Source organism: Companilactobacillus insicii (genome assembly GCF_003946015.1).
Classification (GTDB): domain Bacteria; phylum Bacillota; class Bacilli; order Lactobacillales; family Lactobacillaceae; genus Companilactobacillus; species Companilactobacillus insicii.
In genome coordinates, this window is sequence record NZ_RHNU01000002.1 from 57672 (window position 1) to 115342 (window position 57671).

Sequence of the window (57671 nt, forward strand, 5' to 3'; positions counted from 1 at the left end):
TGACCATTAAGGATAATATCACCCTAGTACCCAAGCTGCTCAAGTGGCAACAGGATAAAATGGACCGTAAGGCTAAAGAATTAATAAAATTGGCTGACTTGCCTGAAAGTTATTTAGATCGTTACCCTGCCGAATTATCTGGTGGGCAGCAACAAAGAATTGGTGTCGTTCGTGCTCTAGCAGCCGACCAAGACATTATACTAATGGATGAGCCCTTCGGTGCGCTTGATCCAATTACACGTGACGACTTACAAGATCTTGTCAAAAATCTTCAAGAAGAACTTGGAAAAACAATCATCTTTGTTACACATGATATGGATGAAGCTCTAAAGCTCGCTACTCATATCGTTATTATGGACAGTGGTCACGTTATCCAAGATGATACACCTGACAATATCTTGCAACATCCTGGTAATGACTTCGTAAAGGAATTACTTGGTGAGGAACGTTTGCTTCAAGCTCAACAAAATACTCTATCTGTAAGTGACATTATGTCTAAGAATCCAGCAAAGATTACACTTGGTCAATCACTAGCTGAAGCAATTAGAGAAATGAGTTATCGTCACGTTGATACATTGTTAGTTACTGATGATAATAACAAACTCAAAGGATTTATCGACTTAGAGACGATTAACGACCGATACTCGAAGTATTCGAATGTGTCGGACATCTATAAGCCTAATCGATTTAAAGTCAAGACAACGTCATATTTGCGTGATACGAGTGAACGTATCCTTAAACAAGGATACAAGTACGTACCTGTCATCGATAATGATAATAATTTAATCGGTATTGTTACTCGTGCATCACTAGTTAATATTATTTACGATGCTATCTGGGGTAAAGAAGAATTAGATAATCCTGAAAATATCAAACTACCTGATACAATCGCAAAGGAGAGTGATAATGCATGATTACCTTTCTGAACCAGCATGGCTCTGAATTGATAATCAAAACCTGGGAACAAATTTATATCTCAGCTTTTGCCATTATCCTCGGAATAATCGTGGCTGTACCACTAGGAATCCTGTTAACACGCTATGACAAGACTGCCAAGTATGTTATGTCCATATCAGGGATGCTCCAAACAATTCCTTCATTAGCACTTCTTGCTCTGATGATTCCCGTATTTGGGATCGGTAAAGTACCAGCTATCGTTGCTTTATTCATCTATTCGCTTCTACCAATTTTGCGTAATACATATATTGGTATGAAAAAAGTTAATGCGAACTTGATCGATGCCGCACGTGGTTTAGGAATGACCACCATGCAGTCCATTTTTAAAGTTGAAATACCAATGTCCATGCCTATTATAATGTCTGGTATCAGGCTCTCAACTGTTTATGTAATTTCTTGGTCTACTTTGGCGTCGTATATCGGTGCCGGTGGATTAGGTGATTTCATCTTTAACGGACTTAACCTTTACAACCCTAGTCTAATTATAGGTGGAACAATTCCTGTTACTATCTTGGCAATTCTTGCTGATTATTTATTAGGAATATTTGAGAAAAAAGTTACACCAAAAACGAAACGTAGTGAGGTGTAAACATGAAAAGAATATTCAAAAAAATAATTACATTGATATCTTTAGCAACCATGTTATTAGTCTCTGGATGCGGTTGGCCTGGATTGGGCTCCGGTTCTGAAGACACCATAAAAGTTGCAAGTTTATCTACAACCGAATCTATGATCATGTCTGAAATCATAATGGAGTTAATTTCTCACGAAACTAACTATCACACTGAAATCGTTAATAACTTGGGATCAAATCAGCTTGTCCATGCAGCATTGATGCGTCATAACGCTGATATAGCTGCTGAGAATTTCACTGGTGATGAACTTATTGCTACTCTGAACCACAAGCCTATCAAAAATCGTGCGAAAGCTAATAGAACTGTCAAAAGACTATATAAGCAACGCTTCGATCAGACTTGGTTCCCAACTTATGGATTTGCTAACACGTACAATATGCTAGTTACACAAGAAATAGCTAAAAAATACCATCTACATAACATCAGTGATCTTAAAAAAATAGCACCTAATATCAATATTGGTGCTGATAATATCTGGATCAACCGTCCCGATGATGGTTACCCAGCATTTTCTCGTACCTACGGTTTTACTTTTAAGCGAGTTTACCCAATGCAAGTTGGCTTAGTTTATTCTGCTGTTGCTGCAGGTAAAATGTCAGCCGTTCTAGGATATTCAACCGATGGACGTATCAAGAGTTATAACTTGAAGATCTTGCCTGACAACAAGCAATTCTTCCCTCCATATGATACTAGTATGGTTGTTAATAATAGCTTGCTGAGAAAGCATCCAGAACTTAAACCACTATTACATCGTCTAGATGGAAAAATTTCATTATCACAAATGCAAACAATGAATTATGAAGTCGATAATAATCTCCGCGAACCGGCAGATGTCGCTCAAGAATTCTTACAAAAACATAATTACTTTAGGGGTGAAAAATAATATGGCTGACCAGCCGTTATGGAGACAATTAATTTTTTATTTTACTCACAATGGAATATATATTTTGGAACAATTCTGTCGTCATTTTTTAATCTCATTTTATGGGGTTCTAATCGCTGCAGTAATTGGTATTCCACTGGGAATTTACATCGCAAATCACTACAAATTAGGTAATTTTATTATCAGTATCGCTAACGTTATTCAGACTGTTCCCTCACTAGCAATGCTATCAATCATCATGTTGGTGCTAGGATTAGGTCCTAATACCGTAATTGTGACGATATTCTTATACTCACTATTACCTATTCTAAAGAATACTTATACCGGCATGAAAAACGTTGATCCTAACGTAATTGATTCTGCACGTGGTATGGGAATGACCGGAATACAATTATTGTATATGGTTAAATTGCCACTCGCCATGTCAGTTATTATGTCAGGTATTCGTACCGCTATGGTCGTAGCAATTGGTAACACAGCCATTGGCTCATTCGTCGGCGCTGGCGGACTTGGTGACTTAATTATTCGTGGTACTAACGCTACTGATGGTGCTCCTCTTATCCTAGCAGGAGCATTACCAACCGCACTTATGGCTGTCATAACCGATCTATTGATTGGATTACTCCAAAAATATTTCGAACCTACAAACTATATGAAAAAATAATATTTAGCACTCAGCAATTAAGAGTGCTAAATATTTGAACTTTCCCCCAAGCAGGTACTACAATGTATTTGTAATGAAGGAAAGGAAGTAATTGATATATGAGTAACGAAATTATGGATCGTCCAAATGACATTATGAGAGACTGGTTTGATACAAATTGGATGAATAGCTTTCCAACATTCTTTAAGGATGCTAATACTGATGCAACACTAAAGACAGACATTAAGGAATCTGACAAAGACTATCAAGTTCATGTTGATATGCCAGCTTTCGATAAAAAGAATATCGATATAAATTATCAAAATAACACACTAACTATTAGTGGTCATCGTGATAGCTTCAACGATCACGAAGATAAGAACGGCGATATGATTATGAGTGAACGTTCAGGCGGACGTTTTGCAAGACAATATCACCTACCAGCAGTTGATGAGAAGAACATTACAGCTAATTATGATAATGGTGTCTTGAAGATCACATTACCAAAGATGGAAGACAAGAAAGAATTAGGTCACCACATTGATGTCAACTAATAATTAGTCAAAAATAAGACACATTCGATTAAGAATGTGCCTTATTTTTTTTGCGTAAATTATAAACAAAAATCAAAATAACCCAGAACAGAATCGTAAAAATCATGGCCATACGTGTTTGTTTAATAACTATCAACAAAACTAATATACCAATGAAAAATATCAAACTTAAATAATTAGTAAAAGGATAACCTGGCATTTGGTATTTACCCAAATCCTTAGTTTTATGTCGATAAACCACATGAGTAAATAATAATACGATCCAAACAACAATAAAGTTAATCGTAGAAACTGTCGATATCAAGCTAAAGACGCTTGCTGGCATGAAGTAATTCATCAAAACAATTACTAATAAAGCTGCTCCTGAAAACATCAACGACCAAATGGGAACTCCGTTCCGTCCAACCATGGTCATTTTTTTCGGTGCATTTCCCTTAATACTCAAACTATAAAGCGTCCTACTTGTACTGAACAAACAGCTATTAGTTGCTGATAATGCCGCTGTTAAGACAACAAAGTTCAGTATTCCCGCTGCTCCTTTAATACCAATACCTGAAAAGACTTGAACGAACGGACTTGCATCAGTAGTAATATTATTCCAAGGATAAACCGCCATAATGGCTAACATGGATCCAACATAGAATAGACCGATTCTTATAGGTACAGAATTAATTGCTTTTGGTAAATTTATCTCAGGGTTATCAGTTTCCCCGGCTGTGATACCAACCATTTCAATACCTACAAAAGCAAAGACTACCATTTGAAATGATAGTAAGAAACCTGTTATCCCAGTTGGAAAAAGTCCACCATGACTAACAAGATTGACAAAACTTGCATGTCCACCACTCACGGGAACACGAAAAATTGCCATGGCAAAACCTACTACAACTAGAACAATTATTGCTATAACTTTGATCATCGAAAAACTAGATTCCATTTCACCGAATAATTTCACATTAACAAAGTTAATTGCAAACAAAATCACTAAAACAGTTAAAGCTGTAACCCACTGTGGTACTTGTGGGAACCAATATTTAACATAAATACCAGTTGCTGTTAAATCAGCCATTGCCAAAGTTATCCAGCAAAACCAGTATGCCCATCCCGTTACAAATTCAAATCTATCTCCTAAATAAATTCGAATAAAATCCAAAAATGAATGCTTAGTAGTATCTGATAATAAAAGTTCACCAATTGCTCTCATCATGAAAAAACAAAATAAACCTGTAATCAAGTACGAGAAAATAATTGATGGACCCGATTTGTGGATAGCCTCACCAGAACCCAAGAACAATCCGGTTCCAATTGCCCCACCAATTGCAATCATTTGTATATGTCTACTTCCCAACGACCTAGAAAGAGTTTGTTTCTCACTCATAGTATCAGCTCCCTTATAATTTTATAAAAAAAGACGCCACTAATACATTTCGTATTAGGGACGTCGTAACGCGGTTCCACCCAAATTCGCAATTTCTTGCATCTCTTAAGTTCTATATGGGGAACAAACCACTCTTATACCATTAAATAAATACTTACTGAATCTCAGCTAACTTCAGCATCTCTGTTTTTGCTTTTATGATAAATCGATAACATTACGATCCAAAATACAATAGTTACAATCATTGGAATCCTAGTTGCCTTAATGTATAACAACAGTACTAATATTGCTAAAAAGAAAATTAAACTAATGTAATTACTAAATGGATATAACGGCATTCTGAATATCTTAATACCACTTGGATTTTGTTTACGAAACTTCAAATGTGTCCAAATCAAAATCATCCATACGATAATAAAATTAATTGTTGAAACAGTTGAAATCAAACTAAAAACGCTAGATGGCATAAAGAAATTTAATGCCACAATCACTAATAACGCTGCAGTTGAAAAAATCAATGCCCAAACAGGAACTCCATTTCTTCCAATCAAATTAAACTTTCTAGGCGCATTGCCCTTCAAACTCAAACTGTAAAGTGTTCGGCTAGTACTGAATAAACAACTATTAGTTGCTGACAGAGAAGCAGTCAAGACAACAAAGTTCAAAATACCAGCAGCTCCATTGATGCCTATACCTGAAAACACCTGTACAAATGGACTGGATGTTATGGAAATATTATTCCATGGATAAACACTCATAATTGCTATCATCGAACCAACGTAGAACAAGCCGATACGAATAGGTAAACTATTAATCGCCTTAGGTAAATTTATTTCAGGATCAGCGGCTTCACCAGCTGTTAATCCAACCATCTCAATACCAACAAAGGCAAATATTACCATTTGAAACGACATTAAGAATCCTTTAAATCCAGTTGGAAAAAAGCCACCTTGATTCACTAAATTAGAAAATGTTGCATTACCATTTTCAACTGGTGCACCAAATATTGCCATTCCAAAACCAACGGCTACCAATGCAATAATAGCAATTATTTTAATCATCGAAAATCCAGTTTCCATTTCTCCGAATAACTTCACGTTAACAAAGTTCATCGAGAACAAGACTAGCAAAATTACCAACGCCGATAACCATTGTGGTACTCCTGGAAACCAATATCTAATATAAATTCCCGAAGCGGTCAAATCAGCCATCGCAACTGTGATCCAACACAACCAATAGGCCCAGCCTGTAACGAATTCAAATCTGTCACCAAGATACACTCGAATAAAATCTAAAAATGAATGCTTATTAGTATCAGATAATAATAATTCGCCAATTGCTCTCATCATAAAGAAACAAAAGAAACCCGCAATCATATAAGCCAATATAATTGATGGTCCGGCTTCGTGTATGGCACTTCCTGAACCCAAGAATAGTCCCGTACCAATTGCTCCACCAATGGCAATCATCTGAATATGTCGCCCCTCAAGAGATCTTGAGAGAGTTTGTTTGTTCGAACTACTTTCCATAATTAACTTCCAATCTAATTTGCGTCTTTTCCAAAGTTATACTCTGAAAATAAAAAAGACATCTCTAATACATTTCTGTATTAGGGACGTCTTTGACGCGGTTCCACCCAAATTTGCAATTTCTTGCATCTCTTTATGCTGATAGAGGTAAGCAACCTGTAAATTAAAACACCAATTTCACTGTTGACTTTCAGCCTAGATCAACATCTCTTTGAGTGAACATGTGTACAGTATAAGTGGTATAAGATTAAAATGCAACTAACAATATAAATTTTAAATTAATATAGACCAATTAAGGAATATAAAAGTTCATACTTTTTTCATATTTTAACATCATTTAATTCATATTATTTAGCTATGATAGTAATTGTAGATGAGAGATACAGAAATCCCTTTTCTCACCCCCCTATAACATATATATTTAATCCCCTAAAGAAGCCATTCCTCCCCAGGATGGCTTCTATTTTTTTCTTTTTTGAGTATCAACCAGTAGTAGTTATGAAAAAAATAAGTTATACTAGTAAGCGTGGGATGAATGTTATCCCCAGGGAGACAACTATTGTTGTCGTATTAAAATTGGACACAGAATTTAAAATTATAAAAAAGACTTATCATTAAAAGTTGGCTATCCAAGATTCACAATATTTTCACAATTTACAAACAAATACTTCATGATAGGCCTGTATTATATAAATTGTAGATAAGAGATACAAAGAAATCCCTTTTCTCATCCCCCCTATAACAATATTTAATCCCCTATACAAAAAACCACCCTTCCCCGGGGTGGTTTTTTTGTTGTCAAAAATAAAAAACCTCCTATCAAACGATAGGAGGTCAAATGCTTGGCATCTGGGTAAATGGCAAGCATTGCATATTTACGGCAATTTAGTATGTCCTTTCGGACAACTATGTTATAAATCATTCACAGCCTAATTAAAAGTTAAATGCATTATTTAGTTGAGTAATTAAAATTACGCATTCTCCAAGTATTGATATAACAGCTTTTACGTCTAAATAGCCATTTTGTATAAAAAACAACCTTGCACAAATGTACAAGGTTGTTTCGGTGGTAAGGTGCAGAAATCTTCCAAACGCAAATGCGCCGACCTCTTACCCTTACCTCGGTTTGGCACCAGGAGTAAGTATGCCTGTTATATGCAGATAAGTCAATCCAAAATTGTATCGATCTCATCCTTATAATCATTCGGATCTTCAAGTCTTCCTCTTTTAATAAATTTTGCAGGAATAGGCATTTTAACAACATCATCATGAAACAATAATTTAAAAGCTTCTTCACCTATATCAGTCAAACGATGATCGATAGTCGAAAAGTTCATTAAGAAACTAATTGGTAAATTCTCCTGGCCAATTACTTCAACATCTCGACGATGCATCTCTTGTAATTGGCGTATCGCACCAGCCGCAATTTCATCTCCATTACCAAAAATCACTTCTAATTTTTTATCGTAATTCAAAAACTGTGCTGTAGCAGTTATTCCATCAAACATTGTCCTCGATTCTCTGTATAGTAGCTGATCATTTATTTCTTTACCAAAAACTTCTTTATAAGCCTGAGTAGTTAGCAATGCACTTTGACTTGTATTTTCACTTCTGCTTATTGTAACTCCAATGTGACTATATCCTTTATCCTTTAGTACTTCTAATGCATCCACAAATGATGCCTTACGATCAGTAAACGCACATGAAATGGGATAATCGAAAGTATCTTCACAACAAACTATATGGCCATACTTTTGATACTCCACAATCTTATCAAACGAAATAGACCTAGAAGTGAAAATAAGTCCGTCAAAAGCATGATGCTTAAGCATGTCTAAAAAGTATATTTCTTGACTCTGATTATAATTAGACTGCAAAAATGTTGCCTGATAATTTCTTGCAAAAGCGGCTGTAATAATTGAATCCGCTAATTTTTGAAAATATGGGTGATTTACATATGGTAATACAATTCCTACACGATAAGTCTTTCCCAGGCTAAGTGCACGGGCCATGTCATTTCGATGATAATTTAATTGTTCCATGGCATCTTCAATTTCTTTTCTAGTATTCTTAGAAACATATCCAAGTTCATTAATAACTCTAGAGACAGTAGAAATTGAATGTCCAGATAATTTAGCAACATCACGAATATTTGCCATAATTTACCACCTTTCTATCTAATTTTAATATAACCTATCGAACCGGTTCTATATAAGAATAATTACCTAATTATCATTTTTTACTAGTATTAGTTTGATATTTTGATATTGTTAGCTTACGACGTTGATATTTTAGAATTTATATCAAGTAAAAAAGCTAATTTTGAAAAAGTTCACACTTTCTTCACATTTAGAAAACAAATGATTCACACTTTCCCTGTATATTATTAGTTGTAGATGAGAGACGTAAGCCTTTCACCTCATCCCCCCTATAACATATATTTAATCCCCTAAAAACATTAAAAGACACCCCTCCCCAGGGTGTCTTTTTATTTTTGTAAGGTTTCAAAATGCCGGTATAGCGGTACTTTTCATGTTTAGAATTTCACTGAATTTCAATAAACTTCAAAAATGTGAGTCACCAAAATAAATATAACGTGGGAACGTGATTTATCGTGAGTTGAATAAACTTGCGATTTTTTTGTGCCTAAAAGTGATTTGTTTTCATATAACTACTAGTTCCATATTCTATCGGTATTATGTTATTAGTATATAGAAAAAATAGTAGATGTTAGAAGTAATAAAGAGGTAACAAATTCGTTACTAGCGATTGCGACATCGTCGGTAATTTTAATTTCAGAGAATGAAATGGCATATTAATTGCATCTGGTACCGTTTTCTTACTTTGATATAATTTAATTACAGGGGGAATATATTATGAATAATGAGGGATATCATTCTAGATCCGAAATGCATAGAAAGAGAAAACAACAAAAAAAGCAACTTTATAAAAAATGGTGGTTTTGGGTATTAATAATATTTACCATTTATATTCTATTTTCCTTTATTAAATCTTTTAATAACAATGATGAAAAGTTATTTCTTAAGGTTGATAATTCCACAGCAACCTTAAGCAAGAAAATCGAAGCCAAATTTTATTTCCATACGAATAAGGGAAATAAATATAGTGTAACCGACCTTGATAGTGATACCAAAATGGGAACCAGTAAAGCTAGCTCTGGCGATGAGGAATTGACGCTATACTATGCTGGTAAATACAGACTTACTGTGTATTTGAATGGTGTAAAAAAATCGAAGACATTAGTGGTAAAACCTCTAACTTTGACAGATAAAGAATTAGCTAAGGGAATGAAAAAAAATAATTCTTCTACTACAAATGCTAATGATAACAATACCAAAGACACAACACCGAAAGTACCTACTGAATATTCCAATGCATTAGTTCAAGCCAAGGAATACTCTGATATGATGTACATGTCCAGACAAGATATATATGATCAGCTTTCTTCCCCAGATGGTGGTAAATTTCCAGCAGAAGCAGCGCAATATGCAGTTGATAATTTAAACGCAGATTATAATAAAAATGCACTAGAATCTGCTAAGACATATCAAAAAGAAATGAATATGTCTATTGAAGACATTAGACAACAGCTATCATCTCCAGATGGTGGTAAATTTACTCAAGAACAAGCTGATTATGCAATAGATCATTTGAACAATTAGTATTATCCACATCGTTCCGTTATTCTAAACATATCTCTACGTCCTTAAGAGAAACGATTAAAAATTATAGTGTCAAAATAAGTAGCGGCCTACATAAAATTCTCTCACTTTGGTAGTAAAACAACGCTCATAATAACTGGATTAGACGTTCTGTATTAAGCCAATGGATAAATAGAGTTATAGAAAACTAAAATTTAAAAAAATATTCCACTTTAAAAAGTGAGTTACCTCTAAAAGTAACGTATAAAAGTACTGATAAAACTGACGTTTAAGAATCAAAATAAAAAAGAAGATTTAGACCTCTAAGAAAACATCTGAGTGGTGTTTTTTTACTTGTCAAATTTTAACCAATCAATTAAAAAGCCTCTTATCAAAAGATAAGAGGTCATTTGTTGTTGAGAGATTTTAAAATATATTAGTGTCCTTATCTGGGGACAATTAGAGTATACTACCGATCGATAAAAGACTGATCAAAATTTGCTTAAACACATTTATCAACTATTTGCTGTAAAAACCGGTAAAAGTATTTCGTCCACAATATCAGTAATAACAGCCATTGTGACGGATTCTTGACTAACAACTTCATTGATAAACAACACACTTGGTAAGTGCAAGACTCTTGGAGATAAGTTTTTAAAAACCAATTCTCCTCGCTTTTCGGCATTTTTTAAGATTTCTTCAACGGACTTTTGTAATTTATTGTCAGAATTAGACGTTTCAAATAATTTTTCCATTGGAATGGATTTCAATCTATCAGTAACTAACCCATTTAACTTTTCAGTTCCAAATATATCAAATATTTTGATTAATTGACCAAAAAAATCTATCAAATCTTCTCTTAAAGAGCCAGTATCTGGAATCTTTACATCTAATTTAGGTCCAAATTTAAGAATTGCACTGGCTGCCAAGCTAGATTTATCAGGCCATCTACGATACAACACCGGTTTGGCTGCATTAGCTTTTTTAGCAATTGCTGCCATAGTGAGATCGTGATAACCAACTTCATTTAATAATTGCCATGCAGAAGACAAAACGGCATTCTCCAAATCAGCGCCACGACGGCGTTTTGGATGATTAGTTTCAATTTTCGACAAATTTATTCACTCCTATACTTGCATTTTAAGATACCAGGGTATACTATTCAAGTCACAAGTCAAATAAGAAACTACAGTATCCTATTTAACAAAAACTTGGAGATGTTTAAAATGCAATTTCAAAATATTAAAAATAACGAATCATCTAATAGTCATGCATCAGTGGTAAAGATTGCTATTATACTTGTAGCCGGTGCAATTGCACCAATGTTAGACACAACCATGACTAACGTTGCCATAAACACAATTATGAAAGATCTTAATAGTTCTGTAAATATGGTACAATGGGTTACCACAAGTTATATTTTAGCACTAGGAATAGTCGTTCCCATTGCTGGATGGATGGTAGATCATTATAGCGGCAAAAAGATTTATTTAATAGCTTTATCACTATTCCTTTTTGGATCAATTATTTCGGGAATATCCACAAGCATTAATCTATTAATACTTGGACGAATTATTCAAGGTGCAGGCGCAGGTATAATTATTTCAATATTAACTACTCTAATAGTTCGTGCTACTGGTACACAAGGGCTTGGCAGTATCATGGCAATTGTAGGTTTACCAGCTATTTTAGCACCTATTCTAGGGCCAACATTTGGTGGCTTCATAATCAAAGCACTCAACTGGCACTGGATATTTTACATTAACATCCCTATCGCATTAGCCTCAATTGCCTTACTGTACTTCATGATGCCCCCATTTGAACCAACTCAAGCAAAAAAGGCATTCGATTGGACAAGCATCTTCCTATTAGGAGGATCATTCACGACACTAATACTAGGTGTCACCAAACTAAGTACTAGTAGCAAAGTACTTAACTCTGACGTACTAGTACCAATACTAATTGGTATCGTCTTAATAGTTGGTTATGTATTTTATGCAAAATACTTTCCTAAAAAAGCACTAGTAAGTCTTAAATTATTCAGCTTTCCTAGTTTTACCGCATCTAGCATCCTTCTATTGATGTCTGGGTTGACCATTAACGGAGCTATGTTTATCCTCCCACTATACTTACAAAATATCCGTGGACTCAGCGTTATGATGTCAGGAGTATACCTAATCTCCCAAGGAGTCGGATTGTTAATTTCTCGTAGCCAAATTGGAAAATTAACTGATCAAATAGGTGCTCGCTGGGTAGTCTTGGTATCAATTTTGATCGCACTTATTGGTACCTTACCATTCGCATTTTTTAATGCCAATACAGATACATGGATCATTTTACTAACATTATTCGTCCGTGGTATTGCTCAAGGAGGCATGACGATTCCAATCATGTCAGATTCTTATTCAGGTGTCCCTATCGAATTGATTTCTGAAGCTACTACAGCATCAAGAATGTTGCAAAATATCGGTGGTGCATTTGGAACTGCTTTGTTAGCAACTTGGATTCAGAAACAAATGACTGGTCAAACAATGACATTGTCTCATTTAAATTCCGCTTATCAGAGTGCATTCGTTGTCACTGTAATCGTTACTATTTTGGCGGTAATTCCAGCATGGTTCTTGAGCCATAACATCAGCGCAAACAAAAAGTAGGACGTCAGTCCTACTTTTTTTCTCCAAAATGAATTGCTGCCGATTTTAGCATCAGATTTTTAACCCTGACATTTTCAAAGCCAGCCTTACGATACATTTCTACCAATTGGGTGATACTAACAAACTTGTTAACAGAATCATCTAAATATTGATATTCATTTTTCTTAGAAGCAAATAATTTTCCCATCATAGGCATTAGCTTGTCAAAATAAACTTTCCAACCTAATCTAACTACTGGTGTTTCCACTTTATATGCCTCTAAACAAACAATCTGTCCGCCTGGTTTTAACACTCGGTAGATTTCTTTAAGTACGGCATTAGCGTCAGGAACGTTACGCAAACCAAATCCGATTGTAACAACATCAAAGCTATTATCTAAAAATGTGAGATTCATTGCGTCGCCAGCCAGTAATTCAACATTCTCTAATCCGGACTTTGCAACCTTGCTCTGACCAATCTTGAGCATTTCTTGACTAAAATCCATACCTGAAACCATCGCTAAAGGAAACTTCTTACCTAATAAGATTGTCCAATCAGCAGTCCCACAACATAAGTCCAAAATACGCTTAGGATGATTATTAATCATGTCAGTCGCTTTGATACGCCATTTATTGTGCGTACCTAAGCTCATAATCGAATTCATCTTGTCGTAATCAGTCGCAATAGAATTAAATACTTTTCGGACATCATGTTCAGGAACCTTATTTGTTAAAGCCAAAATTACACCTCAATTTAAAATATCGTCTAATCTATGTTGTTCTTTCTTCCGTAGTAATTCAAATACTTATTTCCAGACTTAGAAATAGTATATTTAGATACTCCCGCATTATCTGGTTGAATGATTGCTGAAACATTCTCAGCACCAGTTACAACCTTTAAGAATGAGCGACTAACAAAACCGTGACAGACAACCATAATTTTTTCGTCACCTTTTTTGCCCATATCGTTCATAAAATCTTCAACTCGTTTATAAACATCTTCGTACTCTTCGCCATCTTTACAATACTTAGTATAGTTGGGAAGCAAATAATCATTCTCATCAAATACTTCTGGATATTTAACTTTTAATTCATCTTCAGTCAAGCCGTCCCAACTACCATAGTCAGCTTCGTAAAGTCTTTTATCTTCTTTTACTTCGTGAATTCCTTGGTTTAAAATTTCAGCAGTTTGCACAGCACGTTTCATCGGGCTTGTGTAGACCTCATCAAACATATGAACATCAATGTGCTTCTCAAGCTCTTCAACTTGTTTAATTCCGTTGTCATTTAAGGGTTTATCAGTCGACATACCGTTGATACGGCCTTCATAATTAGTATCAGTTTCTCCGTGTCTTACAATGTACAATTCAACCATAGTATAAAAATTCTCTCCTCTTGTCAGCGCTTTACGTTCATGTCTTTAAGTATTTCATTATTGACAATGCATTTCAACTCTATTATGATTAAGAAAATCAAATAGTCCTTTAAACATTGGTCCCGTGAGGCTAAAAAGGTAACACGTTAAGTCTTTTATTTCGCATGAACACGGGATAGAGGACTATTTTTTTTTGCAGAGAGCGGAGGCGGGCGTTTAAACCTTGAGCATTACCTAGACTAATGGATTTGCCACGCAGTGGTGAAGCCATTAGTTGTAGTAAGCGCAGAGGTTTGCCTGCCGCAGCTCGTTTTCGAAAACGAGTTCCGAAAGACAGATTCCTGCGCCTGCTACAGATAGTGAATGCGTCGCTTCGCGCCACCTACACTATCTTAGGCAGTGCTCAGAATCTCCCGTCTTTCTCCACTCTCTAATAAAAAAATCGGGGGAAAAAGTATCATGGATGCAAACGACAAATCGTATAGAAACCCGGAAGCGGTTATCGATTTATACGAAAAGCCACCTTTGGGTAGCTGGTGGCTCTTATCTTTACAGCACCTATTCTCAATGTTTGGAGCAACAGTCCTTGTACCATTGTTAATTGGATTGGATCCTGGTATTGCGCTATTCAGTTCCGGTATTGGTACCATTTTACATATTTTAATCACCAAAGGTAGAATACCTGCCTATATGAGTTCCAGTTTTTCTTTCATCGTTCCTAGTGTTGCCCTAATGAAAACTGCTGGATATGCCGGAGTTGCACAAGGTACTATTGCCGTCGGTCTAGTTTACCTCGTTGTTGCTTTGATTGTCGCATTTGCGGGATCAGATTGGATTGACAAAGCTTTACCTCCAATCGTAGTTGGACCAATTATCATCGTTATTGGACTATCTGTAGCAGGATCTGCTGCCGACAACGCCATGATGAATAATGGACATTACGACTTAAAATTCTTTATTATTTCAATGATTACTTTATTCTTAACTGTCTTATTCAACATGTACTTCAAAGGATTCTGGAGCAACATTGCTATCTTGCTTGGAATCGTCTGTGGATACATTATTTCAATAGCCTTTGGTATTGTGGACTTTTCAAAAGTTGCATCAACACCTTGGCTACAATTACCACAATTTGAATTTCCATTCATCAGCTACACACCTAAGAAGATTTATTGGGACGCCATATTGAGTTTCGCACCAATTGCCTTCGTAACCATGGCTGAGCATCTTGGACACATTATGGTACTTGATGAATTAACACACAGAAACTTCTTTAAGAACCCTGGACTTCACAGAACACTTGCTGGTGATGGTACAGCATCAATCTTCGCTGGTTTAGTCGGTGGTCCACCTATAACATCATACGGTGAAAATATCGGTGTTATGGCTGTTAATAAGATCTTCAGTGTCTATGTCATCGTTGGTGCCGCCGTATTCGCTGCACTATTTGGGTTCGTTGGAAAGTTGAGTGCTTTGATTCAAACTATTCCTGGACCAGTTATCGGTGGTATCAGTTTCGTATTATTTGGTGTTATTGCATCAAGTGGTTTAAGAATTCTAGTTGATAACAAAGTCGATTTCAATAAAAAACACAATCTTATGATTGCGTCAGTAATTCTAGTTATTGGTATTGGTAATGCATACTTGAAGATTGGAACATTCCAATTTACAGGTATCGGTGTTGCTACTATCGTTGGTATTGTCTTGAACCTTATCTTACCTAAAAAAGCCTTATCAGAATAATCAATGTTTCAAACGAGCAGATAGAACTTCTATCTGCTTTTTTATTTTCTCGCCAATATCTGTATCAGCAACTGTCTTACGTTTAACAGATTGTTCAATCACGCGCTTAGTTGAAACAACATCAGTCATATCTTCGATTGCTCTTTTACGAGTAGTAAACGGCTCATGGGTAACTAGCTGTAATCCATATGAATTAGACAGCAACGTATATCCACCTATTCCTGTGGTTTTGTGATATGGCTTAGACATCCCCCCATCGATCACAAAAATCTTACCATTTGCCATAATAGGCGTATGTCCAATCTTAACTGGTGTATGTCCATTAATAATGTGTCCTTGCTTGGTATCTAAATCAAATTCCTTCAGCAATTTGTCCGCAAACCACTCCTCTTTACGAAGAGAATAGTAAGGATTCTTCTTCTCATGTTGTAACTCTTTGTTATCTACAAAGTAACGCTCAAAGGTTGTCATAGCTTCTTTACCAAATAATGGAGATAGCTTACCCGTCCAAAGGTACCAAAGAATATCGGAATTAAAACATTCTTCAACTTGCGGCTTTTGAAAGGCATTCTTCAGAGTTACTTCGAAGAAATCAAATAAATTCTTACCAGAATACTCCTTGTCGCCTAATTTCAAACTCAACATTTCGCCATTCTCATCCACTGGCACACAGCCATGAAGCAACAAGTTACCGTTATAACGAAGGTACATTGACCCATTATTTAACATGTATCCCATGTGATAACGAAGTTTTGGTGAAGCGATGAACTGCTGAATCAAATTATCTAGGATTCGCTGTTCTTCTTTAGTTAACTCGTATGGATCTTCTGGGTCCACTAATTGGAAACAACCATCAGTAATATCATACTGATTACCATTAATAGTAACTTTTTTTCTGTCGTCACTTAATTTATCCAATAACATACGTGATTCCATATTAAAGTCTGGATTGCGCTTAATAGCCTGTCCTTCCAGCTTAAACTGCATGATTGACATGGCTTGTTGCACACAATTATTACGTTTTTCTAACTTAGAAGAGATTTTTGTACCTGTATCTGACTTTGGTTTGAAAGAGTCCAAAGGTTGATAGTTTTTTAACGCAAATTTTTCTAGCTTCTCAAAATCAATTCCATACGAATCACTTAAAATATCCAAATTATCATATCGTGCGCTGATCCTAACAAGATTAGCCATACACAATTTTGAGCCAGCAGCACTACCGATCCAGAGAATATCATGATTTCCCCACTGAAAATCAAGACTCCCCCAACGTTTCATCAAGTGTTCAATAATATAATCTGGATGTGGACCACGATCATAGACATCGCCAATAATGTGTAAATGATCAACAACAAGACGTTGAATCGTATGACAAGTGGAAATAATGAAAGCATCTGCCATATCCAAACTGATTATATTGTCCATTACCTCACGGTAGTATTGGTGTTTCGTTGCATCTACTGTATCAGCATATAATAATTCTTCAGTAATGTAGACAAAGTCTGGTTTGATGGCCTTTCTAACTTTTGAACGTGTATATTTATTTGCTGTATAACGCAACATTTCAATCAAATTATTAAAGGTTGTCATGTACCATTGACATAGCTCTGGTTTTGTTTTGATATTCTTCTTAGTCTGCTTCAATATTTCAGAAGGGTAATAGATTAAAAAGGCTAACTTTTTTTGGCTCTCCTCGGTCAACCGTCCAGTGAATAACTCACCAATCTTTTGTTTAGTATTACCCGATCCGTTCCGCAAAATGTGTGCGAACTCGTCATATTCTCCGTGAATATCGCTGATGAACGCTTCAGTTCCTTTAGGCAAATTCAAAATTGCCGATAAATTGATTATTTCAGATTTTATCTCATTAGTACTTGTGAATGTTTTTTGCATATTATGGACTATACCTTTCATTTATGAAATAGCTATCATTCCTAATAGACGTGGACATCTCGAACTATACCAAATATAGAATCGTTTTACAAGAATCACAAAATCTTTTGCGTTAGAATATTTGTATGGAGGTTTTCATATGACTTTAAAATTAGACTCGACAGTAACTCTTAACAATGGCGTTGAAATGACACAATTAGGATTAGGTGTTTGGAAGGTAAATAATTCTGGTGCATCTCAATCAGTTCAATGGGCTATCAAGCATGGATATAAAGCTATTGATACTGCTAAACAATATGGTAACGAAAAAGGTGTTGGTGAAGGGTTACAAAAAGCTCTTGCCGACAATAACATGAAACGTGAAGATATTTTTCTAACTACAAAAATATTTAACGGTGATCAAGGTTATGAATCAACTCTTGAAAACTTTGAAGGTCAACTAAAGCGTCTGCAAACAAACTATGTTGATCTACTATTGATCCACTGGCCAGTTAATGGCAAGTACTTAGATACATGGCATGCACTTGAAAAAATCTATCGTGACGGTAAGGCACGTGCAATTGGTGTATCCAACTTCAATATTGCTAAAATGAAAGATGTCATCTTACATGCATCTATCAAACCAGCAGTTAACCAAATGGAATTTCATCCACTTTGCCAAGAAGAGGATATCAAGGACTTTTGTGACAAACACAATATCTATCTAGAAGCTTGGTCACCACTTGGTGGTGGTGCTGTACTCGGTGATACACGTTTGAAGGCTATTGCCGCAAAGTATCACAAGTCAGTTGCTCAAGTCATCTTACGTTGGGACTTACAACGAGGTATTATTACAATTCCTAAATCAGTCCATGAAGAACGTATTATTCAAAATGCTGATATTTATGACTTTGAACTAAGTGACGCAGATGTCGCTGAAATCAGTGGTTTCGACACTGATAAACGTAGCCTCTGGTATGGCGACTTTGCCTGGAGTGGAAATCCTGATGGATTCAAAGACTCTGTCGAAGTTTGGGACGATTAAAAAGAGCGTAAAAAACAAGTTTAACTTCTGAGCATAACCACGAATACCCCCGTATTTACGTAAGTAAATGCGGGGGTATTCGTGGTTATGCTCAGAAGTTGTATTTTTCTACGCGTTTACGCTGCATATTTAATAAACTTTACAGTTATATCACAGCAACCTTTCTCACTTTTCTTTGATATTATCAAGGTTAAGACCTTTTTTATTTTGATGGCGGCCCAAAATACCTTCTGTAAAAATGACAGACTCTTGATTATCAATTAGCATCCCTGACAAATAAAAGTTACGAATAATATTAGTAAATTTCATTGTTCCAGCTGTAATTCCTACATTAGCCCAAATATCAGTATCAACTAAAGAATTGCCAACAACAGCTAATTCTTGAATTGCATCCATTTGGTCTTTTTCAAGATATTTTGTCCGACTATTTATTTTGGAAGTCGAAATGGAACCATATCTCATTTTGTAAGTTTTTAATACTGTTTTAATTTCCCATTCAAAATTAGTCGATGGACGAACGGCAAATTTAGCATTACCTCTACCTTCTAGTGAAATACCAATTACATTCTCATTTTCAAATAATGGGACCATAAATCTATTGAATGATTGCTCAATTGCCCAACTTTTAATTAACTTGGTTGGATCACCGTTGAAATAAACTTCAAAGGACCCATTAGTAAGTTCACCAACAACAACTGACTTTGAATAAACTGACTTAAACGCCTCAGAATTTAACAACGGCTGTTTATCACCGCGTTGAAAACGAGAAACTAGTGAATCATCTCTAAAAGGCGAATATTCTAAATCGATTTTTTCTAAGAAGGCATTCATTTTTTCATAAGTGTTGATCATTATATCTTCACTTTTATCGTCTGTCTTATTGAATGCCAAACGGATAATAAAAGGAATATTCATTGCATTTATTGTTTTAGTTAGAAATTCAGTCATAAGCAATTACTCCCTTTTTTAATTATTTTCACAGTTTTAAATTTTATTTTTAGTTAGGACGTCTATCTTGACTCCTTAACTACATTGTAAACGGATTTTGTGAACAAAATATGACGGAACTTAGAAAATTAATAATCGTTTATAGACACTAAAAACTCCCAAAATATAATGAGAGTTTTTTATTTTAGAAATATTTTTTTATCCGTACTAAGTGACCCATCTCTGAAATTAACAATCCCCAGCTTTTTATCAACAAACATTCCTGTTAAATTGGATTTAACAATCATCTCAGGAAAAATATCCGTTCCAGAGGAAATACCCGCATTCGCCCAAACTACTGAGTCAGTCAAATCATTGCTTATAATTGTTACCTGCTCCATATTACTAATATGACTGCGAGGAACTTTTTCAAAATTTAAATTATCGATAGTAGCAATCGAACCATTTTGAAGATAATAGCTAGTTAAATTATCATCCACATGTGGTTTATTAATATTTACACTCCAACGATAGTCAGAGTTTTGCCGAGTAGCTAACTTAATACTGTCACCACTTTTGAACGAAACACCTTCGATATCTTCAGACATATTCAATAGTGGCTTTAAATAATTATTGAATACTCGTTCCATCGCCCAACTTTTGATAATCCCAGTAGGATCATACTTTCCATTGAAATATGCACTGTAATAATGTTGCGTCATTTGTTCAGCTAGAATCGTCTTATCGTAGACCAGCTGAAATGGTTCAGAATGAAGCAATGGATCTTGATCACCACTTTGAAATCTCGAAACCAGTGAATTTTTATTCTCAATTGAAAATTCATCATCAATTTCATGTAAATCCATTTCAATATAATGTTGAGCATCATCTAACAAACGCTGTATAGATTCTTCAGGATTCATTGTCGAAATCACAACATTAAAAGTTGTATTCATTTGCCTAATGGCTGATGTTAAATAATAATATTTCATTTCCATTTTCATAATTCTCCTTAATAGATTTTATTTGTAATAATTATCTGTAATTCTCTATTTAGGGAAATTATATCGGCAGAATGTGAACAATCTATAATGCAGATTTGGTGCAAATACGAAAATTTAACGAAAAAAAAAAACCTCTAGGCCTCTTTTTCATGTGGATTTAAAACAATATTCAAAATAATAGCTGAAAAACTACCAACTACCAATCCATTATTCAAGATTGTCTGCAATGTTGATGGTAAGAAATGTAACAAAGTTGGTTGAACGGTAACACCTAATCCTAAACCAATAGCGACAGCCATGATAAGCATATTTTCGTTGTTCATCTCAACTTTAGATAGCATCTTTACACCTGAAGCACCGACAGTACCAAACATAATTAACATGGCACCACCCAGAACTGAAGTGGGAATCAATGTAGCAATTGCTCCTACCTTAGGGATCAATCCCAATAATATTAGAAGAAATGCTGAGAAGTATACCGGTTTATTCTTCTTAATTCCTGATAATTGTACAATGGCAACATTTTGTGAAAAAGTTGAATATGGGAAAGTATTAAAAATACCACCCAATATAGCGGCTAATCCTTCTGAAGCATAGCCATGTTGCAGATTCTTCTCATTCAAATCACGACCAGTAATTTCTGATAAGGCATAATAAACACCGGTGGATTCTATCATACAAGTTAATGAAGCTAATAACATAATTAAAATTGAAGACCATTCAAACTTAGGTGTCGCAAAATAAAACGGAATTGGTAATTGGAACCAGTGAGCATTATGAACACTAGCAAAGCCTATTGTACCCATTGCAATTGCAGCTAGTGATCCAACAACAATACCAATCAAAACAGCAATTTGTTTAACGAATCCTCGACCCCAAATACTAATAACTAAAATAATAAGTGCTGTAGAAAAACCTAACATTAAATCCGTTGGATCACCAAAACTCTTAGCAGTGGCATCTCCACCACCAATATTTTGAAAAGCAACCGGAATCAAAGTAAATCCAATCAAAGTAATCAAAGAACCAGTGACTACCGGCGGAAAGAATCTTTTTAACTTAGCGAACATTTTTGAAATCAACAAGATAAATATTCCGGCAGCAATAATACCACCATACATATAAGCAATTCCAAAATGGTGTCCAATGTTTTGTAGCGGCGTTACATACTCAACCGCAGATCCAAGAACAACTGGCAATCCAATACCAGTTAATGGTGTTCTCTTAATTTGGAGTAAAGTAGCAACCCCACACATAAAAATATCTACTGAAATTAAATAAGTCATTTGAGTAGAATTAAAGCCTAATGCCGCACCAATCAATATAGGAATTAAAATATCCCCTGAATACATGGCCAGCAAGTGTTGAAAACCAAGTAACAAATTCTTTAAAAAAGAACCCTCGGTTTTGAGTGTTTTTAAATCCATGTTGCACCTTCCCCAATAATATAATGAAAATAGTCTAATATTAACGAACAATTATATTCATAAAGAATAATAAAGTTCGCAATTTATCGTAACTTTAGTTACTTAACAATAAAAATTATATCACTAATTCGGAATTAAATGGAATAACTATGTAAATGATAACCGTTTTCAAATATGATAAAATATAAATCAGTATTAAATAGGAGGAATTCACAATAATGAAGAAAAATCATTTGGATGACGCTTGTACAACTATCTTGGTTGGTAAAAACGCCAGTTTAGATGGATCAACTATGATTGCAAGAAATGACGATACATTCTTTGCAGTTGCACCACACAGTTTTGTACTTAACCCTGCTGTTGAAGGAGAAAAAGGCCGCAAAGTTAAGTCATGGCTTAACGGATTTGAAGCCGAAGTTCCTGAAAATGGCTACAAGTGGCCTGCAGTTCCTAACGTAGACTACAAGCAATTTGGCTATTACGACGAAAGTGGTATTAACGGCGCTAACGTTGCCATGTCTGCTACTGAAAGTACTTATGGTAACGAACGTGCTTTAGCATTTGACCCACTCGTAAAAGATGGTATGGACGAAGATGTTATTGTACGTATGGTCCTACCTTATGTTGATTCAGCTAAAGGTGCCGTTAAACGTACTGGAGAATTAATTGCTAAGTATGGTTCACCCGCAGGTAATTCTGTCCTATTTAGTGAAAGTGACGATGTTTGGTATATGGAAATTGTTACTGGTCATCATTGGGTTGCACAACGTATCCCTGATGACAGTTATGCCGTATGTGCTAACCGTGTATCAATCCAACAAGTAGACTTCAATGACCCTTCACAATTCTTGTGGTCAGACGGAATTCAAGAATTTGTTGAATCAAATCACTTAAATACTGACAAAACTGGATTTAACTTCCGTCACATTTTTGGTACGGATAACATGAAGGATCGCCACTACAACACACCACGTGTTTGGTTCGGTCAAAAATTCTTCAATCCTGAAATAGAACAAGATCCAGAAGATGGTGAATTACCATTCATTATGAAGACAGATCACAAGATCTCAGTTGATGATATTGAATATGTTCTTGGTTCACATTACAACGAAACACCATTCGATCCATTCAGCCCTGATGCTTCTGATGCTGATAAGTATCGTTATCGTCCAATTGGTTTGAACAGAACACAAAACTCACACGTTCTACAAATCAGAAATGACGTGCCTGAAGAATTCGCTGCAATTATGTGGTTATGTATTGGATTCCCAACATACACACCATATATTCCATTCTACACAAACATGAACGATACAGATGCCAGTTACAATGATGCGTCATTAGAGTTCAACTTCAAAGATGCTTACTGGATGTATAATGCATTATCAGTACTAGTTGAGTCTCACTATACTGACTTCATTCAAGACGACATTGACTTCCTTACAGAAGTTCGCCAAGATCTACGTATGAGTGTTGCTGAAACTGATAAATTAGCGAAAAATTATACTGGTGAAGAATTAGTTGAATTCCTAACTACTAGAAACCAAAAAGTTGTTAAAGAAATGGCTGATAAAACTCACAAGTTATTTGGTCAACTTTATACAAAGGGTATCAACCTTTCAAAACTCACATTTAACATGGATAAGAACCTTTAATCGTTTCATAACGCCTGAGATAGTTTTCTATCTCAGGTGTTTTTTTTAAGCAATCTCATTTACTAAACTGTATAATATCTCTATCAGTGTTTTTTATATAGAGCTTAAGCTCGTTTTAGGAGGAAAATTATGGATGAAAGTAAGAAAATGACTAAGAAAACCCTGCATAAAGGATTTCTCTTAGCTTTCCTTGCATCAGTTATTTGGGGTGTTTCTGGCGCGGTCCAACAAATCGTTGCTAAGGACAGCAATATCCCCGCTATGTGGTTCGTTGGGACTAGAACCCTAGTTGCTGGTGTTATTTTGTTAATAATTGCATTTTTTGTTTTACCCAAAAAAGAATTCTTTTCAATCTTTAAATCATGGAAGGATACATTGACATTAATTGCCTTTTCAATATTCGGACTATTTGCCAATATGTATACATTTTTCTATGCAATTCAAACCGGGAACTCTTCAACCGCTACAATTCTACAATATCTATCACCACTATTTATTATGGTTGGTGCGGTTGTCTTCACACATAAGAAGGTTCTGCGTATCGACGTTATATCATTTGCATTAGCTCTTATTGGGGTCGTCTTACTAATTACTCGTGGTGATATTTCTCATCTAGCTATCCCATTTGTCTCAGTACTTTGGGGTATCGGTGGTGGTATAACTGCCGCACTTTATATTATTATTCCACAACAATTGATTGCTAAGCACAATGGATTATTGGTTACTGGTTGGGGTATGTTAGTTGCAGGATTATTCTCAAACATCTTTACACCAGTTTGGATAAATCCACCACATCTTTCAACTAAGAGTTTGATTGGCGTTATAACGGTTATATTGTTAAGTAATGTTCTTGCCTTTTTACTAATGGTTTTCAGTACTAAATACACTACAGCAGCAACAATCAGTATTACTGATGCTGTACAACCGTTCACGACTCTTTTATTAAGTGTCATTTTCTTATCATATAGCGTCAACTTGCCTGAGATAATCGGTGCGGTAATCGTTGTTTTTGCTATCTACATATTAAATAGATATGATACTGATGGAGACTAATTAATACTAAGGAGATCATTGAATTATGAAAATTTTTGCTTACGGAATTCGTGACGATGAACTGTCATCATTGAAGAAGTGGGAATCTGCTCATCCTGGTGTGGAAGTCGGTTATACCGGTGATACATTGACAACTGAAACAGCTAAATTAGCAGAAGGTTCTAACGGGGTTGTTACATTGCAGACAACTCCATATGAACGTGAGGCTTTGAAACAGTTGTCAGAATATGGCATCAAATCCATTTCTATTCGTAATGTAGGTTTCGATAATTTTGACTTCAAGGATTTAAATGACTTCGGTATGAAATTAACAAACGTTCCTGTCTACTCACCTAATGCTATTGCGGAACATACTGTTCTTCTGATGGGTAGATTGCTACGTCGTGTACCTGAAGTAGATGCAAAATTTGATAATGGCGACTTCACTTGGGCTCCTACTATTGGTAGAGAGTACCGTGAACAAACTGTTGGTGTAATTGGAACTGGCCATATTGGTCGAGTTGTAATTAAGATATTACAAGGATTCGGCGCAAAAGTTGTTGCCTATGATGTATACCATAACGATGACATAGAAAAACAAGGATTATATGTTGATAGTCTCGAAGAACTTTACAAGCAATCAGATATAATCACATTACACGTACCATTATTTGACAGTAATAAATATATGATCAATAACGAAGCTATCTCTCAAATGAAAGATGGTGTTCTAATTGTTAACTGTGCTCGTGGTGAATTGATTGATACTGATGCCCTAATTGCCGGCTTAGATAGTGGCAAAATTGGTGGTGCTGGATTGGATGTTCTAGACGATGAAAACTCTGTCTTTGGACAAAAATGGGGTAGTATAGATAACCTACCAAATCCTAAGATCAAGAACTTGGCTGAACGTATCAACGTAATCATCACACCTCACAATGCCTTCTATACAGAAACAGCGGTTCACAATATGATAACCGTTTCCTTTGATTCCAATAAGGCTTTGATCGATGGTAAGACACCTGACAATTTAATTGATACATCTAAATAATTGCAAATCAATAGACCTACCTCTCATGAGGCGGGTCTATTTTTGTAATCTTTTATTCTCTTGTAAAAATCTAATATCAACGTCCAAACTGCAGGGATAAAATATAAGTAATTCCAAAAACCAACTAGTATTAAAATAATTGACCAAACATAGCCGTTTTGATTCAATTTCTTAATTGAAAAATAAATCAACAATTGAATTAACGAATATCCGACAAACATAACTAGACCAATTGCTGACATAATTAAACTTCTAGACGTAAGAGCCAATAGCGGTGAGTTTTGATACGTGTGAACAACGGTCAAAATCGCGGCACCATTTGTAATAATCATAATAGCGAAACCTAACAATTGTGGTAATGAATATTTTTTTGTCACCATTTAACTCCTCCATCCCTACTCCCTAAAGAATATCATAATTTTTCATTTTTTCATGATTTGACTATTTGCCCCTTTTATTTTGTGGAATTTGCGTTACACTTAATAACACAGTTTATTAGAAAATATTAATTTTCTAATGTATTTCACAGAAAGAAGGATTTATTTATGAAGATTTACGTATTTGGCGTTCGCGGTGGCGACGAAGAAGAACCTCTAAAAAATTGGATGGCAGAAAACCCGGATGTTGAAGTTGGTTTTACTAACGACATCTTAACACCTGATAACGCAGAACTCGCTAAGGGATATGACGGTGTCTGTGCCGTTCAACGTGAGCCATATGCTCGTGAGGCGCTTAAGAAGTTGCATGACTATGGTATCAGCAAATTATCAGTAAGAAATGTCGGAGTTGATGGTTTTGACTTTAAGGACCTTAACGACTTTGGATTCACACTGACTAACGTTCCTGTATACTCACCCAATGCTATCGCCGAACACGCTTCCTTCTTAGTAGGTCGCTTGCTTCGTCGCGTGCCAGAATTCGATGCTAAATTCCGCGCTGGTAATCTTAAGTGGTCACCTACTATCGGTACTGAAATTTCCGGTAAAACTGTTGGTGTCATTGGTACTGGACACATTGGTAGTGTCTTTGCTCGTATCATGCAATTTGGTTACGGGGCCAAAGTTATCGCATATGATATTGACCCTAATCCAGCACTAGAGAACTTGGGAATATATGTCGATTCATTAGATGAATTGTTAGAACAATCTGACATCATTTCTATTCATACACCTCTAGCACCTAAGGATTACCATATGATCGATGCAGATGCTATTTCTAAGATGAAACAAGGATCATACATCATTAACTGTGCTCGTGGTGGTTTAGTTGATACTGATGCCTTGATTGCTGGACTAGACTCCGGAAAGATTGCCGGTGCTGGCTTAGATGTTCTTGATCATGAAAATGGTATTTTCCAAAAAGACTTCGGTAGTTTTGATGCCATTCCTAACAAAAAATTCAAGAATCTAGCAAACCGTAAAAATGTTATTATCACACCTCATACTGCTTTCTATACTGAAAGAGCTGTTCATAACATGGTATATGAAGCTATGGATACACAAGTTAAATTGCTTAACGGTGAAGTTACAAAAAATATCGTTAACACAAAATAAATAGAAAAAACATTTGACAACGAAATAAACAAGGTGTAACTTATTCACCAATCAAATAATTAAAACTTATTTAATCCAATTAGACGTTGAAGAGAATAGTAAGTTAATGAGTAGTTTGAATAGTGACCGCTGGATAGTGAAAAGGCGGAACGAAAACTTAACTGAAGATGAGCTTGGAGTCTTACCTAGGTGAAAGCCAAAGGTACGCAAGGATGCGATATCATCCCGGACATGTTAGTGTCGTTGAGGTATTTTGAGTGATCAAAATACGAATTAGGGTGGTACCACGGTAATCGTCCCTACATCGCAGAGTAATTCTGTGTATGTAGGGACGATTTTTTTTGGATTAAATAAAGTTATACGGAGGAAAATATTATGACAAAAACACAAACAAAAATTGGATTTCAACATGTAGGAAGTTTCCTACGACCAGATGTACTAAAGCAAGCTCGTAAGGACTTCGCTGCCGGCAATATCGATCAAGCAACTTTAACCACAATTGAAAATGAATCAATCAAAGATTTAGTAAATAAAGAGATTAATGCAGGATTAGATTACGTAACTGATGGTGAATTCAGACGTTCATATTGGCATTTAGATTTCTTCTGGGGATTCGAAGGTATCACACATATTCATTACGGTGAAGGTTATAACTTTGCTCATGAAGAAACGCGTGATGATACAGCAATCCTTTCTGGTAAAATCAAATTTGATAAGGATACTCACCCATTCATCCAACATTTCAAATTCTTGAAATCATTGACTGACGGTACGAATGTTGAACCTAAACAAACTATTCCTGCACCCGCTCAGTTGTACATTGAATTGATTCGTGGAAGCAATGCTGACAAAATAAAAGAATTTTACGATACTGATGAAGAATTATACGCTGATATCGAAAAAGCTTATCATGAAGCTATTCTGGCCTTCTATGATGAAGGAGCACGTGTCATTCAACTTGACGATTGTTCATGGGGATTATTCCTAGATGATAAGTTCCTAGCAACTCCAGATGGCAAAGCATATGCCAATTCAGGTATCCAAGATATCCTATTAGAATTAAATAACGGTGCTATCAAAGACTTGCCAGAGGACTTAACTATTAATACACACATTTGTCGTGGAAATTACCATTCAGACTTTGCTTTTGCCGGTGGATACGGTCCCGTAGCAGATACAGTATTTGCAAAAGAAAATGTTGACACATACTTCCTAGAATACGATTCTAATCGTGCTGGTAACTTCGAGCCCCTTGCTAAAGTATCTGATAACAAACGAGTCGTACTTGGATTAATCACATCTAAAAAGGGTGAACTCGAAGACCGACAAGTCATCATCGATCGTATTAATGAAGCCAGCAAATACCTCCCATTAGACAGATTATGGCTCTCCACACAATGCGGATTTGCTTCAACTGAAGAAGGAAATGTCTTAACCGAACAACAAGAATGGGCTAAGTTGGCATTAGTAAAATCCATTCAAGAAGAAGTTTGGGGATAAAAGATCATTATCAAAAGTAAATTAGTGTTATCGCTTTCAGCACGCGGTATAATAGACTTGTAAAGAAGTTAAATATATGTTGGAGGTGTTGATAATGCTAAACATTATTGCTGATATTTTCAACAAGATCGTAGACTATACAATCAACTTCGATTGGTGGGGAATTAAGTAGCTTACGATTTTGTAAGAAGAATGTAAGTGAAACAAATGTAGAATTAACCAAAAAAACTTTAGTATATTTCTCAGGAGGTAAGGATAAATGAGAAGTCTACTAAAGTTTTTGTTGTTATCAGTTACTATTATAGGATTGGCATACGTTGGTGCATGCGCATATACAAAAGATCGTACAGATCAATTTTCACAGGCATTAGGACAATACAATTTCTTAGTTAAGAAAGAAGCCCGCTACGTTAAGATTGACAATGCTAAGGGTAAAGATGAAGATGGTTATGGTAATTATGATTACCAACTAACTAGTTACGATAAGGATGGTAATGAACATCCAATTCAATTCACTGGTATGGGAAAGTTGAAACAAGGCCACTTCTTAGAGGTAACGACTAAAGGTGCATACGTTTATACTTACAAAGAAGTATTCAAAAAAGATATGCCTAGCGACGTTTATACCAAATTACAAGCAGAATAAAGCAAAAGCTATGATCGGTTGATCATAGCTTTTTTAGTGCTTATAGATTAATATCACTGGCTTTAACAAATTCATTTGTAGCAATACGATAATAGTTTTCACCATTGATAACTTGGTATATATCCGTCTTGTACGATGAATCGGCAGGCAAACTGGTTGTCGTAACGTTTCCACGTTCATCATAAACAGGAGTTACTTTGTTGGTAGTAATGACTGGCGAATCATAATCGTAATCATAGACATTATCTGCCTTAACAAACTCGTTAGTTGATACACGATAATACTTGTCACCATTGATTTCAACGATTCTGTCACTATACCAATCAGTCGATGGTTTTAAGGCTCTGTTCAAAGTTTTACCGTGAGCATCAACGATGTCACCATAATTATTGTCATAAACTCTGACATGGGTGTCCTTAGTTGTATAAATATAAACATCATTAGCATTGATCCATCTATTAGTGGATACACGATAATATGTTGTGCCATCTAATTCCATCTTTTTATCGTTGTACCAAGTAGTATTTGGATTGAGATATTCATTGGCTACTGCATTGCCTTCTGAATCATATAACTGTACTTTAGAGTGATTATCAAAGGTCGCAACAGTTTGCTTGATTTTTTCTGCTTCACCACTCGGCTTATTGTCTTGTTCTGGTTCACTCGAACCTCCACCGCTGTGATGGTTGTTATTGGCTGGAGCTTCGTAAGTCTTATAATATGCGTCTACGAAGTTGGGAACATCACCACCAACTATTCCGGTTAAAGCACTTCCATTACCATCAGGTGAAATATTGAAATTAATGAAAGCATTAATAATATCTTTGAGACTGGTCATATCTTTAGAAATATTATCCCAGCCAGCCATATCAGCAATTGTTTCAGTATCCTCTCCACCATTTAGTTTTCCTAAATTCATGGTTGTTTTATCCCAATCTAAGGTTTTGTTACTATTAGGTAATTTATCCAAATCTGATTGGAATCCAGTATCTTTAGTCACATCTGTCTGGTTCATCTGCAATGCGGCTGTTGAGGAGCTATCCTTAGTAGGATCATCTTCGTAGTGTACATTAATATTCAAATTGTATGGAACTAACTGATCCACAACAACATTAACCACCTGTTCTGCCCCATTAGTGTAATCTAACTCTACTTCAGAAGGATTAGGATTTACATAGCCATCAGGTACATATTGCGAAGCATCTACTGTTGTTCCATCAACAACAGCACCGCTCTTAACAGATATTGGTTTATCCTTTGTTGGATCTTGCTTACTTGTAAAGTAATTGATTGTGTAGTTGACTTTGTCCTTATCTACTACAATCCAAGTTTGATTTCCTTCTGGTGGAGTATTTCCTGGCTCGTTCGTATACAGCCCTGCTAGATCATTATTTGAGTAAATATAATCTTTAGGATAATATTTGCTTGCCCAGTTCTTATCTTGATTTACCCATCCTTTATATAAATTAGTATCGAATCCCAAGTCTGCTGAACTCATCGGGATTGTTGGATTTAGCGTTATACTCTTTAACCCACTGTCATTATTTAAAAAGGCACCATCAATCACGTCTGATGGAAGTTGAAGATCCGACAAATCCAGGCTTACAAGATTGGGATCATCCATGAATAGCTGATATATATTATGTACGTTTGATACATTAACATTGCTTAAAGTTATTTCATTAATACTACTCTGTGAGAACATATCTTGCATCGTTGCAATATGAAAATTAAAGTTGGACAAATCAGCTTTTTCTAAGTTATTAGTACCATCAAACATATAATCATATTTAGTTATCTTAGGCCAATCAAAGCCAGATAGATCAACGTTTTTGATGCCACTACTACTGAACATGTGACTAACATCAGTCGCATTACTCATATTTAATGACGAGAAGTCATAGCTAGATAAATTTTTTGTACCGTCAAATAAATATTCAAAATTCTCTGTCTTAGATGTATCAAATTCATCGCTCATATTGCCTAAATCTGAAAGGTTTTCCATACGATCAAATAGAGATACGATATTTTTACCGGCGACTACTTTTCCATCAAAGTGAAGAGATTTGACCTTATCAAAATAATCATATCCACCAAACGGAGTTACTCCTGAAAATTCACCAGGACCTTCATTAGTCCAAGTACCAGGTTCAATGTGTAGAACTCCCTGACTATTTATATACCAAGCACTACCTTTTTCATCGGTTCCGGACTCAACATTACTATTGCCATCTTCCTTACTCGATGTAATATTAGTTGGATCATCAATTCCCTCAGCATTATCAGTAGTAGTTGAAGTTGGGTCAGAACCATCTGTATTCGCTACTCCTTGTTGCTGACCTGAAGCTTGGTCTGTTGCTGATAGATCAGATGAAGCTTTTTGAATGGGTATAGTGGTTTGTGACGAATCATTATTAGAATTATCAACACTACTTGAATTCGTATTACCTGATGCATTCACTGCTACTTTATTATCATTTTTAGCTGTATCCGAATTATTTAATTGAGATGCTCCGGAATTACCCGCGTTAGTAGTATCTGAACTATTGTTAGGAGATACCGTTTTAACATTTGCACTACTATCAGAGCTGCCTGCAACGGATTGACTCTCAGTTACAGATAAATTTACATCTGCCTTAACTGTCGCTCCAGGAGCAGACCCCAAGAATAACATTCCGCCAGCGAAAGCTAGAGTCGAAGCTACTATCCAGTTTTTACCTGATTTATATAATTTCTTTCTTAAAATTGCATTTGGTTCACGCTTTAATTGCTCGAATCTCATAATATTAACCTCCCTGTTAATACCTTCCATTCAAGTCCATAATAGTTCTAAATTTTAAAAAATTACATGGCAAAACGTCATATAATGGCAAAAAAAGAGCCAACAGACAACTGTCTGTTGGCTCAAACTGACTAATAATTACTTAGCAGCTTTTTCTTCACGACTCTTAAGGAATTCTTTAACGGCTTGGGCTTTTGCCATGCGTTCTTCACCGTTCTTAGCGTTAACGGGACGGCGGTGGCCTGTATAGCCTTTATGTGTATTTTGTGACATCTAAATCCCTCCTCCCTTTTCTAGTATTGTCTTATTATTCAACCCTATTATTGTAAAGGAATATGTCAAATTATTCAACAACTATTTTCCTATTATACTTTAATTATCCTTAGAATCCTATAAATACACTTAAACTTATTTATAGGATAAAATAGACTGATAAAGAAACTATAGGAGAAATTAAATGGGATTTTTAGAAAATATGAGTAAAAACAACCAATACCCTATCATATTCATTGGGTCTGGCATTACCAGAAGATACTTTACAAACTCATACAGCTGGGAAGAATTATTGCGTTCATTATGGAATGAAGTAAACGATGAAAATGCGTATTTCAACAAATATTATAGTTTACAAACATCCTTAAAAGATCCAACTGATTTTAATATTTACACAAGCATATCGGATCAGTTAGAAAAAGAAATAAATGATGCCTTCTTCTCTGAAAAACTGTCTATTTCAGGATTAACCCTTGAAACTGCCCACAATATGAAGAAATCTCCTTATAAAACACTAATAGCAAATAAAATACAATCATCAATTTTAAAAGATAGCGACGATGCAAAACAGGAAATTGAGTCATTTTCTAAAATGCTTGGAAAAGCTAGGCAAATAGTTACTACCAACTACGATACATTTATCGAAGAAAGAATGAACGGAGCAGTAAAAGTAAATGTAGGGAATAGCGGCTTGTTTGAACCTTCCATTGAGTGGGGGGAATTATATAAAATTCATGGTTCGGTAAAAGATCCAAACAGTATAGTCATAACAAGTAAAGACTACGACTCAACAAGAAAAACCTCTGTACTAGTAAATGCAAAAATTTTAACAAAATTAACAGAATCTCCAATTATATTCTTTGGTTACTCACTAACGGATGAAAATATTCTTAAACTTTTAACAGATTATTCTGAGAACATGCCATTTGATATAGACAAAGCAGCTAGTCGAATAGGTGTCGTTAGTTATAAACCTAACCAAAGTTCAATTAAAGAATCAATTGCAGAAATTCCAGAATTAAGAATACACTACACAAAATTAGAAACTGATAATTTCAATAAAATATACAATATGATTTCTGAAATAAATCAGGGGTTCTCTCCATATGAAATTTCAAAGTATCAATCAGCATTTAAACAAATAATTGACACTAAAGGACAGAGTGGCAAATTAGGCAGTGTGCTAACAAGTTTTGTCAACATTGATGATCTACCGTCAGAATTAAAAACTAAAGACCTTATAGTGGCATTTGGTGATAGAAGATACCTATATAAAATGCCAGATTACTATGACTATATATATTCATATTTCAACGCACTTAATGATATGCCATTAGAAATTGCTCTAAAATTTGTTTCCGGAATACCAAAAAACAACCCAATACCAATAAAAAGATATATTGACATATTGAATAAAGAAAACATATCCGTGGATCTTCCTGAAAAAGAATTAAATAAAATAAAGAAAAGAATTGATGCCTATAATAATCTTGCCGATTTCATAGAAACTATAACTGAACAAAAAATCGGTATTGCAAATTCAAAAGAACTTTCCCAATTTAATACCCCATTATCAATATTTAATTCCACATTAAAAGTAAGACCAAAAATGTTATATATTTGTAAACACATTAAAGAATTCAAGATAGAGGATTTAGATTTGTTTACTAATTATATATTTACTGAATTTAGCAGTAAAAATAAGGTTTTAATCAGCCATACAGAATTTAGGAAATACTTCAATGCATACAGTATGGTCAAATACGGAATTCCACAATTAAAAGCAAAATAAAACACCGCTAGTAGAAACTTTCAAGAGTTTCTAAAGCGGCGTTTTTTCAGCAAGCAGACAAAACAAACATTACGAGGCGTAACTGTTTTTTATCTGGTCTAATTATAACAAGGTTCTGTTTAAAAGGTCAATTTATTTATAAAAACCGTATCAATTGTTTTCAATAATAATTAAGCTTCTTTAGTCTCTAACTTAGTTGCTTTAGTTTCTTTCTCAGCGACTACTTGTTCCTCATATTCTTTTGAGTGAACGCGGAATGCCAATAGGAATCCTAAGATTGCCAAGACTAATGTAAAGGCAAATCCATAATGAGCACCATTTGTGAATGCTAAGGCAGTTGAATGTCCACCATTAGCGAAGTAATTGTTTTGACCAGTACTCAAAAGAATTGTAGCAATACCAGTAGCGACAGCTCCGATGACTTGTTGGAATGTATTGATAATTGCGGAACCATCAGCTGATTGATATTCGTTCAATGAATTCAAACCATAAGTTTGAGATGGCGACATTGCTAGTGGCACACCGATCATAAGAACGATGTGAGCAGCAATGATATAACCTAATGAACTATTTTGATTACTCATTAAGAACATAACGGCACCGATTCCTGAAATCAAGAATCCTAGACGTGTCATCCACTTTGCACCGATACTGTCGTAAGCTCGACCGGCACCAAATGATACTAGGGCATTTACAACACCACCTGGCAACATAACAGCACCTGTTAAGGCAACCGCAACGCCAAGTCCATTTTGCAAGTACATTGGTAACAAGTACATAGCAGAAAGTGTGATACCAAAGTTCAACATAACTAATAATGAACCTGTAACAAATTCTGGTCTGCGTAGAACTGCAAAATCCAAAGTTGGAGTTTTTGCATGCATCTGCTGTTTGATATAAACAACTAGTAAAATCAATCCAGCAATCAACGCTATAACGGCAATATAAATACTGTTGCTTAAGTAACTAATACCAAAGACAATTAGACCAAAACTGACAGTTGATAAGGCAATTGCTATCCAATCAACAGCTGGTTTAGTAACTTCGAAGACATTGGTTAAATTCTTTTCCATGAAAATCAAAGCAATCAATAAAAAGACAATAAATGATGCAAAGATCCATCTCCATGATGAAACACCCAGAATAATACCTGAAATAGTAGGTCCAATAGCTGGAGCGAACATAATAACAAGAGCGGCTGCACCAAGGGCTGCACCAAGTTTGTTAGGTGGGAAAATTCTCATGGCAATTGAGAACATTAGTGGCAAGATAATACCTGTGGCAATACCTTGAATCATACGGCCAATTAGTAAAATTGCGAAACTAGGCGCAATTGCGGCAATAATTGAACCGACGATAAAGTCGATCAGGCCAAATCGAACCAATCCTCTAGTAGAATAATGTTTAGTTAATAAACTTGAAAGTGGTAGAACGATTGCAATTACTAGCATATAGCCAGTAACAAGCCATTGTACAGTACCAGTTTCGATAGAAAAAGCCTTCATGATGGATGGAAGAGCAATGTTTAGTGAAGTTTCACTGAACATCCCCACGAATCCACCGATCAAAACACCCATTAAAGCTAAGTATGGATGAGTTGGTTTTGTGTTAATTTGAGATTTACTCATATTTACCTCCATTTTTGTTGCAACAGTGGATTAATATACCAGAAAAAAAATCTTTTCGTAAGTTTTTTCTGAAATTTTTTTATTTTGAGATGAAAATGAGGGGTAAAAATAGGAAATAAAAAGGCTGTGTTTATCGTTATAACGGTGGATAGTATTAAGCCATTGCCTTGTATTAATTGTATAAATCAAATATTGCTAGATTGAAAACATCTGTATATTGACTATACTTTCTTAAATCACGGCAACAAAAAAACCGATAAATAAATTATCAGTTTTTATAAATCAATTATGATTTGTCAGTTTTAGGATCAGGTGTGTTGCCCTTTCCTGTCATCATATCCCATAATTTGCATAATCCCATTAAGATCATTGGAGCAAAAATTGAAATATAAACATTATCTATTCCCAATGGATCTCCCATCAAGAACCATGCTGTAGCTAAAACAGCTGTACCAATAAGTGCGATGTTGGCACTCTTTGTACTACCAAAGTGAGGTAGATAAAATCCTGAAACAGCAACAACTGTAATAGACATACGCAAAGCTTTACTAAAGAATGATAATTGTAGAATTTGTGGAACAATGAATGAGAAGATCAACGGTAAGAAACCAACAACAATTGATAAAATACGTGTCATACGTAGTTGTTGTTTAGGTTCTGGATGACGCATAGGAACATAGAAGTCATCAACAATTAAAGCAACTAATCCCAAAGCAACAGAACTAACACTGACGAACACTGATGCTACCAGAGCCGTTGCAACAAATCCTGCAAGGAACACATTCATATGTGTTAAGAATACTGGTAAAGCATACAATCCATTCATTGAAGGGAACAAGAACTTAGCAGCGACACCAATTAAACCAATGGCAATTGCTAAAGGAACGAACAATACAGCTGCTAAATATGAAGCATGTTGTGCAGCTTTAGCATTCTTAGCAGATGAAATAGCTTGAACTAAGAATTGTGTTGAGAATACAGCACCAACTGTTGTTAAGATCCAACCAATGATTGTACCCCAACCAATATGACCATCTAGAGTAAAGTAAAAATGAGGCATCTTTGTAACCATTGGTGAAATACCATGTGTCATTACTAATGCAAAGGCCAAAGTAATTAAAATACCAATGTATTTCACAAATGTATGAATAACACTAACATATGCAACACTCTTCATACCACCAAATGAGAAATAGATTGTACTTACAATACCAACAATAACCATAGCGATAGGAAGTTTGATTCCTAAAATCTGAACTAAAACACCAGCACCACTGATGTAATTACCAACATTAACTAAGAATAAAGCATAAATCATAATAATTGAAACAATAATCTTTGTTGAATGTCCATATTGCTGTTCAACAGCACTAGAAATCGTAAATCCACCAGTATTATATAGACGTTTAACGAAGAATAAACCATAAAGAATAAATCCTATAACAGCAGCTACAATTGCCCAAGATGCAGCAACACCATTACTAAATGAAGATTGTGCAGTACCAACCGTTGATTGAGCACCAATATACTCTGACATCAACAGGATACCTAAAACAAAAGTTGGAAGCTTATTACTTGCACGCATGAAATCGTCATTTGTGGAACCACCCCAACGAAAACTAAGATAACCGGTAATTAAAATGTATACCAGGATCATCCCCATGACTATCAGCGTATCATTCGAACTTAACATGTGCATAACAATCGCACCTCCCAGAATAATTACATGACAAAAATCTAAATATTAATTGTTATGAATAACAATTCAACTTTACAAAAGGTTTTAGCTAGTCACGCTTCCTAGGACGGTAACCTTGCTCATCACCTTACAATCTATATACTACGAAAATTTCATGTCATTCGATATGTAATTACCGTTTAAAGTTGAAGCGCTTACAAGTAAACGTTTCCATTTACGCTTATTTTTTTATTTTATTGTCTTATTTTGAAACAGAACACAGAAATATAATTATAGAAGCAAAAAATCCGAACCCTTAGTATCTATAAGAGTTCAGATCTTTTATACTATCAATACTATTGCATCAACTTACCACCACTGAGATTTAAAATAGACCCCGTAATGAATTTTGCCTTATCTGATAACATAAATGCTACGGCTTCAGCGACGTCTTCAGGTTCTCCTAGCTTATGTAATGGGATCTTTTTAAGCATCTTATCACGATACTCTTGTGACCATTGCTTAGTCATCTCTGTTGCAATAGGCCCACATTGTACTGAATTAACACGAATATTATTCTCAGCAAATTCTAGAGCAAAATGCTTTGTTAAGTAGTTTAATCCGGCCTTACTTGCTCCATAACTGGCTGCAGCATTTGGATGCGGTGTTACACCATTAGCTGAAGTAATATTAACAATAGCACCTTCCTTTTGTTCAACCATAACTGGAAGAACCATTTTACTCATAATGAAACTGCCCGTTAAGTTAACTTTAATAACTAGCTCCCAATCCTTAACAGAAGTTTCCAATGTCTTTGTACGCTTCATCATACCAGCATCGTTAACTAATGCATCAATATGTCCAAATTTTTCTTTTGCATCATTAACTAGCTTTTGTGAAAATTCTGGATCAGTAATATCACCGGCCATTTGCAGACATTGTTGACCAATTTTTTCTATTTCTGATTGAACTTCAACCAATTCATCAGCTTCCAATCCAGTTAGAACTAAATCATAACCTTTCTTAGCTAATGTTAATGCTATTTGTTTACCAATACCTTGTGAACTACCTGTAACAATTGCTACTTTACTCATAAATCACGCCTCCTGTATTCGCTTTCATAAATATAATAATCTAAACATACTTTTAGAAATACTTATTTTGTGTTTCAAAGATAAACGTATAGTAAAATATAGGTCCAAATTTAATTATATGTTTAAAAGTTAAACGTATAATAAAAAAATGACACGCCCTATTAGGTGTGTCATTTTTTAAAATTCTACTTATTTTCAGCTAATTTAACAGCATAATCAATTGCATTCTTTAAACTAACTTCGTTAGCTGTACCTTTCAATACTTGATCAAATGCGGTTCCATGGTCAACTGAAGTTCTGATGATAGGAAGTCCCAATGTAATATTTACACCAGCAACACTCTTCCACTCTTTCTTCTCTTCATCATATTGAAAACCTTGCATCTTCAAAGGAATATGACCTTGATCATGATACATAGCTACAACAATATCATACCAACCGCCGACAGCTTTAGGGAAAACAGTATCTGGGGGAACTGGCCCAGATACATCAATACCTTCAGCCTTAGTTTCGTTGATAGCAGGAATAATTTCATCCGCTTCTTCATTACCAAATAAGCCATTTTCACTACTATGAGGGTTCAGTCCAGCTACACCAACTCTAGGGCGAGCAATACCTAAACGTTTGCATGCATCATCAGCAATTCGAATAACCTCAGCAACACGTGGTTTCTTAACGAGATCACATGCTTGACGAAGTGACACGTGTGTTGAAATATGAACAACACGCAAATTATCATGAGCTAACATCATTGTATAGTTCTTAGTATGTGTATAGTGAGCATATATCTCTGTGTGACCGGCAAAATGATGGCCAGCCAAATTCATAGCCTCTTTGTTTAATGCATTAGTTACGGTAGCATCTACTTTACCAGCCATAGCTAAATCAATGACTTTTTTAACATATTGGAATGCTGCATTACCAGCCATCTTGCTGACAACACCAAATTTAAGTTGATCAATATCGACCATATGCATCTCGTAAACATCAACTAATCCATATTCAAACTTAGCATCTTTAATATCTTCAACAACATTCAATTTGCTCTTTAATTCAGGCAAATATTCCATTACTTTTAGCAATACCGAACTATCACCCACAATAATTGGATTACATTGCTCATATAATTTTTTATCTTTAAACACTCGTAGTGAAATTTCTGGACCGATACTTGCTGGGTCACCCATCGTAATCGCTACAATTGGTTTATTATTTTTCATAATTATGACCTCCTAATCAGTTACTTTTTCTGCAAAATATTCACTATAATTCTTTTCAAGTGCTTTCTTTAAAGTTTCAACTGCTGAATCATCCAAATGATTAAATGGTGCTCTCGTACTACCAACAGGATATCCAATTAAATTAGTACTCTTCTTGATGATAGTATTAGGATTTCCAAGGGCAAAGCAATTGCGTAATGGACGAATAGAATCTTGAGCTTTACGAGCACTGTCCCAATCTCCAGCTTTCCAATACTTATAAATAGATACCATTATTTGTGGCAATACATTAGCAACGGCTGTAATACCACCAGTACCACCGGCTTGTAATGTCCAAAGAATCAATGCATCATTACCAGAAATTACAGAAAAGTCTTTGTCTCTAGTTAATTCAATGTATTGAAGGATATTATCAAAGTTACCACTAGAATCCTTAACACCCACAATGTTCTTGAGATCGGCTAAACGAGCAACAGTCTTAGGAGCTAGTGCATTACCTGTTCTAGCTGGAATATTATACAAAAGAATTGGCAGATCTACAGCATCATTAATGGCCTTATAGTGCAAGTACAATTCTTCTTGTGAAGCTTTGGCGAATGAAGGTGTAATAATTGATAGAGCATCCACTCCAATATCTTTAGCCTCTTTAGATAGTTCAATTGTTTCTTCTGTTGATACACAACCAGTACCAGCATAAATTGGAACTTCACCATTTGCCTCATCAACAACAGCTTTCATAACATTTAACTTTTCTTCGTGACTTAAAATGTATCCTTCACCATTTGTACCTAGAGTGAACACACCAGTTACTCCGGCATTAATTTGACGTCTTACTTGATTACGTAATTCTTTTTCGTTCACCTTTTGGTTTTCATCCATTGGTGTAACCATTGCGGCAATAATTCCTTTAGCAATATCTTTTCTCATAGTAACTACCCTTTCTTCATTTTAATTACATAACTGATTTATAAATATTTTCTACTTCTTCACGTGTTAACTTTCTACGATTATGATCTAGAAGACGTTTCTGTTGTAATGCAGAATCTACTAAGAAATCGAGATCATCAGCTTTTACTCCGAACTTCTTCAAATCAGTTGGTATTTCAACTTTCTTAACAATTTCAGCAATTTTAGCAATCATAAAATCAGCTTTTTCTGATACTGATTTACTTCCTTCAGCTGGAAATACAAAATCACATAGACTTGCTAAACGGTCGGCAATATCAGGTTTATTAACTTCCATTACTTGCTTAAATAATATGGCATTTGAAACACCATGAGCAATATGGAACTTTCCACCTAATGGATATGACAACGCATGAACTGCAGTTGTACCTGATGCTGTGATTGCAACTCCACCATAGAATGCACCTAGTAATAATGCTTTTCTGGCGTCCATGTTGTCGGCATCTTCATATGCTGGAACAATATTTTCAAAGATATTCTTTGCTCCAAGTGAAGCAATTCCGTCACTCAAAACAGTGGCATTTTTAGATGTATAACATTCGACACAATGGCTCAAAGCATCAACAGCTGATGAGGCCATAATTGATTTAGGTAACGTCTTAACATTATTTACATCAAGTAATACCAAATCAGGTAACATCTCATCACTAACAATTCCGAACTTAACGTCTTTTTCTGGAATAGTTACAATGGCGTTGATTGTTGCTTCAGATCCAGTACCGGTTGTTGTAGGGATCAAAACAGTTGAGCAACGTTTACTTACTTTAGTAGGATCATCAATTAAGTCTTTGATACTGTAATCAGTATGCAAAACTAATGAAATAAGTTTTGCGGCATCCATAACACTACCGCCACCAATTGCAACGATGGTATCAAAATCAAACTTACTTACCTTTTGTAATAATTCATCAACTTGGACATATGTTGGTTCTGGTTTAATTTCTGATTCAATCTCATAAGAAATATTATTCTTTTTAAAGTAATCCTCAATAGGTTGAACTAAACCACTCTTCATCAATCCATTATCTGTAAATAAAAGAACATTCTTATTTTCTTTTTTAGCAATAAAATCACCTAAGTGTCCTAATAGGTTTTCACCTAAATAAATGCGATTGGGCATCTTTAAAAATGCATTTTCCATACTTATTTACTCCATTCTATTCATTAACAGTCTTTTTTGACTTAATCCAACTTTCAGTTAATTCAACAAAAGCAATCTTTTGTCTAAAGTACGTGAAGGTTACGTCAATATTTCCATTCTTAGCAGCTTTGATTGAAGGATATGAAAATTCTCTATTCTTCTTATTCTTGGAATCATTAGTTAAGGCATACCCGTCACCTTCAGCAAGGTTCTTCTTATATGGCCATGTCTTACCTTCATCTTCAGAAATTGCTACAGTAATTGGTGCTCTTGGAGCTCCCCAGAATGCACGTGGAACATCACTATCTTCATCTGCATCCTTGTCCTCAAGTCCATCACTGTATAACGAAGTTCTTCTTGAAGTGGCATCTTTAGCACTTGAATCATTGAATACCATTACTAAGTCACCATTACCTAGAACAGTTGCCTGAATTGAAGCATTATTATTTGGTAATTCTGTCTTTTCAGGTTCTGTCCATGTTTTCCCATCTTCTGAATAACTGCGATAAATATTGTCTGCCCAACGGCTACGGAATAGTCCGATATAACGGCCACTCTTTAATTTCTCAATATCCATATGAACACAGCCTAAACTATTGGGAACCTCGTATTCCTTAAATGTCTTAAATTGATCATTAGATACTCTAACAGCACTATAATCGTAACTTCCATACCAAGGTTTGCCATCATTTTTAACTACACAATGGAAAATAGGCAACAGCCATTCACCACTATCAGTAACAACAATAGGTTGACGGATAAATACCCCCTGCTCACCGTTAAATAATACCTTTTGATCATCCCATGTCTTACCTTCATCATGAGAAATACGACATTCAACAATAGCAGTATCTTGATTACCACCATCTTGGGAAGTATACATCAACCAAATATCACCGTTAGGAGCATGGAACAACATAGGATTTTGGTCTGAACGTCCTTCATTTGAAGACATTCTGATAGGTTCTGACCATGTTTCTTCACCATTGTTCATACGAGAAAGAAAGATACTAATATCTGACATTCCTTCTTGTGTACCTGAGAACCAAACACATAATGTATCTCCATTATCTAAAATTAATAGATTAGAAGCATGACTTTGAATTCCGGATTTTGGTAACGTAAAGGTTCTTTCAAACTTAGTTGTAAGACTGTCTTGTAATTCCATTGTAAAGCCTCCTATTGTTTGTAAATCTATTTACTTTAAAAACTTTTGCTACGCAACTTCTTAAATGCATAAGTTATTAGTTCGTCATTTCCAAAAGCACCGGCCTTAGTAACGATATTTAACCCATTGAGGTCACCAGACCTTATCTTCAACATAGGTATCCCCGGTTCAATTTCATCAATAACTTGAACTCCACCAGCTTTACCAACATCAAGTAATCCTTTGGCAGTATCGCCACCAGTAACAAAAACACCAGATATCTTTTCATATAGAACTAATCGGCGACATATCCCGGCTAATATGGTCTGAGTAACTTTTCCAATACTTTCTTTGCTCAAATCATATTTCTCTAATTTCTTAATTGTCCTATTAAGTTCCGAACGATCATACGAAGCTGATGACATCACAACGACATCTTTACCTTTTTGCAACAATTCACGTGCTTCATTTAAATACGACGCATAGGAATCCTTCTCATAAACGTCATATATTGGAATACTGATTAAATTAACACCATTTTCTTCTGCAAAATGTAATTGTCTTCTTGTAACATCACTAACACTTCCAATTAAGCCAACAGCCGGTAAGGTCTTTTCATATTGCATTAAAATACTACTCATTAATCCTGCTGAACCAACCCATAATACTTTCTTATTTGCCCTCTTAACTTCTTTAATTATTTTTTGCAAATCCATAGAATTTTCAGAATCGAAAGACAAATACTTATAATTACCATCTATTTTGAAATTATCTTTTCTAATATCCTTAATAGAATAATGTCTATTTTTTTTACCTAGAAAGGCTCTCTTCAAAATATCGGATATATTATCATTATCAATTGGTTTAAGCGGATCTTTGCCAATCTCAGTATCCAATGCTCGAATTTTATTAACATATAAAATTTCGTTTTTTATTGTTCGACCTAAGCTTGGAAGAGCTGGAGCAAATACAACTAAATCCGGATCATAGAACTCTGCTAATGTTTTAATTTCTGCACTGATATTTCCACGTAGAGTTGAATCAACCTTCTTTAAAACAATATCAAATGAATCCAAATTTACTTTAGACATCATTGATTTCATCTTATTGGTGGCTTCTTCAGTAGATGAATTCCTAGTCTCTGTATCTAGTACACATGATGATTTATTATCATCAGAATCTATGGAAGTAACATCAAAATTTACATTAACGTCAATTCCATGATTAACAAGTTGAACACCTGTGTCATTGGCTCCTGTAAAATCATCAGCCACAATTAAGTAATTAGCCATGTCGTTATCACCTCCTACGTTTAAGAAATGAATTATCTAGTAGAAGTTTTTAAGCTTGCCTCTAATTCAATAAAACGTTTTCATTAATTACAAGTTCTATATTATTCTCAAAGTTAATCTAAGAATATTGAATTATCGTTCAAAAATTAAACGTTTTTAAAAAGATAATAAAAAAAAATACAACTATAATTATAGCTGTATCAAAATAAAACAATTTCATAGAGGTGATCATTTTGGATATGAACGTACTCTGTATTTCGCCATATCAATCCATGCATATTTCTGTTCAACAAATATACAATACTTATGCCGACAACTATCCTAATATACACGTATACTTCGAAAAATTGGATAGACATGAAGGTATCCCCGCACTAACTGACATGCTGAATGAAAGACACTATGACATGGTAATTTCTCGTGGTGGTACCTCTGCTTTAATCAAAAAAATAACTAATATTAGAGTAATAGACGTTGGAATATCACAGTACGATATTCTAAGTATCATCCAAGCGTCATCTCGAATAGACAAAATTGCACTAGTTGGGTTCCCTGAAATTACCGAACCATTTAAAAGAGTAGCGGATAGGTTTGAGAAAAAAGTACCTATATATAGTATTAAAAACGATACAGATTTAAACGAAACTTTGAAAAATGTTAAAGCTTCTGGTTTTAATACTGTAATTGGTGACACTAGTGTGGAAACAATGGCGGAGCAATATAATCTCAATACCATTTTCATAACTTCCGGTGAAGAAACCATTAAAGATGCCCTATTAAATGGTTTTTCTATTCTCGAGGAAATATCAATAAATCAAGATCAAAAACAATTATTTGTTCACTTACTAAATGAATTCAATCAATTTTTCGCGGTATTCAATGCTGATGGAACATTGTATTTGAAGTCTAATGGACTTATTGTCGATGATAGTTTGTGGGAAAGATTTGAAAGTACTATAAACAAAAATATGAATAACTTCAATTACAACAATAGTTATTTCAAAATTGATTCTAAACAATATAACGACAAAAAAATATACGATCTGCGCAGAGAAAAGATTTGGAATGATTCTAAGAATGACGATTTTTCTCAACTTTTGATGGATAATGACAAATCGATACAAATAAGCAATCTTTATCACACGATTTATGATGATCGATTCTTTAATAAACTAGAAACCTATGCTCAAGATGATACAAACATTGTCATATTAGGCGAAAAAGGGATGTCTAAAAAGTACTTATCTATATTGATAAGTAAATATAGTAATTACAAATCTAAAGTTCCAATTTTACTAAATCTAGAATCTGAAAAGTTTTTTAATGCTGCCATGAATGATGATAAGTCCATCCTTTATGAATCCGGTCAAGTTTGTGTCCTAGATAAATTCAATAACTTACCTTACAAAATTCAACGTAATTTTTTAAACTTTATAGACGAAACAGGCTTTGCGTCTAGAAATAAGATCATCTTTATTTTTGAACAGAAACTATCAGATGGAATTGACAAAAATCTTGAAGGACTGATTGCTAATTCACACTTAGTGACGCTTAAACCATTGAGGGATGTTTTAGGAAATTCTGTTTCCAAATTGATTACTATAATTATCAACGACTATGCCAAGCACAACGCCAAAATGGTTACAGGAATCTCTGATTTAGCATTGGATTACTTATTAAATCAAAAATGGAATAACAATCTTGTTGAATTCACTAAAGTAATAAACTCATCTCTAGCATCAACTGAAAGTGCACAAATTGGTGTTAAAGACATTCAAGCAGCTGAAAAAGAATACAAAGATCTTAATTACCTGTATAGTCACGATCATAAATCATATTCCACAGTAACCAATTATTCGTCTAATGAAGCTAAAACACTTCATGAAATAACACGTGAGGCAGTTACTAATGTGCTATTCAAAAATAGTGGGAACAAAACCAAAACTGCCAAAGAATTGGAAATTAGTCGTGCTACCTTATGGCGTTATTTAAAAGAAGATAATTGATTGTTTCATAAATGAACGAATAAATATTTACCTCTTAGGTAATTTTATACACTGTTTAATTTTTAAACCAGCATTTTGTGTATACGATTTCACAAAAATAATAATCTAAACATAGAAAAACCTTTAGGAGGCAATTACATGTTTATTTCTAACAAGTCAGACAGTACCGCAAAGTTCTTGAATAATATTCCAGCATTAAAACCAGTTTTTGATTTTCTCAGCAATACAGATTTAGAAAATATTGAACTGGGAAAACATGATATATCGGATGATATTTTTGCTAACGTACAAGAATATGACACCAAAGAAGAAAAAATTGGTCGCTGGGAAAGCCACAAGAAATACATCGACTTCCAATATATTATTTCTGGACAAGAAATAATCAAGACAACCAATAGCTCAAAACTGACATTAAAAGATAATGAATTGGACAAAAAAGATGCTCTCTATTATGAGAAATATCAAGGTACTACTTCGTTAATCGAATTACATCAAGACGACTTCGGTGTATTCTTACCTGAAGATGCTCACGAGGCTTGCTTGAACTTAGATACTGTTTCTCATGTTAAGAAAGCTGTTATTAAAATTCCTTATTCATTGTTGTTTTAGTTAAAATTAATACGCCAATAATCTGCTTAGTTGCAGATTATTGGCGTATTTTTTACTTCTTTAAAAAGATTTATAATATGAATACAGAAAAGAAACTGTTTTCTAAAGAAAATCTCACTAACCTGTTTCAAGGTTAACATATATATAATTTTAAAAAAAAGCACACACAGTTATAAACTATGAAATTAAAGACAACACTTTATAGGAGCAACTATGAAACATCCCAAATATTATGACAGTGATGAACAAACTAGAAAAAGAATGTCTAACGTACATTTAAAACGTGGTAAGGCTGAAAATATTATTGCCGCTTCTCTCTGGAATAGAGGTATACGTTATAGAAGAAACTATAAGGGCCTGCCCGGATCTCCGGACATTGCTATAACAAAATATAAAATTGCTGTATTTATAGACGGAGAATTTTGGCACGGATACGACTGGGAAAGAAAAAAAAAGAAATTAAAAAGAAATAGAACATATTGGATAAAAAAAATTGAAGAAAATATGCATAGAGATAAACGAGATGATAATGAACTGAAAGAAAACGGTTGGACTGTACTACATTTTTGGGAAAAAACCGCACTTAAAAATACTGATTACTGCGTGGAACTAATAATGCTTTATATACGAGATAAAAAATCAGTCTAACAAACCCTTAACAACATCTTTTACATAATCATTATTCAAAAAGAAACATTGGTTTGTCATATAATTATTCGAATAATTTTTAGGTTTATTGGTCCACCTTGCTGGCGTTGGCAATTCATTTGCACAACTATTATTTTCATAACTTGCTTTAGCTGCATGTGGTCGTACATGCATAATCTTGTTATCATCTTTTTTTATAAAGTTATTACTAACCTCTCCATTTTTGAATGTTAATTCTACACCACGATTTATCGTATCTATTGTTGCCTGCCAAGCATTTTTAATATCACCATCAATATCCTTCTGAGGTACATTAAAAAATTTTACACCTTTAAAAACATTATCACCAAAAGTGTTTTCTTGAAATACAACGAAAATAAATGTACTTTCAGAAAACATAACATTTAAATCCGCTGAAGGGGTACCATAATCATCGACCCAAACTTCATTAACTAAATCTTTAAATTTAAAAATTGGAAAAGACATACTTTCCTTATTGCGACCCTCGGGGTCAAATTGAATTGTCTTAACCTTATAAGATGCCTTATTAAATTCATCGATATTCAACAGCGCTTTTGTGTTAGATTTACTATTATTTAGTCCTAACATCCCCCTAGCCAATAAATTATTAACACTTTTACTTTTTGAATCGATAGAAAACATACTTCTCAATTCAGATTCAGTTTTTCCAACATATTGTTTAAATCTATCTTCGATAATTTCTCTTAGAGATTTATTATTAAGCTCAACATGATTTTTGATAATAGAATCATTTTTTTCATCACCAAGTATATATTTTCTTAATATTTGTGTCATATACCCGTTCTTTAAAGAAAACGCACGTTGCTTAGCTTTATTATCAGAATATGGTTGATTTCTTTCAGATTTAGAATTAGCACCCTTTGTGCAAGCTGATAAATAATTAGTCAAACTCTCACTAAGATATTCGGCCTTTCCATCAACCACATATTCTTTGATTTTATTCCAATCATTTTTTATAATTGCGTAATCAATCGGATTCTTACTCATCTCATACATTGCAACATCAGTAAAAGTCCAATCATCTTTCGGTTTGTCTTTTAAATACTCGTAAAATCCCAATTCAATAACTTTATTTTTATATAGAAAATGGCTATTTTCAAAATCTTCATTAACTATATCCATGTAATTAATAATATTAAATACCAGACGCTCTTTAGATGAATATTTACCATTTTTCAATTTTTTATATGGTGTAGCTTTTAACTCAGCTACACCTAAATCTGGTTTGCTTGCAGAATCTTTCTCTTTACCAAACCATATTTCGAACAAATCACCAATCATATTCTTATTTCCAGATACTTTATCATATCCATCAATCTTTGAAAACGGGATACCTACAATCTCTCTAGCTCTATTATGCACTTCCTCTTTAGAATGATAAATTTTTTCCATTTTTGTCACCTACAATTAGTATAATTATACTAATAATATATCACGATAAATAAAAAAGACATCCTTCATTGGATGTCTTTACTACTATTTACTGTTCATTCGAAATAATACTATCTATACCCTTTCCAATTTCAGATACCAAATCACAAACTAAAGCATTACCCATCATAAAATACCTAGCTGAATTAGGCATACCCTCAGTCCAGTTGTCTGGGAAGGTTTGTATTCTTTCCGCTTCCAACGGTGTTATAAGCCTAAGTCTACCTGTACTCTTGTCTTTTATTACGTGAGTGCTTCTATTAACGCTATGTTCTGAAGTAAGCATAGTACGAGCAGGTCTATCCAGTGGATCAGGAAAAGCCATTCCACCTTCTGAATAAGTATAATTGTATCCATTTGCATCAGTTCTAGGTATTTTTTTTGAGCCTTTTAAATATTCAAATTTGGATAAACGTCCATCCTTAGTGTCTAGATACAGTGACTCATCATCTACACTATCTTGAACGATATCATCTAAAACCATATTTTCACCATGATAATCTGCTTCATAGCTAGCCGTATAAATATCCTTATCTAATAAGACACCCGTATGTTCAAAATGAAAGCTAAAATGATCTGAAAAATCTACTATATCTTCAAAGCCATCAATGCTGCCAACTTTTTGTTTGTTTAACTCATCTTTTATTGGTAATGAATCGGAATAATTATATACACTTTTATCTGTAAAAATTTCGTGTATTTTATTTTTTTCAGCTAATTGAGAAATCTCTTTATAATATTTAGTATCTTGTCTATATGCAAAAATGAATACTCTTCTTCTACGCTGGGGAAATCCGTAATCAGCAGCATTAAATACTCTCCACTGAACACCATAACCTAACTGATTCAAAGTATATAAAATCATACCAAAATCTCTTCCACGTTGTTTCTTACCAGGAGAAGATAATAATCGATCAACATTTTCTAAAAGGACAAAGGATGGCTTTTTTGCTTCTAAAGTATCTCTGATATCCCACCATAAAACTCCCTTTTTACCAACTATTCCTTTTGCATTGGTACTAGCAACTGAATAATCTTGACATGGGAAACCACCGACTAACAAATCAGCATCTGGAATATTACTCTTATTAACCTTGTTTATATCTATATTAGTTATATTTTTGCTATCTCCAAAATGTCTAACATAGCAATCATAAGCATATTGACTTTTCTTACCGGGCTCCCATTGATTTGCATATACAAAATTCCAGCCAGTATTAAGTTTTTCTAATCCAACTCTAAACCCACCGACACCGGCAAATAATTCTATAACTCGTTTTTCCATTTCATTACCTACTTATAATTTGCTATTAAAAATAACCATTTTATTCATTCAATTATACATTTTTTCATATAATTGATCAACCCATTGATTTCTAAAATTCCGCTAAGCATCGAACTCACGTTCGCATAGAAGAACTTTAACATAAAAAACTACATAAATAAACAATAAAACCTTCCTAACTAAGAATTACTTTTAAATTGGATTGTATAAACATTAAATATGAGTCTTATAACTAATTTCTACAGTTGAATATAGCTAACTGATGATACCCAATCTTTTCCTGAAGGTAATGAAAATATATTTGGTCTATCAAGAGCATCTGTTAATGCTTTTTGTTCTTCAATAGCATCTGTTCTCCAAAATCCTGCATTCATAAACGCCACCACTTCAACATCTCTGGAAACTAAATATGGGATTACTTGATCAAAAAATAATTTCACTCTATTCTTAGCAGTAACTTGCTTAGAAAAAACAAAAAACTCATCTAAAAATGCTATTTTATTAACTTCTTTGTATAAGTCTGTTTTTGATTCAAGCTCACTAGCAACCAATTCAAAATCCCCCGATGCAGCATCAGCCGCATCCCAAGTATCCACTTCAAAATTATTAATTATTTTTACATCAGCACTTGCCATTAGTACCTCGTTATCGTCGTCAACATCCAAAATACCCTTAATTTCAATATTTTCATTGACGACATTAACACCAAAGTCTGCATCAGATTGATAACTTCCTTCAATTGACATATAAGCATCCATAAATGTCTTCTCATCAATTGGTAGCATATGCTCTTCAACCCACTCCAATAAGTCTGTAGTCTTATCTAATTTTAATTCAAATGGGAAACCTTCATTATTCTTTGACATCTGTAAAAAAATTTTTATTGCTTCGTTTGTAGTAGTACCTAGCTTCTGGAACAATTTATCTGAACTTTCTTTTAATTCATCATCTACTCGTACTTGTATGTTCTTCATACGTTTCTCCTTTAAATGCATTATTATTTATAAGCAAACTATGATGCATTTAGATTCACTTTGCAATAACTTTGCATATCTTAGCGCATTAAAATTATAATTGCAGAAAATATAATCACGTTAAAAATAGCCTGACTCTAGCGTAATGCTGGAATCAGGCTATTTAAATATACAAATCCTATTACCAAATTAATACCAAGCAGGCTTATCCCCATCAGTACCAGGTTTATCAACCCCAACTGATTCACGGCTGAACTTATCAGGTGCTTGAGTAATATCAACAACCAACTGAGCTACTGACTTACGTGAAACTTCAGTACCCTTGAATGGTTCACCCTTTTGAGTAGTTTCAAAGTCAACTTCATCCTTATCAGTTAACCAAGCTGGACGAACGATTGTATATTCCAAATCTGAGTCTTCAATGACCTTAGCTGCTGCAGCATAATTTGTAATGTAACTGCCAAGTGTACTATTGTTCCACTCACCAAACTTACCAGGAACTTCGTCATAAATACCCAAAGTTGAAATCCAAATCAAACGTTTAACTCCTGATGCATGCATTGCTTCAACAACTGACTTAGCTTGATCTTCAATATTTCCACCAGCCAAGTTAGCATAAACAACATCAACATCTTTCATTGATTCAACAAGTTTCTCTGTATCTGTAGTATCCCCACCGACAATTTCAACTAATCTATTATCGATATCACGAAGTCTTTCGGGACGTCTCAAGTACAATCTCAAACTATCATTAGTTGAGTCCAAATATATTTGTGTTGCTCTACGAGCAATCTTTCCGTTTGCGCCAAGTACTAATACTCTAGTCATAATCGTATCTCCCTCTATTTTTCTCTACATTCACATCATAGTTGAGAGGAAGTTTTTTTACAAAAATAGCTTCTCGCAAAATTAATATAGACATAAAATTGATAATTATATTTATAGTTACATTTATTGGTTATCACCGTCATTCAGAAAACTATTGCAGCCATTTTTTAATTAAGGGTTCATATTCAGAAATTAGTTGCTCTTGTTCAACGAACATTTTAAATGTGTGAATTGATGTTATCTCTTCTTTCAAGACCTGATTATCAACGGAAACTCGTTTGGTTCGGTTCAGATCATTTATGCCAAATCTCACAAGCCAGTCAACGACTCGTTCCGGCGTTTGTATCGAAAACAAATTTTGATTTACTATTTTCGATACTCTATCAGCTATTCTTATGCCAGCACTATCCAGGTCCCCTAAATAGGCCATCTTCAAATTGTTGTTGGATAAATATTTTAATAATTTATTATATGACTCATTAAAATCATTTCCTGACTGATTTATCAACGGCCATTCTGGGTGAAGGCTGTGTAGCCAAATGAATACACCATTGTTCTCTATAATAACAGCCTTTTTATTCATAAGTGGAACATCTGTCATTAAATCAATTTGCCAAGGATTTAATGTTACCGGCTGTGGCAAGTTTGTCTGAAAAATATTGGCACTACTAAATGACATACCTATTAATTGCGAAGACAACTCATTAATTCTCTTTCCATCAAAGAAACGCTTCATTATCCATTGATAGTACTGATAAATCGCAGGATTACTTTCAGAGTGACTCAAAGTATGTGCGGTGAATCCCATATCAACAGCTTGTTGTCCACGTGGAGGTAACTGAATACCAGAAGTGATTTTGTCGAACAAGGCATCTAATTTTTCAGCATTCTCAGGTAACTCACGACCCGATTCATTTTCGTACATTTCAGTATAACGACTCATTTTACTCCTCTTGCCAAATCATGGCTTCACGAACAATATTATTATGAAATTTCCCATCATTTCCATTTTTGGGAGCAATTACATCGTATGCAATATTTTCAATACCATCAGCTAAAACTTTGTTTTGTGCACCACTTGGCATCGTTGCAATAAAACTAAATCCAAAATCATCAATAGTTCTAGCAAAAGACTTAGCTGTATCTGGATCCAATTTGTCCGCAAATTCATCGAACATCACCATATGTGGAGAATCAGATTTTTTTGACCTCTGTAATAACATCTTAGGCACAAGTAATAGTGGTAAAACCATTGCCTGTGCTTTTTCAGCTCCTGAACCACCTGATTGGACAAAGTTATTATCTACTAATTCAAACTCACCATCAGCTGCTTGCTTACGATGTATCAGAACTTGGAAATCGGACCACTGACGAATATCCAATAATTTATGAGCTGATTCCATGAATTGATCGTCATCTTCAGCAATTTCAGTATCATTTGCCAATCTTTCGAGGCGCTTTTGAATTTCTTTAAGCAATGCGGGTCTTTCAGTTAATTCGCTGTTTCTAGCTTCAGAAATCACTTGTTCGTCAACGTTTACCGGATTCAAAGCTACCTTCAATTGAATACCTTGAGACTGACGAACACCGTGCGCCAAAATATCATTATATTCATCCACTAAATCATACTGTTCAGAAATCTGGTGTACTGCCGCTCCAGTATAAGTTAATTGGGCGGCCTCATTACCAGAATTCAGTTGTTCCAATGATTTTGAGACAGCTTCTTTATCATCTGATATCAGCTTTCGAGCTTCATTTATATCAAATGATACGACTCTTAAATCATTCTTATCAATCGAGCGTTGTTGTCTGATGGAACTAGCAATTGCTGTATATCCACGTTCTTCAAAGATAGAATCTAATGCATAACGATCGGGTTCTCCATCAGCACCATTATGTCGGATATAATATCCAATTTTTTCTGATAGATCACTAAACCTATGATTTCTGATTTGACTACGATTTTGGTTTACAAAATTTAAAGTTTCTACAATTTTATCTAATTGATAGCCATTAATCATATACGGCTTTAGAATTTTAAGATTATTTTCTACCTGTGTTGTTATCTCTTCTATTTTTGAATTTAATTCTTTAATTTTTTGGTTATAGTTTTGAATATTAGTCTGCGTTTTAATTTTATCAGCATTCAACTTATTAATTGACTCTTGATAATGTGACTGCCTGCTATTAGCTTCACTTATTTTATCTTCTAACTTAGGATCGATTATCAATTCAGTCATCTGTTTTTGAAGATCAGTTATTTTCTTGTTTTGATCAGCTGTTGTAAAGTTTTTAAAATCCTTATTTAATCTTTGTTCTGATTTATCAACAGATTTCTTAGCATAATCCGCTTCACGTACAACCCCATCTATTTCAGCTTGAATGCTACTCATATTATCTTGCAATCGTATGAACTCATCCAATATGGATTTTAAATTTGTTAACAAATTTTTCTGATTCAAAAATTCCTTCAGATCAGGGTTGGCAGATAGTAGATCCACTTTTTCCTGTTCTAATGTAGAATACCGAATATTCATCTTCGCAGCACCTGCTTTATGAACATCCTTATTATCTTGATGTAAACCTGTTCTGACTTTACCAGACATCAAACTGGTGACACGTAAATCAATTTTTTCATCCATATTATCTCGAATTTCAAAAACTATTTTCACATCATCGCTTAACTGATTTTGATTTTTTTCAATATTTGTAAACTTTGTAATTAAGTTTTTTATATCACGTAAGTAATTTTTAAGAATAGATATTAATTCCGAAATATCTTTACCTTTAGTAATTTTCTTTAAATTGCTTAAATTGACCATGGTTGTATCAAAGTCAGTTTGTATTGGGATAACCTGTTGCTTAACGCCTTCAAAATTCTTATTTAATTTATCAATCTGATCTTGAATATCACGCAAATTTTCCTTTTGTTTTTTATATTCCGATATTAAATTCTCATAACTGGATAATTCTCTAGTTAAAGAGTCAATCATTTCTTGCTTAATAGTTCGCTGTTCTTTAATACTTTGCTGTTTTATTTTTCTTTCTTTAAGAATTTGAACATCATTTTCTGCTTGCTCTAAAAATGGCTGCATTTTTTCTAGTTGTTCTATTTGTTCAGCCAAATTACGCTGATTTTGAGTTCTATTATTCTCTGAGTTAACCAGATCACTATCATTTTCTGAATATGGTTTAAGCATTAAATCATTTAAATGATTTAAATTTCTCCAAAATATTTCTTTCTTAATTCTGTCTAATCTTTCTAAGGCTTGGTTTAATCGCTTTAAAGTTAAATTCTTTCTATTAACTTCTCTTTGTGAAATTGCAACAGAATCAATTATCTGTTCATCTATACCTTACTGCGCGTTTTTCATTGCATCGAGGATAGGAGTTATACTTGCATTTCCAGCCGTTAATATAGGTGACGCTAAAAGTCTGCAAGTAACTGCTAATTGATGCAGATGCCTTACATCAACAAATCCATAAACTTTGTCAGATACATACTTTTGATAATCACCTACACTTGAAAATACTTCAAAATCGGCATCAATACTTCCATTAACATCAATGAATTCATCCTTTTCAAGACTCCTTCCATTCTTATCAGTTGTTTCTACGGTTAATTTATCTTCTATATTTTCACTAATCGCTGCAAACCACCAAGTTGGTTTTCTTTTATCGCCAACGGCTCGATGAGCACCGATCCCTAGAATGACTTGTCTATCTCGAGACTTCAGCAACATATAACTGTATCCGGTTCTAACCTTCATTGCTCCTATTCCCCAACCAAGCAGCATACCTTCAAATGTGCGAGAATCATTAGAACTATTGCGACTAGTGGACTTATCAAGACCTTTTGTTCCTTTGGCCGGGTTAAATGAAGGTGTAGCAATTGAACCATCAACCAACATTGGGAAAAAACAATTAGCCAAGGTGGTTTTTCCTGCCGCATTCTCCCCAATCAGAGTTAAATTGCCGTTAGTTGAAGCTGGCACATCCAAACTCTGATAATTATTAAAGTTCCTCAAATAAAAACAAACTGGCATTAATATATCTCTATTCATCCCTAATACCCCTCAACTGATTATTTTTTAGATACAAAACGTGAAATTATTGGCGCTGGAAAAACAAAACCATTCCTAATATTAACTAATCCAAAATCGTTTAAAGCGTCTTTAACGAGACTCGGACTGATGTTACTATTTGGAAAAAATTCTTTAGTAACAGTCTTTATGTTCTGATTTAATTCAGATTCAGAAATACCTGAATGAATTCTATGAGATACTTCAATTGCTACTACCGCAGGCTTGGATTTTACCTGTTGTCGTTTCGTATCCAGTAATAAAGCATAATCGTCCCCACACTCTAAATAAAAACGATCTAGCTTATCCCATTGCTCAGCAATTTTATCCTTTTTTCTCAATAAAGCATCCCATAAGTTAGGCGATTTTTTAGAACTTATATATCTATGTATCAACAAAGCACGATTAACTTTCTGCGTATCATTAAGGATAATATTATTTCTAACGGTCAATTGATTAACAATTCCTTGTGCAATCAAATTGAAGTTAGGATCAATATTCCAATATTCCGAAATTTCCTGATTATGTTCACTATCAGTCAACTCCGGATGATCAGGAGTAAATATCTTAAATCTATCTACAAATAAGGCGTTAATCAATCTGTAAATCTCTCGTTCATCTAATTCCGTAACCTCACTATGAACTTGCCTAACAATTGTTTGTGTTAAAACATCCCGATCAGTTTTCTCTTCTTGGAGCTCAGGCAAGTTTATTACAGACTTCAAGGTTGCCAATAAAACATGGACAGTTTCTGAAGATTCAAAATCAGAACTTATCAATAATATTAAATTTTCTTGGATATTTTCTGGGTATATTCCTATTAGGTCATGTAAATAGCTATTGATTTTTTGTTGAACTAAGGTCTTTTTTAAAGATTCAGTCGCGCCAGCCATTTCTTTTGAACTATTTTTAGTATTGTTAACAAATAAACCTGTATCAATTAACTGATTTATTATTAGGCTCTCATTATTAGATAACTTTATCCCCATCTTCTACCTCATTTCTTAAATGAAAATTCGAATCCACTTGGTAAACGCACACTGTATTTCT

49 protein-coding genes (2 of these 49 cut by a window edge) are annotated in these 57671 nt (G+C 34.5%); 19 read left to right on the forward strand and 30 right to left on the reverse strand.

Annotated features, from left to right (window positions below):
- The 5 genes from EKM79_RS01050 to EKM79_RS01070 form a co-directional block, all read left to right on the forward strand.
- Positions 1-914: the 3' portion of a betaine/proline/choline family ABC transporter ATP-binding protein gene (locus tag EKM79_RS01050; protein ID WP_125565283.1), read on the forward strand. 289 nt of this gene lie to the left of the window's left edge; 914 of the gene's 1203 nt are visible here — the last part of the coding sequence; its start codon lies beyond the left edge, outside the window; it ends in the stop codon at positions 912-914.
- Positions 911-1546 carry an ABC transporter permease gene (locus tag EKM79_RS01055; protein WP_125565284.1) on the forward strand — a complete coding sequence of 212 codons (636 nt, stop codon included), beginning with the start codon at positions 911-913 and terminating at the stop codon, positions 1544-1546. The genes EKM79_RS01050 and EKM79_RS01055 overlap by 4 nt, the downstream gene beginning before the upstream one ends.
- A gap of 2 nt (positions 1547-1548) precedes the next feature.
- The gene (locus EKM79_RS01060) at positions 1549-2475 is read left to right on the forward strand and encodes an osmoprotectant ABC transporter substrate-binding protein (protein WP_125565285.1); all 927 of its coding nucleotides are present in this window, start codon (positions 1549-1551) and stop codon (positions 2473-2475) included.
- A gap of 1 nt (position 2476) precedes the next feature.
- Positions 2477-3139, forward strand: coding sequence for an ABC transporter permease (locus tag EKM79_RS01065; protein WP_125565286.1), 663 nt, complete (start codon positions 2477-2479; stop codon positions 3137-3139).
- Positions 3140-3237: 98 nt separating this feature from the next.
- Entirely contained in the window at positions 3238-3672 is a 435-nt protein-coding gene (locus EKM79_RS01070) for an Hsp20/alpha crystallin family protein (RefSeq protein ID WP_125565287.1), read from the forward strand.
- A 28-nt stretch (positions 3673-3700) separates the two neighbouring features.
- On the opposite strand, the gene EKM79_RS01075 is transcribed toward EKM79_RS01070, so the two are convergent.
- From EKM79_RS01075 to EKM79_RS01085, 3 genes are all read right to left on the reverse strand, one after another.
- Positions 3701-5050, reverse strand: coding sequence for an amino acid permease (locus tag EKM79_RS01075; RefSeq protein ID WP_125565288.1), 1350 nt, complete (start codon positions 5048-5050; stop codon positions 3701-3703).
- A gap of 164 nt (positions 5051-5214) precedes the next feature.
- On the reverse strand, positions 5215-6579 hold the full coding sequence (locus tag EKM79_RS01080; RefSeq protein WP_125565289.1) for an amino acid permease: 1365 nt from the start codon (positions 6577-6579) through the stop codon (positions 5215-5217).
- A 1166-nt stretch (positions 6580-7745) separates the two neighbouring features.
- Positions 7746-8738: a LacI family DNA-binding transcriptional regulator gene (locus tag EKM79_RS01085; protein ID WP_125565290.1), complete on the reverse strand. Its 993-nt coding sequence runs from the start codon at positions 8736-8738 to the stop codon at positions 7746-7748.
- A 717-nt stretch (positions 8739-9455) separates the two neighbouring features.
- Between EKM79_RS01085 and EKM79_RS01090 the strand changes: the two genes are divergently transcribed.
- Positions 9456-10262 (forward strand): Ltp family lipoprotein, encoded by an 807-nt coding sequence (locus EKM79_RS01090; protein ID WP_246005588.1) that lies wholly within the window; start codon positions 9456-9458, stop codon positions 10260-10262.
- A 494-nt stretch (positions 10263-10756) separates the two neighbouring features.
- Here EKM79_RS01090 and EKM79_RS01095 read toward each other — a convergent pair whose 3' ends face one another.
- Positions 10757-11356: a TetR/AcrR family transcriptional regulator gene (locus EKM79_RS01095; protein ID WP_125565291.1), complete on the reverse strand. Its 600-nt coding sequence runs from the start codon at positions 11354-11356 to the stop codon at positions 10757-10759.
- A 111-nt stretch (positions 11357-11467) separates the two neighbouring features.
- On the opposite strand from EKM79_RS01095, the gene EKM79_RS01100 reads away from it, so the two are divergent.
- On the forward strand, positions 11468-12895 hold the full coding sequence (locus tag EKM79_RS01100; protein ID WP_125565292.1) for an MDR family MFS transporter: 1428 nt from the start codon (positions 11468-11470) through the stop codon (positions 12893-12895).
- A gap of 10 nt (positions 12896-12905) precedes the next feature.
- On the opposite strand, the gene EKM79_RS01105 is transcribed toward EKM79_RS01100, so the two are convergent.
- Positions 12906-13613 (reverse strand): demethylmenaquinone methyltransferase, encoded by a 708-nt coding sequence (locus tag EKM79_RS01105; protein ID WP_125565293.1) that lies wholly within the window; start codon positions 13611-13613, stop codon positions 12906-12908.
- A gap of 26 nt (positions 13614-13639) precedes the next feature.
- The gene (locus EKM79_RS01110; protein WP_125565294.1) at positions 13640-14248 is read right to left on the reverse strand and encodes a histidine phosphatase family protein; all 609 of its coding nucleotides are present in this window, start codon (positions 14246-14248) and stop codon (positions 13640-13642) included.
- A 459-nt stretch (positions 14249-14707) separates the two neighbouring features.
- Between EKM79_RS01110 and EKM79_RS01115 the strand changes: the two genes are divergently transcribed.
- Positions 14708-15991: a solute carrier family 23 protein gene (locus EKM79_RS01115; RefSeq protein WP_125565295.1), complete on the forward strand. Its 1284-nt coding sequence runs from the start codon at positions 14708-14710 to the stop codon at positions 15989-15991.
- On the opposite strand, the gene EKM79_RS01120 is transcribed toward EKM79_RS01115, so the two are convergent.
- Complete coding sequence (locus EKM79_RS01120) at positions 15992-17884, reverse strand: fructose-1,6-bisphosphatase (protein WP_164505965.1); 1893 nt, start codon at positions 17882-17884, stop codon at positions 15992-15994.
- 139 nt (positions 17885-18023) lie between these two features.
- On the opposite strand from EKM79_RS01120, the gene EKM79_RS01125 reads away from it, so the two are divergent.
- A complete protein-coding gene (locus EKM79_RS01125; RefSeq protein ID WP_125565297.1) occupies positions 18024-18908 on the forward strand; it encodes an aldo/keto reductase in 885 nt (294 codons plus the stop codon).
- Positions 18909-19073: 165 nt separating this feature from the next.
- Here EKM79_RS01125 and EKM79_RS01130 read toward each other — a convergent pair whose 3' ends face one another.
- The 3 genes from EKM79_RS01130 to EKM79_RS01140 all read right to left on the reverse strand — a co-directional run bounded on the left by EKM79_RS01130 (position 19074) and on the right by EKM79_RS01140 (position 22266).
- The gene (locus EKM79_RS01130) at positions 19074-19856 is read right to left on the reverse strand and encodes a hypothetical protein (RefSeq protein ID WP_125565298.1); all 783 of its coding nucleotides are present in this window, start codon (positions 19854-19856) and stop codon (positions 19074-19076) included.
- Between the two features lie 179 nt (positions 19857-20035).
- Positions 20036-20833 (reverse strand): hypothetical protein, encoded by a 798-nt coding sequence (locus EKM79_RS01135; protein ID WP_125565299.1) that lies wholly within the window; start codon positions 20831-20833, stop codon positions 20036-20038.
- A gap of 140 nt (positions 20834-20973) precedes the next feature.
- Positions 20974-22266, reverse strand: coding sequence for a nucleobase:cation symporter-2 family protein (locus EKM79_RS01140; RefSeq protein ID WP_125565300.1), 1293 nt, complete (start codon positions 22264-22266; stop codon positions 20974-20976).
- 218 nt (positions 22267-22484) lie between these two features.
- Here EKM79_RS01140 and EKM79_RS01145 point away from each other — a divergent pair, with 218 nt between their 5' ends.
- From EKM79_RS01145 to EKM79_RS01155, 3 genes are all read left to right on the forward strand, one after another.
- A complete protein-coding gene (locus EKM79_RS01145) occupies positions 22485-23921 on the forward strand; it encodes a C69 family dipeptidase (protein WP_125565301.1) in 1437 nt (478 codons plus the stop codon).
- A 129-nt stretch (positions 23922-24050) separates the two neighbouring features.
- Positions 24051-24974 carry a DMT family transporter gene (locus EKM79_RS01150; protein ID WP_125565302.1) on the forward strand — a complete coding sequence of 308 codons (924 nt, stop codon included), beginning with the start codon at positions 24051-24053 and terminating at the stop codon, positions 24972-24974.
- 25 nt (positions 24975-24999) lie between these two features.
- Positions 25000-26004 (forward strand): D-2-hydroxyacid dehydrogenase, encoded by a 1005-nt coding sequence (locus tag EKM79_RS01155; RefSeq protein ID WP_125565303.1) that lies wholly within the window; start codon positions 25000-25002, stop codon positions 26002-26004.
- Between the two features lie 23 nt (positions 26005-26027).
- On the opposite strand, the gene EKM79_RS01160 is transcribed toward EKM79_RS01155, so the two are convergent.
- The gene (locus EKM79_RS01160) at positions 26028-26384 is read right to left on the reverse strand and encodes a hypothetical protein (RefSeq protein ID WP_125565304.1); all 357 of its coding nucleotides are present in this window, start codon (positions 26382-26384) and stop codon (positions 26028-26030) included.
- Positions 26385-26549: 165 nt separating this feature from the next.
- Between EKM79_RS01160 and EKM79_RS01165 the strand changes: the two genes are divergently transcribed.
- From EKM79_RS01165 to EKM79_RS01175, 3 genes are all read left to right on the forward strand, one after another.
- Positions 26550-27557, forward strand: a complete 1008-nt coding sequence (locus EKM79_RS01165; RefSeq protein ID WP_125565305.1) for a D-2-hydroxyacid dehydrogenase — start codon at positions 26550-26552, stop codon at positions 27555-27557.
- Positions 27558-27929: 372 nt separating this feature from the next.
- The gene (locus tag EKM79_RS01170) at positions 27930-29057 is read left to right on the forward strand and encodes a 5-methyltetrahydropteroyltriglutamate--homocysteine S-methyltransferase (protein ID WP_125565306.1); all 1128 of its coding nucleotides are present in this window, start codon (positions 27930-27932) and stop codon (positions 29055-29057) included.
- 259 nt (positions 29058-29316) lie between these two features.
- Positions 29317-29703 carry a YxeA family protein gene (locus EKM79_RS01175; RefSeq protein ID WP_125565307.1) on the forward strand — a complete coding sequence of 129 codons (387 nt, stop codon included), beginning with the start codon at positions 29317-29319 and terminating at the stop codon, positions 29701-29703.
- Between the two features lie 40 nt (positions 29704-29743).
- On the opposite strand, the gene EKM79_RS01180 is transcribed toward EKM79_RS01175, so the two are convergent.
- Together EKM79_RS01180 and EKM79_RS12440 are read right to left on the reverse strand one after the other, a co-directional pair.
- Complete coding sequence (locus EKM79_RS01180; RefSeq protein WP_164505966.1) at positions 29744-32485, reverse strand: SLAP domain-containing protein; 2742 nt, start codon at positions 32483-32485, stop codon at positions 29744-29746.
- A 138-nt stretch (positions 32486-32623) separates the two neighbouring features.
- Entirely contained in the window at positions 32624-32758 is a 135-nt protein-coding gene (locus EKM79_RS12440; RefSeq protein ID WP_281273190.1) for a hypothetical protein, read from the reverse strand.
- Between the two features lie 184 nt (positions 32759-32942).
- Between EKM79_RS12440 and EKM79_RS01185 the strand changes: the two genes are divergently transcribed.
- Entirely contained in the window at positions 32943-34550 is a 1608-nt protein-coding gene (locus tag EKM79_RS01185; protein ID WP_125565309.1) for an SIR2 family protein, read from the forward strand.
- Between the two features lie 170 nt (positions 34551-34720).
- Here the strand turns inward: EKM79_RS01185 and EKM79_RS01190 are convergent, their stop codons facing one another.
- From EKM79_RS01190 to EKM79_RS01225, 8 genes are all read right to left on the reverse strand, one after another.
- Positions 34721-36178, reverse strand: a complete 1458-nt coding sequence (locus EKM79_RS01190; RefSeq protein WP_125565310.1) for an MFS transporter — start codon at positions 36176-36178, stop codon at positions 34721-34723.
- Positions 36179-36464: 286 nt separating this feature from the next.
- On the reverse strand, positions 36465-37877 hold the full coding sequence (locus EKM79_RS01195; protein ID WP_125565311.1) for a sodium:solute symporter family protein: 1413 nt from the start codon (positions 37875-37877) through the stop codon (positions 36465-36467).
- A gap of 335 nt (positions 37878-38212) precedes the next feature.
- Complete coding sequence (locus EKM79_RS01200) at positions 38213-38950, reverse strand: SDR family NAD(P)-dependent oxidoreductase (RefSeq protein WP_125565312.1); 738 nt, start codon at positions 38948-38950, stop codon at positions 38213-38215.
- Positions 38951-39135: 185 nt separating this feature from the next.
- Positions 39136-40170, reverse strand: coding sequence for a 4-hydroxythreonine-4-phosphate dehydrogenase PdxA (gene pdxA / locus EKM79_RS01205; RefSeq protein WP_211331254.1), 1035 nt, complete (start codon positions 40168-40170; stop codon positions 39136-39138).
- Positions 40171-40182: 12 nt separating this feature from the next.
- Complete coding sequence (gene dapA, locus EKM79_RS01210; RefSeq protein WP_125565313.1) at positions 40183-41097, reverse strand: 4-hydroxy-tetrahydrodipicolinate synthase; 915 nt, start codon at positions 41095-41097, stop codon at positions 40183-40185.
- A 25-nt stretch (positions 41098-41122) separates the two neighbouring features.
- The gene (locus tag EKM79_RS01215) at positions 41123-42277 is read right to left on the reverse strand and encodes an iron-containing alcohol dehydrogenase (RefSeq protein WP_125565314.1); all 1155 of its coding nucleotides are present in this window, start codon (positions 42275-42277) and stop codon (positions 41123-41125) included.
- Positions 42278-42293: 16 nt separating this feature from the next.
- On the reverse strand, positions 42294-43445 hold the full coding sequence (locus EKM79_RS01220) for a sialidase family protein (RefSeq protein ID WP_125565315.1): 1152 nt from the start codon (positions 43443-43445) through the stop codon (positions 42294-42296).
- A gap of 35 nt (positions 43446-43480) precedes the next feature.
- Complete coding sequence (locus EKM79_RS01225) at positions 43481-44716, reverse strand: four-carbon acid sugar kinase family protein (RefSeq protein WP_125565316.1); 1236 nt, start codon at positions 44714-44716, stop codon at positions 43481-43483.
- 239 nt (positions 44717-44955) lie between these two features.
- Here EKM79_RS01225 and EKM79_RS01230 point away from each other — a divergent pair, with 239 nt between their 5' ends.
- The 3 genes from EKM79_RS01230 (at position 44956) to EKM79_RS01240 (ending at position 47979) form a co-directional block, all read left to right on the forward strand.
- Complete coding sequence (locus EKM79_RS01230) at positions 44956-46722, forward strand: sigma-54-dependent Fis family transcriptional regulator (protein ID WP_246005593.1); 1767 nt, start codon at positions 44956-44958, stop codon at positions 46720-46722.
- Positions 46723-46860: 138 nt separating this feature from the next.
- Positions 46861-47331 carry a NanQ anomerase/TabA/YiaL family protein gene (locus EKM79_RS01235; RefSeq protein WP_125565318.1) on the forward strand — a complete coding sequence of 157 codons (471 nt, stop codon included), beginning with the start codon at positions 46861-46863 and terminating at the stop codon, positions 47329-47331.
- A 213-nt stretch (positions 47332-47544) separates the two neighbouring features.
- The gene (locus EKM79_RS01240; protein WP_125565319.1) at positions 47545-47979 is read left to right on the forward strand and encodes a very short patch repair endonuclease; all 435 of its coding nucleotides are present in this window, start codon (positions 47545-47547) and stop codon (positions 47977-47979) included.
- Here the strand turns inward: EKM79_RS01240 and EKM79_RS01245 are convergent.
- The 9 genes from EKM79_RS01245 to EKM79_RS01285 form a co-directional block, all read right to left on the reverse strand.
- The gene (locus EKM79_RS01245; RefSeq protein ID WP_125565320.1) at positions 47971-49413 is read right to left on the reverse strand and encodes a Sau3AI family type II restriction endonuclease; all 1443 of its coding nucleotides are present in this window, start codon (positions 49411-49413) and stop codon (positions 47971-47973) included. The genes EKM79_RS01240 and EKM79_RS01245 overlap by 9 nt on opposite strands.
- 88 nt (positions 49414-49501) lie before the next feature.
- On the reverse strand, positions 49502-50737 hold the full coding sequence (dcm, locus tag EKM79_RS01250; RefSeq protein WP_125565321.1) for a DNA (cytosine-5-)-methyltransferase: 1236 nt from the start codon (positions 50735-50737) through the stop codon (positions 49502-49504).
- Between the two features lie 239 nt (positions 50738-50976).
- Positions 50977-51711 carry a type II toxin-antitoxin system RelB/DinJ family antitoxin gene (locus EKM79_RS01255; RefSeq protein ID WP_125565322.1) on the reverse strand — a complete coding sequence of 245 codons (735 nt, stop codon included), beginning with the start codon at positions 51709-51711 and terminating at the stop codon, positions 50977-50979.
- Positions 51712-51900: 189 nt separating this feature from the next.
- Entirely contained in the window at positions 51901-52539 is a 639-nt protein-coding gene (locus EKM79_RS01260; protein WP_125565323.1) for an SDR family oxidoreductase, read from the reverse strand.
- 151 nt (positions 52540-52690) lie between these two features.
- Positions 52691-53482 carry a DUF2399 domain-containing protein gene (locus EKM79_RS01265; protein WP_125565324.1) on the reverse strand — a complete coding sequence of 264 codons (792 nt, stop codon included), beginning with the start codon at positions 53480-53482 and terminating at the stop codon, positions 52691-52693.
- 1 nt (position 53483) lies between these two features.
- Positions 53484-55739: an SbcC/MukB-like Walker B domain-containing protein gene (locus tag EKM79_RS12330; protein WP_246005589.1), complete on the reverse strand. Its 2256-nt coding sequence runs from the start codon at positions 55737-55739 to the stop codon at positions 53484-53486.
- Positions 55740-55895: 156 nt separating this feature from the next.
- Positions 55896-56603 (reverse strand): hypothetical protein, encoded by a 708-nt coding sequence (locus tag EKM79_RS01275; protein ID WP_125565325.1) that lies wholly within the window; start codon positions 56601-56603, stop codon positions 55896-55898.
- A gap of 20 nt (positions 56604-56623) precedes the next feature.
- Entirely contained in the window at positions 56624-57610 is a 987-nt protein-coding gene (locus EKM79_RS01280; RefSeq protein ID WP_125565326.1) for a hypothetical protein, read from the reverse strand.
- Positions 57611-57618: 8 nt separating this feature from the next.
- Positions 57619-57671 carry the 3' portion of a hypothetical protein gene (locus EKM79_RS01285; RefSeq protein ID WP_125565327.1) on the reverse strand. The gene runs 1447 nt beyond the window's last position, so 53 of the gene's 1500 nt are visible here — the last part of the coding sequence; its start codon lies off the right edge, out of view — the gene reads right to left on this strand; the stop codon is at positions 57619-57621.

Bases quoted from the DNA above. Each gene is read 5' to 3' on its own strand.
- EKM79_RS01085 (WP_125565290.1), bottom strand. From the start codon at position 8,738: ATGGCAAATATTCGTGATGTTGCTAAATTATCTGGACATTCAATTTCT.
- EKM79_RS01100 (WP_125565292.1), top strand. From the start codon at position 11,468: ATGCAATTTCAAAATATTAAAAATAACGAATCATCTAATAGTCATGCA.
- EKM79_RS01215 (WP_125565314.1), bottom strand. From the start codon at position 42,277: ATGGAAAATGCATTTTTAAAGATGCCCAATCGCATTTATTTAGGTGAA.
- EKM79_RS01245 (WP_125565320.1), bottom strand. From the start codon at position 49,413: ATGGAAAAAATTTATCATTCTAAAGAGGAAGTGCATAATAGAGCTAGA.
- EKM79_RS01130 (WP_125565298.1), bottom strand. From the start codon at position 19,856: ATGACTGAATTTCTAACTAAAACAATAAATGCAATGAATATTCCTTTT.
- EKM79_RS01160 (WP_125565304.1), bottom strand. From the start codon at position 26,384: ATGGTGACAAAAAAATATTCATTACCACAATTGTTAGGTTTCGCTATT.
- EKM79_RS12330 (WP_246005589.1), bottom strand. From the start codon at position 55,739: ATGCTTAAACCATATTCAGAAAATGATAGTGATCTGGTTAACTCAGAG.
- EKM79_RS01180 (WP_164505966.1), bottom strand. From the start codon at position 32,485: ATGAGATTCGAGCAATTAAAGCGTGAACCAAATGCAATTTTAAGAAAG.
- EKM79_RS01185 (WP_125565309.1), top strand. From the start codon at position 32,943: ATGGGATTTTTAGAAAATATGAGTAAAAACAACCAATACCCTATCATA.
- EKM79_RS01220 (WP_125565315.1), bottom strand. From the start codon at position 43,445: ATGGAATTACAAGACAGTCTTACAACTAAGTTTGAAAGAACCTTTACG.
- dapA (WP_125565313.1), bottom strand. From the start codon at position 41,097: ATGAGAAAAGATATTGCTAAAGGAATTATTGCCGCAATGGTTACACCA.
- EKM79_RS01230 (WP_246005593.1), top strand. From the start codon at position 44,956: ATGAACGTACTCTGTATTTCGCCATATCAATCCATGCATATTTCTGTT.
- EKM79_RS01065 (WP_125565286.1), top strand. From the start codon at position 2,477: ATGGCTGACCAGCCGTTATGGAGACAATTAATTTTTTATTTTACTCAC.
- EKM79_RS01255 (WP_125565322.1), bottom strand. From the start codon at position 51,711: ATGAAGAACATACAAGTACGAGTAGATGATGAATTAAAAGAAAGTTCA.
- EKM79_RS01235 (WP_125565318.1), top strand. From the start codon at position 46,861: ATGTTTATTTCTAACAAGTCAGACAGTACCGCAAAGTTCTTGAATAAT.
- pdxA (WP_211331254.1), bottom strand. From the start codon at position 40,170: ATGAAAAATAATAAACCAATTGTAGCGATTACGATGGGTGACCCAGCA.
- EKM79_RS01125 (WP_125565297.1), top strand. From the start codon at position 18,024: ATGACTTTAAAATTAGACTCGACAGTAACTCTTAACAATGGCGTTGAA.
- EKM79_RS01175 (WP_125565307.1), top strand. From the start codon at position 29,317: ATGAGAAGTCTACTAAAGTTTTTGTTGTTATCAGTTACTATTATAGGA.
- EKM79_RS01275 (WP_125565325.1), bottom strand. From the start codon at position 56,603: ATGAATAGAGATATATTAATGCCAGTTTGTTTTTATTTGAGGAACTTT.
- EKM79_RS01155 (WP_125565303.1), top strand. From the start codon at position 25,000: ATGAAAATTTTTGCTTACGGAATTCGTGACGATGAACTGTCATCATTG.
- EKM79_RS01055 (WP_125565284.1), top strand. From the start codon at position 911: ATGATTACCTTTCTGAACCAGCATGGCTCTGAATTGATAATCAAAACC.
- EKM79_RS01165 (WP_125565305.1), top strand. From the start codon at position 26,550: ATGAAGATTTACGTATTTGGCGTTCGCGGTGGCGACGAAGAAGAACCT.
- EKM79_RS01075 (WP_125565288.1), bottom strand. From the start codon at position 5,050: ATGAGTGAGAAACAAACTCTTTCTAGGTCGTTGGGAAGTAGACATATA.
- EKM79_RS01080 (WP_125565289.1), bottom strand. From the start codon at position 6,579: ATGGAAAGTAGTTCGAACAAACAAACTCTCTCAAGATCTCTTGAGGGG.
- EKM79_RS01115 (WP_125565295.1), top strand. From the start codon at position 14,708: ATGGATGCAAACGACAAATCGTATAGAAACCCGGAAGCGGTTATCGAT.
- EKM79_RS01060 (WP_125565285.1), top strand. From the start codon at position 1,549: ATGAAAAGAATATTCAAAAAAATAATTACATTGATATCTTTAGCAACC.
- EKM79_RS01150 (WP_125565302.1), top strand. From the start codon at position 24,051: ATGGATGAAAGTAAGAAAATGACTAAGAAAACCCTGCATAAAGGATTT.
- EKM79_RS01280 (WP_125565326.1), bottom strand. From the start codon at position 57,610: ATGGGGATAAAGTTATCTAATAATGAGAGCCTAATAATAAATCAGTTA.
- EKM79_RS01135 (WP_125565299.1), bottom strand. From the start codon at position 20,833: ATGGAAATGAAATATTATTATTTAACATCAGCCATTAGGCAAATGAAT.
- EKM79_RS01225 (WP_125565316.1), bottom strand. From the start codon at position 44,716: ATGGCTAATTACTTAATTGTGGCTGATGATTTTACAGGAGCCAATGAC.
- EKM79_RS01070 (WP_125565287.1), top strand. From the start codon at position 3,238: ATGAGTAACGAAATTATGGATCGTCCAAATGACATTATGAGAGACTGG.
- EKM79_RS01145 (WP_125565301.1), top strand. From the start codon at position 22,485: ATGAAGAAAAATCATTTGGATGACGCTTGTACAACTATCTTGGTTGGT.
- EKM79_RS01195 (WP_125565311.1), bottom strand. From the start codon at position 37,877: ATGCACATGTTAAGTTCGAATGATACGCTGATAGTCATGGGGATGATC.
- EKM79_RS01110 (WP_125565294.1), bottom strand. From the start codon at position 14,248: ATGGTTGAATTGTACATTGTAAGACACGGAGAAACTGATACTAATTAT.
- EKM79_RS01260 (WP_125565323.1), bottom strand. From the start codon at position 52,539: ATGACTAGAGTATTAGTACTTGGCGCAAACGGAAAGATTGCTCGTAGA.
- EKM79_RS01120 (WP_164505965.1), bottom strand. From the start codon at position 17,884: ATGCAAAAAACATTCACAAGTACTAATGAGATAAAATCTGAAATAATC.
- EKM79_RS01140 (WP_125565300.1), bottom strand. From the start codon at position 22,266: ATGGATTTAAAAACACTCAAAACCGAGGGTTCTTTTTTAAAGAATTTG.
- EKM79_RS01265 (WP_125565324.1), bottom strand. From the start codon at position 53,482: ATGAGTCGTTATACTGAAATGTACGAAAATGAATCGGGTCGTGAGTTA.
- dcm (WP_125565321.1), bottom strand. From the start codon at position 50,737: ATGGAAAAACGAGTTATAGAATTATTTGCCGGTGTCGGTGGGTTTAGA.
- EKM79_RS01200 (WP_125565312.1), bottom strand. From the start codon at position 38,950: ATGAGTAAAGTAGCAATTGTTACAGGTAGTTCACAAGGTATTGGTAAA.
- EKM79_RS12440 (WP_281273190.1), bottom strand. From the start codon at position 32,758: ATGTCACAAAATACACATAAAGGCTATACAGGCCACCGCCGTCCCGTT.
- EKM79_RS01090 (WP_246005588.1), top strand. From the start codon at position 9,456: ATGAATAATGAGGGATATCATTCTAGATCCGAAATGCATAGAAAGAGA.
- EKM79_RS01240 (WP_125565319.1), top strand. From the start codon at position 47,545: ATGAAACATCCCAAATATTATGACAGTGATGAACAAACTAGAAAAAGA.
- EKM79_RS01190 (WP_125565310.1), bottom strand. From the start codon at position 36,178: ATGAGTAAATCTCAAATTAACACAAAACCAACTCATCCATACTTAGCT.